At 59.1% G+C, this 57,671-nt stretch carries 50 protein-coding genes and 1 riboswitch (1 of these 51 cut by a window edge); of the genes, 32 read left to right on the top strand and 18 right to left on the bottom strand.

Going from position 1 to position 57,671, the window contains the following annotated elements; genetic code table 11:
* Positions 1–43 precede the first annotated feature (43 nt).
* From hflK to QQL78_RS09630, 4 genes are all read left to right on the top strand, one after another.
* Positions 44–1,264 carry an FtsH protease activity modulator HflK gene (gene hflK, locus QQL78_RS09645; RefSeq protein WP_284372895.1) on the top strand — a complete coding sequence of 407 codons (1,221 nt, stop codon included), beginning with the start codon at positions 44–46 and terminating at the stop codon, positions 1,262–1,264.
* Positions 1,264–2,163: a protease modulator HflC gene (gene hflC / locus QQL78_RS09640; RefSeq protein WP_284372894.1), complete on the top strand. Its 900-nt coding sequence runs from the start codon at positions 1,264–1,266 to the stop codon at positions 2,161–2,163. The genes hflK and hflC overlap by 1 nt, the downstream gene beginning before the upstream one ends.
* Entirely contained in the window at positions 2,160–2,354 is a 195-nt protein-coding gene (locus tag QQL78_RS09635; RefSeq protein WP_284372892.1) for a DUF2065 domain-containing protein, read from the top strand. The genes hflC and QQL78_RS09635 overlap by 4 nt, the downstream gene beginning before the upstream one ends.
* Positions 2,355–2,610: 256 nt before the next feature.
* Positions 2,611–4,122 carry a DegQ family serine endoprotease gene (locus QQL78_RS09630; protein ID WP_386257878.1) on the top strand — a complete coding sequence of 504 codons (1,512 nt, stop codon included), beginning with the start codon at positions 2,611–2,613 and terminating at the stop codon, positions 4,120–4,122.
* Positions 4,123–4,174: 52 nt separating this feature from the next.
* Here the strand turns inward: QQL78_RS09630 and QQL78_RS09625 are convergent, their stop codons facing one another.
* The gene (locus QQL78_RS09625; protein WP_284372890.1) at positions 4,175–4,738 is read right to left on the bottom strand and encodes a peptidoglycan-binding domain-containing protein; all 564 of its coding nucleotides are present in this window, start codon (positions 4,736–4,738) and stop codon (positions 4,175–4,177) included.
* A gap of 160 nt (positions 4,739–4,898) precedes the next feature.
* Here QQL78_RS09625 and QQL78_RS09620 point away from each other — a divergent pair, with 160 nt between their 5' ends.
* Positions 4,899–5,222, top strand: coding sequence for a 2Fe-2S iron-sulfur cluster-binding protein (locus tag QQL78_RS09620; protein ID WP_284372888.1), 324 nt, complete (start codon positions 4,899–4,901; stop codon positions 5,220–5,222).
* A gap of 2 nt (positions 5,223–5,224) precedes the next feature.
* Positions 5,225–5,974 (top strand): FG-GAP repeat domain-containing protein, encoded by a 750-nt coding sequence (locus tag QQL78_RS09615; protein ID WP_284372886.1) that lies wholly within the window; start codon positions 5,225–5,227, stop codon positions 5,972–5,974.
* Between the two features lie 8 nt (positions 5,975–5,982).
* Here QQL78_RS09615 and purD read toward each other — a convergent pair whose 3' ends face one another.
* On the bottom strand, positions 5,983–7,248 hold the full coding sequence (gene purD / locus QQL78_RS09610) for a phosphoribosylamine--glycine ligase (protein WP_284372884.1): 1,266 nt from the start codon (positions 7,246–7,248) through the stop codon (positions 5,983–5,985).
* A gap of 173 nt (positions 7,249–7,421) precedes the next feature.
* On the opposite strand from purD, the gene xseA reads away from it, so the two are divergent.
* Positions 7,422–8,981 carry an exodeoxyribonuclease VII large subunit gene (gene xseA / locus QQL78_RS09605; RefSeq protein WP_284372882.1) on the top strand — a complete coding sequence of 520 codons (1,560 nt, stop codon included), beginning with the start codon at positions 7,422–7,424 and terminating at the stop codon, positions 8,979–8,981.
* 93 nt (positions 8,982–9,074) lie between these two features.
* Here the strand turns inward: xseA and QQL78_RS09600 are convergent, their stop codons facing one another.
* On the bottom strand, positions 9,075–9,467 hold the full coding sequence (locus QQL78_RS09600; RefSeq protein WP_284372881.1) for a hypothetical protein: 393 nt from the start codon (positions 9,465–9,467) through the stop codon (positions 9,075–9,077).
* Between the two features lie 294 nt (positions 9,468–9,761).
* Between QQL78_RS09600 and QQL78_RS09595 the strand changes: the two genes are divergently transcribed.
* Positions 9,762–11,474 (top strand): NAD(P)H-dependent oxidoreductase subunit E, encoded by a 1,713-nt coding sequence (locus QQL78_RS09595; protein WP_284372879.1) that lies wholly within the window; start codon positions 9,762–9,764, stop codon positions 11,472–11,474.
* 65 nt (positions 11,475–11,539) lie between these two features.
* Here the strand turns inward: QQL78_RS09595 and QQL78_RS09590 are convergent, their stop codons facing one another.
* Positions 11,540–12,436 (bottom strand): lytic transglycosylase domain-containing protein, encoded by an 897-nt coding sequence (locus QQL78_RS09590; protein ID WP_284372877.1) that lies wholly within the window; start codon positions 12,434–12,436, stop codon positions 11,540–11,542.
* A 640-nt stretch (positions 12,437–13,076) separates the two neighbouring features.
* Here QQL78_RS09590 and ftsY point away from each other — a divergent pair.
* The 4 genes from ftsY to QQL78_RS09570 all read left to right on the top strand — a co-directional run bounded on the left by ftsY (position 13,077) and on the right by QQL78_RS09570 (position 16,659).
* Positions 13,077–14,201, top strand: a complete 1,125-nt coding sequence (gene ftsY / locus QQL78_RS09585; protein WP_431358335.1) for a signal recognition particle-docking protein FtsY — start codon at positions 13,077–13,079, stop codon at positions 14,199–14,201.
* 35 nt (positions 14,202–14,236) lie between these two features.
* Positions 14,237–15,034, top strand: coding sequence for a hypothetical protein (locus tag QQL78_RS09580; protein ID WP_284372874.1), 798 nt, complete (start codon positions 14,237–14,239; stop codon positions 15,032–15,034).
* A gap of 15 nt (positions 15,035–15,049) precedes the next feature.
* On the top strand, positions 15,050–15,952 hold the full coding sequence (locus QQL78_RS09575; RefSeq protein ID WP_284372872.1) for a DMT family transporter: 903 nt from the start codon (positions 15,050–15,052) through the stop codon (positions 15,950–15,952).
* 101 nt (positions 15,953–16,053) lie between these two features.
* Positions 16,054–16,659, top strand: a complete 606-nt coding sequence (locus QQL78_RS09570; RefSeq protein ID WP_284372870.1) for an inner membrane-spanning protein YciB — start codon at positions 16,054–16,056, stop codon at positions 16,657–16,659.
* 64 nt (positions 16,660–16,723) lie between these two features.
* On the opposite strand, the gene QQL78_RS09565 is transcribed toward QQL78_RS09570, so the two are convergent.
* Positions 16,724–17,368 (bottom strand): glutathione S-transferase family protein, encoded by a 645-nt coding sequence (locus QQL78_RS09565; protein WP_284372868.1) that lies wholly within the window; start codon positions 17,366–17,368, stop codon positions 16,724–16,726.
* A gap of 86 nt (positions 17,369–17,454) precedes the next feature.
* Positions 17,455–17,531: riboswitch (SAM riboswitch) on the top strand.
* Between the two features lie 62 nt (positions 17,532–17,593).
* On the opposite strand from QQL78_RS09565, the gene metZ reads away from it, so the two are divergent.
* The 5 genes from metZ to QQL78_RS09540 all read left to right on the top strand — a co-directional run bounded on the left by metZ (position 17,594) and on the right by QQL78_RS09540 (position 23,643).
* Positions 17,594–18,784 (top strand): O-succinylhomoserine sulfhydrylase, encoded by a 1,191-nt coding sequence (gene metZ, locus QQL78_RS09560; protein ID WP_284372866.1) that lies wholly within the window; start codon positions 17,594–17,596, stop codon positions 18,782–18,784.
* 118 nt (positions 18,785–18,902) lie between these two features.
* Positions 18,903–19,997 carry a GTP cyclohydrolase FolE2 gene (gene folE2, locus QQL78_RS09555; protein WP_284372864.1) on the top strand — a complete coding sequence of 365 codons (1,095 nt, stop codon included), beginning with the start codon at positions 18,903–18,905 and terminating at the stop codon, positions 19,995–19,997.
* Between the two features lie 186 nt (positions 19,998–20,183).
* Positions 20,184–20,447: a hypothetical protein gene (locus QQL78_RS09550; protein WP_284372862.1), complete on the top strand. Its 264-nt coding sequence runs from the start codon at positions 20,184–20,186 to the stop codon at positions 20,445–20,447.
* Positions 20,448–20,587: 140 nt separating this feature from the next.
* Positions 20,588–22,036 (top strand): TrkH family potassium uptake protein, encoded by a 1,449-nt coding sequence (locus QQL78_RS09545; RefSeq protein WP_284372860.1) that lies wholly within the window; start codon positions 20,588–20,590, stop codon positions 22,034–22,036.
* Between the two features lie 56 nt (positions 22,037–22,092).
* A complete protein-coding gene (locus tag QQL78_RS09540) occupies positions 22,093–23,643 on the top strand; it encodes a 5-guanidino-2-oxopentanoate decarboxylase (RefSeq protein ID WP_386258919.1) in 1,551 nt (516 codons plus the stop codon).
* A 131-nt stretch (positions 23,644–23,774) separates the two neighbouring features.
* On the opposite strand, the gene QQL78_RS09535 is transcribed toward QQL78_RS09540, so the two are convergent.
* Entirely contained in the window at positions 23,775–25,577 is a 1,803-nt protein-coding gene (locus tag QQL78_RS09535) for a serine protease (protein WP_284372856.1), read from the bottom strand.
* A 168-nt stretch (positions 25,578–25,745) separates the two neighbouring features.
* Between QQL78_RS09535 and QQL78_RS09530 the strand changes: the two genes are divergently transcribed.
* The 9 genes from QQL78_RS09530 (at position 25,746) to glmM (ending at position 37,364) form a co-directional block, all read left to right on the top strand.
* The gene (locus QQL78_RS09530) at positions 25,746–26,702 is read left to right on the top strand and encodes a glycine--tRNA ligase subunit alpha (RefSeq protein WP_284372855.1); all 957 of its coding nucleotides are present in this window, start codon (positions 25,746–25,748) and stop codon (positions 26,700–26,702) included.
* A gap of 55 nt (positions 26,703–26,757) precedes the next feature.
* Positions 26,758–27,279, top strand: a complete 522-nt coding sequence (locus QQL78_RS09525) for a DUF6446 family protein (protein WP_284372853.1) — start codon at positions 26,758–26,760, stop codon at positions 27,277–27,279.
* 72 nt (positions 27,280–27,351) lie between these two features.
* On the top strand, positions 27,352–28,185 hold the full coding sequence (locus QQL78_RS09520; protein ID WP_284372851.1) for a DUF1206 domain-containing protein: 834 nt from the start codon (positions 27,352–27,354) through the stop codon (positions 28,183–28,185).
* A gap of 80 nt (positions 28,186–28,265) precedes the next feature.
* The gene (gene glyS, locus QQL78_RS09515) at positions 28,266–30,563 is read left to right on the top strand and encodes a glycine--tRNA ligase subunit beta (RefSeq protein ID WP_284372849.1); all 2,298 of its coding nucleotides are present in this window, start codon (positions 28,266–28,268) and stop codon (positions 30,561–30,563) included.
* A gap of 66 nt (positions 30,564–30,629) precedes the next feature.
* A complete protein-coding gene (gene ppdK / locus QQL78_RS09510; protein ID WP_284372847.1) occupies positions 30,630–33,197 on the top strand; it encodes a pyruvate, phosphate dikinase in 2,568 nt (855 codons plus the stop codon).
* Positions 33,198–33,327: 130 nt separating this feature from the next.
* Complete coding sequence (locus QQL78_RS09505; protein WP_284372845.1) at positions 33,328–33,969, top strand: cell wall hydrolase; 642 nt, start codon at positions 33,328–33,330, stop codon at positions 33,967–33,969.
* Between the two features lie 94 nt (positions 33,970–34,063).
* Positions 34,064–34,999: a dihydroneopterin aldolase gene (locus tag QQL78_RS09500; RefSeq protein ID WP_284372843.1), complete on the top strand. Its 936-nt coding sequence runs from the start codon at positions 34,064–34,066 to the stop codon at positions 34,997–34,999.
* Positions 34,996–36,021 (top strand): dihydropteroate synthase, encoded by a 1,026-nt coding sequence (folP, locus tag QQL78_RS09495; RefSeq protein WP_284372842.1) that lies wholly within the window; start codon positions 34,996–34,998, stop codon positions 36,019–36,021. Before QQL78_RS09500 ends, folP begins: the two co-directional genes overlap by 4 nt.
* Positions 36,018–37,364 carry a phosphoglucosamine mutase gene (gene glmM / locus QQL78_RS09490; protein ID WP_284372839.1) on the top strand — a complete coding sequence of 449 codons (1,347 nt, stop codon included), beginning with the start codon at positions 36,018–36,020 and terminating at the stop codon, positions 37,362–37,364. Before folP ends, glmM begins: the two co-directional genes overlap by 4 nt.
* Position 37,365: 1 nt before the next feature.
* Here the strand turns inward: glmM and QQL78_RS09485 are convergent, their stop codons facing one another.
* From QQL78_RS09485 to ilvC, 3 genes are all read right to left on the bottom strand, one after another.
* A complete protein-coding gene (locus tag QQL78_RS09485) occupies positions 37,366–38,304 on the bottom strand; it encodes a DMT family transporter (RefSeq protein ID WP_284372837.1) in 939 nt (312 codons plus the stop codon).
* Positions 38,294–38,791 (bottom strand): cupin domain-containing protein, encoded by a 498-nt coding sequence (locus QQL78_RS09480; RefSeq protein WP_284372835.1) that lies wholly within the window; start codon positions 38,789–38,791, stop codon positions 38,294–38,296. Before QQL78_RS09480 ends, QQL78_RS09485 begins: the two co-directional genes overlap by 11 nt.
* A 105-nt stretch (positions 38,792–38,896) precedes the next feature.
* Complete coding sequence (gene ilvC / locus QQL78_RS09475) at positions 38,897–39,919, bottom strand: ketol-acid reductoisomerase (RefSeq protein ID WP_284372833.1); 1,023 nt, start codon at positions 39,917–39,919, stop codon at positions 38,897–38,899.
* Between the two features lie 135 nt (positions 39,920–40,054).
* Between ilvC and QQL78_RS09470 the strand changes: the two genes are divergently transcribed.
* The 3 genes from QQL78_RS09470 (at position 40,055) to QQL78_RS09460 (ending at position 42,210) form a co-directional block, all read left to right on the top strand.
* Positions 40,055–40,510, top strand: a complete 456-nt coding sequence (locus QQL78_RS09470; RefSeq protein WP_284372831.1) for an Lrp/AsnC family transcriptional regulator — start codon at positions 40,055–40,057, stop codon at positions 40,508–40,510.
* Positions 40,507–40,962, top strand: coding sequence for an Lrp/AsnC family transcriptional regulator (locus tag QQL78_RS09465; RefSeq protein WP_284372829.1), 456 nt, complete (start codon positions 40,507–40,509; stop codon positions 40,960–40,962). The genes QQL78_RS09470 and QQL78_RS09465 overlap by 4 nt, the downstream gene beginning before the upstream one ends.
* 123 nt (positions 40,963–41,085) lie before the next feature.
* Positions 41,086–42,210, top strand: coding sequence for an aminotransferase class V-fold PLP-dependent enzyme (locus QQL78_RS09460; protein ID WP_284372828.1), 1,125 nt, complete (start codon positions 41,086–41,088; stop codon positions 42,208–42,210).
* Between the two features lie 17 nt (positions 42,211–42,227).
* Here QQL78_RS09460 and QQL78_RS09455 read toward each other — a convergent pair whose 3' ends face one another.
* Positions 42,228–43,424, bottom strand: a complete 1,197-nt coding sequence (locus QQL78_RS09455; RefSeq protein ID WP_284372826.1) for a UbiH/UbiF family hydroxylase — start codon at positions 43,422–43,424, stop codon at positions 42,228–42,230.
* A 9-nt stretch (positions 43,425–43,433) separates the two neighbouring features.
* Positions 43,434–44,096: a pyrimidine 5'-nucleotidase gene (locus QQL78_RS09450; RefSeq protein WP_284372824.1), complete on the bottom strand. Its 663-nt coding sequence runs from the start codon at positions 44,094–44,096 to the stop codon at positions 43,434–43,436.
* A 98-nt stretch (positions 44,097–44,194) separates the two neighbouring features.
* Between QQL78_RS09450 and QQL78_RS09445 the strand changes: the two genes are divergently transcribed.
* On the top strand, positions 44,195–44,848 hold the full coding sequence (locus QQL78_RS09445) for a GntR family transcriptional regulator (protein WP_284372822.1): 654 nt from the start codon (positions 44,195–44,197) through the stop codon (positions 44,846–44,848).
* Here the strand turns inward: QQL78_RS09445 and QQL78_RS09440 are convergent.
* Positions 44,845–46,845 carry a glycosyltransferase gene (locus tag QQL78_RS09440; protein WP_284372820.1) on the bottom strand — a complete coding sequence of 667 codons (2,001 nt, stop codon included), beginning with the start codon at positions 46,843–46,845 and terminating at the stop codon, positions 44,845–44,847. The two genes, QQL78_RS09445 and QQL78_RS09440, sit on opposite strands and share 4 nt — an antisense overlap.
* An 82-nt stretch (positions 46,846–46,927) precedes the next feature.
* Complete coding sequence (gene carA / locus QQL78_RS09435) at positions 46,928–48,085, bottom strand: glutamine-hydrolyzing carbamoyl-phosphate synthase small subunit (RefSeq protein WP_284372818.1); 1,158 nt, start codon at positions 48,083–48,085, stop codon at positions 46,928–46,930.
* A 198-nt stretch (positions 48,086–48,283) separates the two neighbouring features.
* On the opposite strand from carA, the gene QQL78_RS09430 reads away from it, so the two are divergent.
* Positions 48,284–48,742 (top strand): GatB/YqeY domain-containing protein, encoded by a 459-nt coding sequence (locus tag QQL78_RS09430; RefSeq protein ID WP_284372816.1) that lies wholly within the window; start codon positions 48,284–48,286, stop codon positions 48,740–48,742.
* 219 nt (positions 48,743–48,961) lie between these two features.
* Here the strand turns inward: QQL78_RS09430 and QQL78_RS09425 are convergent, their stop codons facing one another.
* The 5 genes from QQL78_RS09425 to QQL78_RS09405 all read right to left on the bottom strand — a co-directional run bounded on the left by QQL78_RS09425 (position 48,962) and on the right by QQL78_RS09405 (position 55,421).
* On the bottom strand, positions 48,962–49,444 hold the full coding sequence (locus tag QQL78_RS09425; protein WP_284372814.1) for a DUF2244 domain-containing protein: 483 nt from the start codon (positions 49,442–49,444) through the stop codon (positions 48,962–48,964).
* 73 nt (positions 49,445–49,517) lie between these two features.
* Positions 49,518–49,898, bottom strand: a complete 381-nt coding sequence (locus tag QQL78_RS09420; protein ID WP_284372812.1) for a VOC family protein — start codon at positions 49,896–49,898, stop codon at positions 49,518–49,520.
* A 93-nt stretch (positions 49,899–49,991) separates the two neighbouring features.
* Positions 49,992–50,663: a MarC family protein gene (locus QQL78_RS09415; protein WP_284375521.1), complete on the bottom strand. Its 672-nt coding sequence runs from the start codon at positions 50,661–50,663 to the stop codon at positions 49,992–49,994.
* Positions 50,664–50,721: 58 nt separating this feature from the next.
* Positions 50,722–54,162, bottom strand: coding sequence for a pyruvate carboxylase (locus QQL78_RS09410; protein WP_284372810.1), 3,441 nt, complete (start codon positions 54,160–54,162; stop codon positions 50,722–50,724).
* 119 nt (positions 54,163–54,281) lie between these two features.
* Complete coding sequence (locus tag QQL78_RS09405; protein ID WP_284372808.1) at positions 54,282–55,421, bottom strand: alpha-hydroxy acid oxidase; 1,140 nt, start codon at positions 55,419–55,421, stop codon at positions 54,282–54,284.
* Positions 55,422–55,617: 196 nt separating this feature from the next.
* On the opposite strand from QQL78_RS09405, the gene QQL78_RS09400 reads away from it, so the two are divergent.
* Positions 55,618–57,671, top strand: the 5' portion of a protein-coding gene (locus QQL78_RS09400) for an ATP-dependent helicase (protein ID WP_284372807.1). The gene runs 364 nt beyond the window's last position; the window shows 2,054 of its 2,418 coding nt (coding positions 1–2,054); its start codon is at positions 55,618–55,620; the stop codon falls past the right edge of the window.

The raw sequence follows: 57,671 nt of genomic DNA, 5'->3' as shown, positions 1-57,671 counted from the left end.
ATCCGGTCGCAAAGCTGCGGCAGAATGAGGGGAAAACGAATACATGGCTGGTAACAACGGCGGCCCTTGGGGCGGCGGCGGAAATTCAGGCGGTGGTGGACGGGACGACACGCCCGGAAACCGTGGCAATAATAATGGTGGCGGGGGCGGGCGTGGTCCTGGTGACGACAAACCGCAAATCCCCGAGATCGACGAGCTGGTCAAGAAAGGCCAGGAGCAGCTGCGCGTCCTGATGGGCGGTGGCGGAGGTGGTCGTCCGCGCAACAATGGCTCTGGCGGCGGCGGGGGCAACGGCCCGGTCCTTACCCGTGGCACTGTTGGTTTGGGTATTGTTGCGGCTGTGGTCGCTTGGAGCCTCGCGAGCTTTTATACCGTGCGCCCTGAACAGCAGTCGATCGAGCTGTTTCTGGGCAAGTTTTCCGCTATCGGCACCGAGGGCCTCAACTTTGCCCCTTGGCCGGTTGTGACAGCTGAAGTGTTTGATGTGACCACCAACCGCACAGAGGAATTGGGTGTGCGGCGTGGCGGCGGTGGCAATGACGGTCTGATGCTGACCACAGATGAGAACATCGTCGACATCGATTTTCAGGTGGTCTGGAACATCAAGAACCCCAAGGATTTCAAATTCTCCTTGCGGGATCCGGAATCATCCGTGCGGGCGATTTCGGAATCTGCGATGCGCGAAGTGATTGCGCAATCCGAACTGGCCCCGATCCTGAGCCGTGACCGTGGTGCGGTTGCGGATCAAGTCAAAGTGTTGATCCAGTCTACTCTGGACAACCGTCAAACCGGCATCAACGTGCTGCGCGTCAACCTTAACAAGGTGGATCCGCCCAGCCAGAATGTGATCATCACCAGTGCCGATGGTACCACCACCCAGGGTTCGGTTGTGGATGCCTTCCGTGACGTTCAGGCCGCAGAGCAGGAGCGTGACCGGGTGGAGCGTCAGGCGGATGCCTATGCCAACCGCAAAACCGCCGAGGCCCGTGGTGAATCCGCGCAGCTGCTGGAAGCTGCGGAAGGCTATCGCGCGCGGGTTGTGAACGATGCTGTGGGTGAAGCAAGCCGCTTTGAGGCGGTTTTGACCGAATACGCGGCGGCACCGGATGTGACGCGTAAACGTCTTTATATCGAGACCATGGAAAAAGTACTGGGGGATGTCGACAAGATCATCCTTGAGAATGGCACTGGCGGTACAGGCGGGCAGGGTGTTGTGCCCTATCTGCCGCTGAATGAGCTGCGCCGCAGCGGAGGATCAAACTAATGGGTAGATTGGGTTTATTGCTGCCCATTGTGGTGGTCGCGATTGTTGCAGTCCTGTCTGCGATTTTTGTTGTGGATGAGCGCGAGAAGGCACTGGTGCTGCGCTTTGGTCAGATCAAACAGGTGGTCACGGAGCCGGGCATCGGTTTCAAAGTGCCGCTGCTGGATGAGGTTGTGCGGTTTGAAGACCGTATCCTCTCGCTGGAAACAGAGCTGATCGAGGTGACGCCAGCCGATGACCGGCGTCTTGAGATCGACGCATTTGTCCTCTACCGGATTGATGACATTGAACAATATCGTAAGGCGATTGGTGCGGGCGGTGAACGTCAGGCGATCAATGACCTGAGCGGTATTATGGAATCGCAGATCCGTGCGGTTCTTGGTGCGCAGGGTGTCACGTCGAATACCATCCTGTCGCCGGAACGTTCCTCGCTGATGGAACAGATCCGCGAACGTGCGGATGCGCGTGCCGATGCGCTGGGCCTTGCGGTCGTGGATGTGCGCCTGCGTCAGACCAACCTGCCAGAGCAGAACTTTGCCGCGACCCTGCAGCGGATGATTGCGGAGCGGGATCGTGAAGCCACGGATGAACGTGCGCGTGGTCGTGAGGCGGCCCAGCGGGTGACTGCTTTGGCGGATCGTACCTATGAGGAGATCCTGTCAGAGGCGCGCCGGGATGCGCGGATCATCGAAGGTGAGGCGGATGCGGAACGTAACAAGATCTTTGCAGAAGCCTATGGCAAGGATCAGGAGTTCTTTGAATTCTACCGTTCTCTGACGGCCTATGAGGAAGCGCTGAAAGGCAATAACTCTACCATGGTTCTGTCACCGGATAGTGAGTTCTTCAATTACCTGCGTTCTGATCAAGGCAGCCGGTCGGCTGAGGGAGAGCGCAATTGAGCCTGATCCTGCTGGCCTTTGGGTTGGTGATGATATTCGAGGGGCTGGTGTACGCACTGGCCCCTTCGCTTTTGGAGCGCATGTTGGAAACCCTGCGCCAGATGCCGGAAGCGGCGGTGCGACAGATCGGATTTCTGGTGATTGTCGGCGGCTTGATCTTTGTCTGGATCGCGTTTCAAATCGGGGTGTGATCCAAAGGGGCAGGCAAGCCTGCATTCTTTTTGTTAAGGGGCTCTGCCCCGTCATCAAAGATGACTCCCCGCAGGATATAAGGCCAAAAAGAAGGGCGATTTTGCTGCGGCGGGTGCGATTGTGACCCGGTGGGCAGTTGAATTCCCTGTGATGAACCACATCTTTGATGTTGCGGCAGAGGCGAGGGCGTTGCAGTCTGTTTGCAAGAGATTTTCGGGCGTGGGTGCCCCAACAGAACACAGCAGGAGAACAGGGATGCAGACAGGGGCCAATTTGCGGCGGCGCAGGGATGTGCAGGTTAAGGTGCAGGCAAAACCGGTGTCGGAAGGTTTTACGTTCAAGGCCATGATGCTGACTGCTTTGGCTTTTGTATTGGTGCTGGTGCAGGCTCTGGCGGCATTTGCCAAGCCGGAGAGCCTGGCCCCTTTGGCCGAAAAGATCAGCCCCTCGGTGGTGAATATTACCACGTCGACGGTGGTTGAAGGGCGTACCGGCCCGCGTGGGATTGTGCCGGAAGGCTCCCCGTTTGAGGATTTTTTCCGCGAGTTTCAGGACCGCAACAACGGCGGTGATGGCGAGGGGCCAAGGCCACGCCGCTCCTCCGCGCTGGGGTCCGGGTTTGTGATTTCCGAAGACGGTTATGTTGTGACCAACAACCACGTCATTGAAGGTGCGGATGAGATCACGATTGAGTTCTTTTCTGGCAGCGAGTTGAAGGCAGAGGTGATCGGCACGGATCCCAACACTGATATTGCATTGTTGAAGGTAGAGGCGACAGAGCCTCTGCCTTTCGTCAGTTTTGGCGACAGTGATGCCGCCCGGGTTGGGGATTGGGTGATTGCCATGGGCAACCCGCTGGGGCAGGGGTTTTCGGTTTCGGCGGGCATTGTGTCGGCGCGCAACCGGGCACTTTCCGGCACCTATGATGATTATATCCAGACCGATGCGGCGATCAACCGGGGCAACTCCGGTGGGCCCTTGTTCAACATGGATGGGGGTGTGATCGGGGTGAACACGGCGATCCTGTCGCCGAATGGCGGTTCGATCGGGATCGGGTTTTCCATGGCTTCCAACGTGGTGACCCGTGTGGTGGATCAGCTGAAGGAATTCGGCGAGACGCGCCGCGGCTGGCTGGGGGTGCGCATTCAGGATGTAACTGACGATGTGGCTGATGCCATGGGGCTGGCCAAGGCAACGGGTGCCTTGATCACCGATGTGCCGGATGGGCCCGCAAAAGAGGCGGGCTTGATGACCGGTGATGTGATCATGTCCTTTGACGGTGTCGAGGTGGCGGATACGCGTGCCCTGGTCCGTCAGGTGGGTAACAGCCCGGTGGGCGCTGCGGTGCGCGTCACCGTGATGCGCGAGGGCAAGAGCCAGACCATCAAGGTGGTGCTGGGGCGGCGCGAGGATGCCAATGGCACAAGTGCTGAAACCGGCGATCCAGAGGTCGAGGCAGAGCCGGAGGCAAAGGACCTCCTGGGGTTGACCCTGACACCGCTGAATGATGCCATCCGCAAGGAGCTGGGCATCGCAGGAGATATGACCGGGTTGGCGGTTACCGGGATTGATGAGACCTCGGAGGCCTTTGAAAAAGGGCTGCGCACGGGGGATGTGATCACCGAAGCGGGCCAGCAGAAGGTCGCAAATATTGCGGATCTGGAGAAACGGGTTGCCGCGGCGAAAGAGGCGGGGCGTAAGTCCTTGCTGCTGTTGGTGCGACGCGCCGGGGATCCACGTTTTGTGGCGCTGTCACTGGGCCGCTGACGCCAGCGGTAGATAGATGGATGAAGGGCACCTTTGCAGGTGCCCTTTTTCGTTAGTTTGACGGGTCGCGCGGCACGGCGATCAGGCCCAATGTGCGGGCTGTGGCCAATGACAAAACCGCACTGTTGAGCCCCTCTGTGCGCTGGAACTGTTCCACAGCAGCGCGGGTATTGGTGTCCAGCTTGCCGGTGATGGCACCGCTATAGCCGCCGCGCACCATCAGCGCGCGTTGCAGCGAGGAGATAAATTCGTCTGTCAACACGTCGGGACAGGGGGTCTGAAACCAATTGTCACGCCGGGGCGTCACAATGACCTGACGTTCTTCGGTGCGATAGACCGGCAGGCTGCCGATTGTGCCATCGGGATTGACGGAGGCGGGTTTGACCTGAACCTGTTTGGTGACCCGTTCCACCACGGCCGGGCTGACGGTCTTGCCCCAACAGCTGCCCTCTGGGGCATCAGCGGGGCCGTTGCGGGTGGCTTCCATCACGCCGGGTTCCGGGGCTTCGTTTGCCGGGCCGGTGGCGGCAGGATCACAGCCTGCCAGTGCTGCGCAGGTCAGCAATCCCAGCGTCAGCTGCCAGGCCCGCGTGTTTCTATATAGTGCCTGTGTCATTGCCCGATGCCTTTGGGTCTGATTTTACGCAGACAATAGCGCGTTTTCGTGGCGCTGCCTAGCGGTTGGGGCCTAGGGGCAGGACCCTAACGAAAAGGGGCTGGCAGACCGGGACTGGCACAGCTAGAAACAATCTAAACTTTAAGACAGGAAAGCGGACATGGCGAAAATTACCTACGTAGAGCATGGCGGCAAAGAGCATGTGGTCGATGTGGCCAGCGGGCTGACGGTCATGGAAGGCGCGCGCGACAATAACATTCCCGGTATCGAAGCCGATTGCGGCGGTGCCTGCGCCTGTTCCACTTGCCATGTCTATGTGGATCCGGCCTGGGTAGAGAAGGTACCGGCCAAGGATGACATGGAAGAAGACATGCTGGATTTCGCCTTTGAACCTGATCCGGTCACCTCGCGTTTGACCTGTCAGATCAAGGTCACGGATGAACTGGACGGCTTGCGCGTGAAGATGCCAGCCAAGCAGATTTAATCATGCGCGGGGGGCTGGTTGCTTGGCTGTTGTGGCTGATGGCAGCCCCGCTTTGCGCGCAGGTGATAACCTCGGCAGAATATAACGAGCCTACGACCCGTTATGCACATGGGGTTCTGGGCGACGCGGTGGAATGGGGCAATATGACGGTCACCGTGCGCCGCGAGACCAGCCAGCCGGGTGCGGTTTTTCAAACTTGGACAACCCAGAGCTATCATCTGCGTTTGCCGGAAGTTCTGGTTTATGAAGATACGGCCCCGCGTCTTGCGGATCTTGACGGCGACGGCCGCCCGGAAATCATCGTTGTCGAAAGTCATCGCGACAAGGGGGCAAGGCTGGCGGTCTATGGTCTGAAGGATGATGGGGTGCCTGCTTTGCTGGCCTGGACCAGTTTCATCGGGCAGCGCAACAGATGGATGGCACCGGTCGGAGTGGCGGATTTTGACGGGGACGGGACAATCGACATCGCTGTCGTGGACCGTCCGCATCTGGCACGGCGGCTGTTTGTGATGCGCTATGGTATAGGCAAAATGAAGAGCTTTGCGATTTTGGAGCCGGTGACCAACCACCGGATCGGGGATGACTATATTTCGGGCGGCGTGCGGAACTGCGGGGCGGGACCGGAAATGATCCTGTTGGATGCGGGCTGGACGCAGATATTAACGGTGCGCTGGGGTGACGGCGGGTTTCAGGCAAGGGTTCTTGCTCCCTATGAAGGCCGCGAAAGCGTCGCGCAGGCGCTGGCCTGTTAGAGCGTAGCCTAGCCTAATGCCCGCCAGCCGATGTCACTGCGGTTGAACCCTTCGGGCCAGTCGATCTGATCCACCATGGCGTAGGCGCGGTTGCGGGCTTCTTCCAGCGTAGCACCGCGCGCGGTGATGTTCAGCACACGGCCACCGGTGGCGGTGATGCTGCCGTCCTTGGCGGTGGTGCCTGCATGGAAGACCATGTTGCTGCTGTCCTCAGGTAACCCATCCAACCCCTTGATCACAGTTCCTTTTTCATAGGTGGCGGGATAACCTTTGGCGGCCATCACAACCGTGATCGCGTGATCTGCTGCCCAGTTGACTTGCATTTCCGAAAGGCGACCCTGTGCGGCGGCATGGATCAGATCAAAGGCCTGCGCGCCAAGGCGCATCATCAGCACCTGACATTCGGGATCGCCAAACCGGGCGTTATATTCCACCAGACGCGGTTGGCCGTCCTTGATCATCAACCCCGCATAAAGCACGCCCTGATATGGCATGCCGCGTTTTGCCATTTCGGCCATGGTCGGGCGGATGATTTCATCCAGCGCCTTTTGGGCGATTTCGTCGGTCAGGACCGGTGCCGGGGAATAGGCCCCCATGCCGCCGGTATTGGGCCCGGTGTCGCCGTCGCCGACACGTTTGTGATCCTGTGCGGTACCAATGGGCAGCACGTTTTCCCCGTCACAGAGGATAAAGAACGACGCCTCTTCACCTTCCATGAATTCTTCGATCACCACCTCGGCACCGGCATCGCCAAAGGCACCGTCGAACATCTCGTCCACCGCTGCGGCGGCTTCCGCATCTGTCATTGCGATGATCACCCCTTTGCCAGCGGCAAGACCATCGGCCTTGATCACCAGTGGCGCGGGAGTGTTGGCGACATAGGTTTTGGCAGAGGCATGATCGGTGAAATGTGCATAGCCTGCCGTAGGCGCGTTGCTGGCAGCGCAGATTTCTTTGGTAAAGGCTTTGGAGGCTTCAAGCTGGGCGGCGGCTGCCGAGGGGCCAAAGACCAGAAAGCCAGCACCGCGCAGATCATCGGCGACACCAACGGCAAGTGGTGCTTCGGGCCCGATGATCACGAAGTCGATGTTGTTTTCTTCACAAAAATTAATGACTTCCGCACCATCCATAATGTCAATGCTGGCGCAATCGGCGATTTTTGCGATGCCGGCGTTGCCCGGGGCGACGATCAGCTTGTCACATTTGGGGTTTTGCAAAGTGGCCCAAGCGAGGCTGTGTTCGCGTCCGCCGCTGCCTAAGATGAGGATATTCATGGGCGTGCTCCCTTGGCCTTTGATTGCGGGCGTTCTAAGCTGTGGGGCGGCGAGGGGCAAGGCGATCTAAAGCGTCTCGCCGTTTGATTGAACCGATATAAACTACCAATACCCTAAGAGCGGCGAAGCCGTGGCAAGGGCGTGGTGGTTCGGGGTAAAGGCGGGGCGAGCTGATGGACATGTTTGACGATACACCGGACGGGGTGGCACCGGGGCAGAACAGCCCGGAGTTTTCGGTTACCGAACTGTCGGGTGCGATCAAACGGGTGATCGAGGGCGAATTTTCCCATGTGCGCATCAAGGGCGAAGTCGGACGTGTCAGCCGTCCGCGCTCGGGGCATATCTATCTGGATCTGAAAGACGACAAGTCGGTGATTTCCGGTGTGATCTGGAAAGGTGTGTCTGCGCGGCTTGAAACCCAGCCCGAAGAGGGGATGGAGGTGATTGCCACCGGGCGGATCACCACCTTTGGCGGGCAATCAAAGTATCAGATTGTTATTGAAGATATAAAACCGGCGGGCATGGGGGCCTTGATGGCCTTGCTTGAAAAACGCAAGAAAATGCTGGCGGCGGAAGGGTTGTTTGATCCGGCGCGCAAACGGCCTCTTCCCTACCTGCCGGAGGTCATCGGTGTTGTCACCTCGCCATCCGGTGCGGTGATCCGCGATATCCTGCATCGTTTGCGGGACCGGTTTCCACGCAAGGTGCTGATCTGGCCGGTCGCGGTGCAAGGCGCGAAATGCGCCCCCGAAGTGGCCCGCGCGATTGATGGGTTCAATGCGATGACGCCGGGCGGGGCCTTGCCACGGCCGGACCTGTTGATTGTGGCGCGGGGCGGCGGATCGGTTGAGGATCTATGGGGCTTTAATGAAGAGGTGGTTGCCCGTGCCACAGCGGCAAGCGCGATCCCGCTGATTTCGGCGGTGGGGCATGAGACCGATACAACCCTGATTGATTTTGTTTCCGACAAGCGCGCGCCCACGCCAACAGCCGCGGCGGAGCTGGCCGTGCCGGTGCGTCATGAGCTGGCGGCCTGGCTTGAAGGGCAATCGGCGCGCATGGGTCAGTTGCTGAGCAATGGGTTGACGGCGCGGGGGCAGCGGCTGCGCGATATGGCGCGGGCCTTGCCGCGGGCGGACAGCCTGCTCGACGGGCCGCGCCAGCGGATGGACCGGGCCGGAGAGCAGTTGGGGCCTGCATTGATCGCTGGTGTGCAGCGCCGCCGTGTACGTCTGGCGGATGTGTCAGGATCCCTGCGGCCTGCGACCCTGCGCCAGCGGCTGACGAACGACCGGCGGCGGCTGGAGGCGCTTTCTGTGCGATTGGGACCAGCATTGGCGCGCGGGGTGGTCGCGAAACGTGATCGTTTTGAGAGTCGCGCCAAAGGGTTTCGGCCGGCAGCTCTGGCGCGGGACCGTGCCGCTAAGGCGGAGGCCTTTGGTAAATTGGCGCTGCGCCTGTCCGAGGCCGGAATGCGACAGACGCAGGGTTGGCGGCAACGTTTGGCCGGGCTTGAACGGTTGCGCGAAACCATGAGTTACAAGGCGACATTGGCGCGGGGGTATGCCGTGGTGCGCGGGGATGGCGCGGTGGTCACGGATACCAAAGCGGCGAAAAAGGCGACGGCCCTGGAGATCGAATTTGCGGATGGGCGTTTGACGGTAGGTGGCAAGGCCGCCCCTATGCGCAAAAAGGCAGCGTCAGAGCCACCGGAACAGGGATCCTTGTTGTAAGGGATTGGTAACCTTGGCTGTCTGGATCCGGTTGAGAGTGCGGACAGTATATAAGGCCAAAAAGAGGGGGGACGGGGCGCTTTGGTCGCGCTGTCAGACCCCGACTTTGGGACCGAGGCAGAGCATTTCCTGATCCCCCTCTTTGGCTTCATAAAGTTCGGTGGTGTCGGGGCGGTTTTCGAATCTGGCGATCAACCCGTTGGGACCTTTGATGAAACTCCAGCATTGTGGGGTTGGGTTGTTTTCATAGGTGAAGCAAATCAGCCCGTTGGATTCATACCATGCGCCTGATTTGCATTCGCCATCAAGGAAGGACCATTCAACACGGCGGTTTTCATGGTAGATTTCCGCACCATATGCCTGTCCGCTATTGCCGTAGAATAGGGTTTTGCCTTTGGTATAGGCGTCAAACTCTTCCGCGCTCATGAGGTTTTGCGCCGCGAGGGGGAAGGACAGGAGGGTGAGGAGGCAGGCAAGTATTCGCATAGGGCGAGAGTGGCAGAAAACCGGGTGCTCTGCCAGTGGGGCACGCGGGAATTTGCCAATCTGCCGCTCGCGGGGTCGGGAGGCCGGGGCAGTGGTGTCGTATTGGCGGGTTTAGATGGGGCAGTGCGGGTGCGGTCGGTTTCTTATTGGTGAAACCATGCGCCGCAAAGGAGATTTCGAGCGGTTGGAGAAACAGAATGAACGCGCAAAGGGCGGGGGAATTGTCGTTTTCGGATCGTAGGACAGCCAGGCTTGTTGCTAGAAAGACCACAACACCGGAGGAGGGGACAGATCATGGCGCTGGATCAGCAGGACAAAGCGGCGGGCAAGAGCCCTGAGAAAGGCGTCTGGAAATCGGGCAAGGGCAAGGGGCGCCGGCATACCAAGGGACGGCAATTGCTTGATGGCCCCTGGGAGGACGTGCGTACCTTGTTGGGCGACCAGCCGCGTCGTGCGGATTTGCTGATCGAGTTCCTGCATCTGATCCAGGATGAATACGGCTGCCTGTCTGCGGCACATTTGCGCGCATTGGCTGAAGAGATGCGCATGTCGATGGCCGAGGTCTATGAGGTGGCGACGTTTTACGCACATTTCGATGTGGTGAAGGAGGGGGAGACCTCACCACCTGCCTTGACGATCCGGGTTTGCGATTCCCTGTCTTGCGAGCTGGCTGGCGCGCAGGCTCTGAAGGCTGCCCTGGAGGATGGCATGGATGCCAGTGAGGTGCGTGTGCTGCGCGCGCCCTGCATGGGGCGCTGTGATACCGCCCCTGTTCTGGAGATCGGGCATAACCATATTGTTCACGCCACAGTTGAAAAGGTAGAGGCGGCGATTGCTGCGGGGGATACCCATGTGCATGTGCCGGCCTATGAGGGGTTTGACGCCTATGCGGCGGCGGGTGGCTATGCCCGGTTGAAGGAGTTGCGCGAAAGCGGCGATTGGGAAGCGGTGCAGGATAAGGTGCTGTCTTCTGGTCTGCGCGGGTTGGGCGGGGCGGGGTTCCCATCGGGCAAGAAATGGGGATTTGTGCGCGCCAACGCCGGGCCGCGTTATTTAGCGGTGAACGGGGATGAAGGTGAACCGGGGACTTTCAAGGACCGTTATTACCTTGAGCGGGTGCCGCATCTGTTCCTTGAAGGCATGTTGATCGCCGCCTGGGCGGTCGAGGCGGAGAAAGCCTTTATTTATATGCGTGATGAATATCCGGCGGTGCTGGAAATTTTGGCGCTCGAGATCAAGGCTCTGGAAGATGCTGGCATTGTCGAGGCGGGTTATATCGACCTGCGGCGCGGGGCCGGGGCCTATATCTGTGGCGAAGAATCCGCGATGATTGAAAGCATCGAGGGCAAGCGCGGTATGCCGCGCCACCGTCCGCCCTTTGTGGCGCAGGTGGGGATTTTTGGTCAGCCGACATTGGTGCATAACGTCGAGACCCTGCATTGGGTGGCGCGGATTTGCCGTGAAGGGCCGGAGGTGCTGTCTGGGACGGAGTTGAACGGGCGCAAGGGGCTGCGATCTTATTCCGTGTCGGGGCGTGTGGCGCAGCCGGGGGTATATCTGCTGGCCGCGGGATCAACGATCACCGATGTGATCGCGGCGGCGGGCGGCATGGCCGAGGGGCAGGTGTTCAAGGCCTATCAACCGGGGGGGCCTTCCTCAGGGCTGCTGCCGGCCAGCATGGATGATATTCCGCTGGATTTTGATACCTTGCAGCCGCATGGCACATTCATTGGCTCAGCTGCGGTTGTGGTCCTGTCCGAGGATGATTCTGCAAGGGCGGCGGCGCTGAACATGCTGCGGTTTTTTGAGGATGAAAGCTGTGGGCAATGTACGCCTTGTCGGGTTGGCTGTGAAAAGGCGGTCAAACTGATGCAGGCGGATCGCTGGGACACCGGGTTGTTGGAGGAATTGTCGACAGCCATGGTGGACGCTTCGATTTGCGGGCTGGGGCAAGCGGCACCAAACCCGATCCGCATGGTGATGAAACATTTTTCCGATGAGATTTAAGGCGCGGCGGTTTCTTTGAAAGCAATCGGGCGCGGTTTGTAAAAAATCCTGGCAGTCCTGATCAGTCAGTTTTCAACAACCCGACAGGAACACCGCTGACGGCGCATGGCGGCGCAAAGCTGGCGGGCCGCATCCTTGCTGTTGCGGCCGAACCGCGCGAAGTAATAGCCCTTTTTGCGGTCTACCCTATGAGGTTCGTAGATCAGCTGTGCTTTCTCACGCCCCAGCACCCCCCGGCAAGCGGCGGTCTTGGACCGCGCGGCGGCCTGCGCGCCTTTCTTTGATTGGGCAAACCCGACCTGAACGCCCCAGGGTTTGACCTTGGGCGCTGGCGGTTTCGGCTTGGCCAGCGGGGTGATCCGCCGGTTCTGCGCCATTGCATAGCAGGCAGGCAGGAAATTTTCGGTCTTGGACAGGCGCATGTCCTGCACCTTGGGTTTGCCATCGCGCCAGTCCTCGGCATTCAGCCCGGTGATGATCGGCACATAGTTCACGGTTTCAGGGGCCAGCCCCTTGCCCAGCAGGAAACCTTCGGCGCGCCGCTCTCCCCCGTTATAGCCAATCGCGGCCATGCCTTCATTGCCGTATTTCTTTAGCATTTCAGCGAGATATTGCGCTGAATGCTCCAGCGCGTCCGCTGGATTATAGGGGTCTTTTAACCCGCGCCGTTTGGCTGTGGAGGGGATAAACTGGGCAATGCCACGGGCATCGGCATGGGACAGGGCGTTGGGGTCAAACCGGCTTTCCTGCCAGATCAGCCGTGCTAAGAAACCGCTGTCCAGCCCGTGCCGCTGCGCGAAAATCTGGATTGCGTTGCAGGTGTCATAGACAAAATGCTGCGGGCGGATGCATTGGGCATGACCCCATTTCTGCGAGGAACACATGCGACCGGGATCGGCTTGTGCTGTGGTGGCAAAAGCAAGGGCCAAAACGGCGAATACAAGTACAGGGCGAAAACACATGGGGTGTTGTTGGGCACTGTGGGCACCTATGTCAATTACGACAGGCGCACTTCCATCCCTTGGGCAGAGCAGGTAAGCCTGAACGAAACTGGTGCGGAGGCCCGCTTTGGCGTTTTTCAAGAAACTAAAAGACCGACTGTTCAAATCCTCTTCAAAGATTGACGAGGGGCTTGAGGCGATTGTAGGCGATGGCGGCAGCGAAGACGCTGTTGTCGAGATAGAGGCACAAGAGGTGGCCTTGGCGATCGAGGCCGACGCAGAGGCTGCCCAAGACAGGGTTCAGGCAGAGAAAGACGCAGCGGCAGAGGCCCTGGCACAGCAAGCAGCCCAAGAGGAAGCTGCACGATTGGCAGCAGAGGTAGAGGCGGCAGAAGCCGAAGCACGAGAAGCCGCAGCAGCCTTGGCGTGGGAAGAGGCACGTAAGGCGCAGGAGCTGGCCGCAGCAGAGCAGGCGGCGAAAGAGGCAGCCCGTGCAGAGGCTGCAGAACGCGCCCGCGCCGCAGAGGATCAGGCGATACGTGATGCGGCGGATGAGGCTGCAAAAGCGGCAGCACGTGAAGCGGCGCGTCAGGCAGAAGAGGCACGTTTACGCGAAGAGGCCGCTGCGGCAGAGGCTGCCCGTCTGGTCGAGGAACAGAGGCTGGCCGCGCAAGAGGCGCAAAAGGCCATTGAGGCCCGCCAACAGGAAGAGGCACGCCGCAGCGCAGAGACAGCACAGCGCGCGGCGGATGCGCAGGCTGCAGCGGAGCAAGAGGCGCAGGCAGAGGCCACGCGCGCCGCTGCCGAGGTTCCTGCACCGGCCACACCGGATCCGCTGAAGACGACCCTGACACCTGTGGCCCCGGATCTGGCCGAAACCACCGCGCCATCTGCAGCCAAACCCGGTTTGCTGGGGCGTTTGATGGGACGTGCCGCGCCTAAAACCGTGGTGCGCCGGGTGCTGGATGATGAAATGCTGGAACAGCTGGAAGAGCTGTTGATCACCGCCGACATGGGCGTCGATACCGCGTTGCGCGTCACGGCCAACATGGCCGAGGGACGGTTTGGCAAGAAGCTGTCGGTGGGCGAGATCAAGCAGCTGATGGCGGATGAAATCGCGCGGATCATGGAGCCCGTGGCCCGGCCCTTGCCGCTGTATCCCAAGACACCGCAGGTGGTTCTGGTGGTGGGGGTCAATGGCTCTGGCAAGACGACAACGATCGGCAAGCTGGCCAGTCAGTTCAAGGTGGCGGGCAAATCCGTGGTGGTTGCGGCCGGTGATACTTTCCGTGCCGCTGCGGTGGAACAATTGCAGGTCTGGGGTGAACGTGCCGGGGTGCCGGTATTGACGGCGGCGCAGGGGTCTGACCCGGCCAGCCTGGCCTTTGATGCGATGACACAGGCAGAAGCGCAGGGCGCGGATCTGTTGTTGATCGACACGGCAGGGCGGTTGCAAAACCGCAGTGATCTGATGGAAGAGCTGGCAAAGATTGTCCGGGTGATCCGCAAGAAAGACGAAACCGCCCCGCATAACACCTTGCTGGTGCTGGATGCGACAACGGGTCAGAACGCTGTTAATCAGGTGAAGGTCTTTCAGGACATCTCGGATGTCTCGGGTTTGGTGATGACCAAGTTGGACGGCACCGCCAAGGGGGGTGTGCTAGTGGCTCTGGCGGATAAATTCGGCCTGCCGATCCATGCAATTGGCGTGGGCGAGCAGATTGATGATCTATCGCCCTTCGATCCACAGGAATTTGCCGACGCGCTGGTCGGGTACGAGCGGTGAACACTGCCAACCATCCGATATTTCTAGACGCACCTTTGAGCCGGGAAATCACCCTGTCCACGGGGACGGCACCGATCCCGTATCACGTCTATGATGGCCATGGGATGATTGTGCTGGGCAGTTGTTCAGCTGCCGCGCTTGCGGATCGCTTTGCCGGACAGGATGTTCACCTGGTGCTATCTGCATCGGGAGAGGCCATTGTGGTCCTGTTTTTCTGTGATTTTGCCAAGGCCAGCCATGGGCCGCATCTTGAGCTGCACATGACGGTCTTGGCCGCACCCAAGCAGGGCGAAACCCTCAGCGACGATCCGGCCGCATGGCTGGCCGCAGTAGCGACGCGTCAGGATTGGGGTATGCTGAGCCTGCATCTGTGGAACGACACACCACAGGTGGTTGCCTACAACAGCGAATACCTAGGGCTGCAAGCCGCGCAGTGTCAGGGACAGATCGCTGTTGCAAAAGACCAGGTTGTATTTGATTTTTCAGATGGTGAAGGGGCATCACTTGCCTCTGGCAGGCTCCGGCGCATGCCACGTTCCGACGCGGGGCTGATGTGGCGTGTGATGCGTGGGTTGGGCTGGCGTGGCATTTGGGCCGCGCTGCGCAGTCGCCCGGCATCCGCCCATCTGATTAACCGTAAATCCGCGGTGTTGAACCGCAATGGCCGGGCGCAAACTTTTACTGCCCCGGATAAGATGGTTGTCACGTCCTTTAATCCTACGTTGGACCGACTGGCGTTTGGCGGTGTGTTGGCGCGCTATGGAATTGCGGCGAAAGTTACCCAGCATATCTGGCCATTCCGTTTTGTGTATCGCCATCCCGATGATGTCTAAGGTGGTGATCGTTGCATGACAGACTGGCTGTTATCCATTGAGGGGACCGAAACCGGTCATACCGTTGCGCTGTTCCTCGCCATCATGGCGGCATTCCTGCATGCGGTTTTCGGAGCCTTGCAGAAGGGGCGGCATGATCCGTGGCTGACCCGCGGGGCGATTGATTTTTTCTATTGTATCATGGCCGCACCCTTTGCCCTGTTTGTGGTGCCCTGGCCGGAACCGCATATGTGGGTGATCTTCTTTGGGGCCTTCGTTATTCACATTATCTACAAGTGCTTGCAGGCTTGGGCCTATACCAAGGGGGCCTATACGGTGGTCTACCCCGTGGTGCGCGGCACGGGGCCGCTGTTTGCGGTCATCGGGGCCTATCTGATTTTTGATGAACGTTTTACGCTGGTGCAATGGATGGGAGTCGGGGTGCTTTTGGCCGGGATCTTTGGTCTGGCGCTGTATAACATGCGCAATCTGGTGGCAGAACGTGACACGCTGAATGCCGCCCTTGCGATTGCTGTGCTGACGGGATTGTTCGTGGCACTTTACACCACCTATGACGCCTATGGTATCCGCGCCACGGCGAACCCGTTTACCTTTCTTGCGTGGTTTTTCATGATCGACGGTCTGGTCATGCCGTTCATCGCCGCGCGGCGCTGGATGCGCATGGAAAACGCCCCGGCCCTGGCACCTTTGATGACTCGTGGTCTGGCAGGCGGGATTATTGCGTTTCTCAGTTTTGGGGCGATCATGATGGCCACGCGGCTGGACAAAGTGGGCGAGGCGGCGGTTCTGCGTGAAACATCTACAGTCTTTGCCGCCGTCATTGGCGTGGTTTTCCTGAAAGAAACCGTGGGACCGCGCCGTGTTGCCCTGATGGCATTGATTGCAGCTGGCGCTGTGATAGTTGAGATGGGCGGATAACGCAGTTTGGAAAACGCAGAGAAACGACATATCGCCAATGTCATGTGCGCGGTGGCGTATTGGCGTTTCATGGATTTGCACAAGCGCAAGAGGACAGCACGATGGATCAACCGAAAACCATAAATCCGATCCTGAAACAGGTGCTGGAACTGGGCCCGCCTTTGCTGTTCTTTGTCATCTACCTGCGCATCCGGGATGATGTGTTCACCTTTGGGGGAACTGAATATTCAGGATTTATCGTGGCGACACTGGTGTTTGTGCCGATCCTGCTGATTGCGATGGGGGCGCTGTGGATGCTGACCGGGCAACTTAGCCGGATGCAGATTTTCACTGCCTTCATGGTGATATTCTTTGGCGGGCTGACCGCGTGGTTCAATGATGAACGGTTTTTCAAAATGAAAACCACCATCGTTTATGGGTTTTTCGCAACGATCCTGTCGATCGGGTTGCTGCGTGGGCAAAGTTATCTGGCCTATGTCATGTCGGAAATGATCCCGATGAAACATGAGGGCTGGATGCTGTTAACGCGGCGGTTAACCGTGTTTTTCATTGTGCTTGCCGTGGCGAATGAGCTGGTCTGGCGTACCATGTCGACGGATGCCTGGGTAAAGATTGAAACTTTCGGCTTTCCGGCGTTGATGTTTCTTTTCCTGTGGTCGCAGATCGTGGCGCTGGAACGGTTTACCGAAATCGACGAGTCTGAGTAACCGGACTTTTTAGAAAGCCCGGTCCGGTTTGTTTCGAACGCCGTTCCCTACAAGGGCCAGGTTCCTAGCTTTTGCGCAGTTCCGCGAATAAGGCGCGTCCCCGTTGAACCCCCTCACGTGCGCCCATTTGGTCCAGCCAGCGGGCCATATGGGGCTTGTCCTCCAGTGTTTGCTGCTGACCTTCCCACAAAGACGCCCAGCCCCAGATCGAGAAATCCGCGATGGAAACAAAGTCGCCGGCAACAAATTCATGTTTTGCCAGTTGCCGGTCCAACACGCCGTAAAGCCGCGCGGTTTCTGCGCGGTAGCGGTCTTTGGCATAGGGTACATCTTCCTTGGCAAACTTCAGGAAATGATGCGCTTGCCCTGCCATTGGCCCAAGCCCGCCCATTTGCCACATCAGCCATTGCTCAACAGCAATCTGTTCACGCGGTGTCGTGCCGCCAAACCGCCCTGTCTTGCGTGCCAGATATTGCAGGATCGCGCCGCTTTCAAAGACCGAAACAGGGGCACCGTCCGGCCCATCAGGGTCCACAATTGCAGGCATCCGGTTGTTGGGGGCAATTTCCAGAAAGGCGGGGGCGAATTGATCCCCTTTGCCGATGTTGATCAGATGGGTGGTATAGGGCAGGCCCATTTCCTCCAATGCGACAGAGATTTTCCAGCCGTTGGGGGTGGGCCAATAATATAGGTCTATAGGGGGGATCATACCGGGCTCCTTACTGTTTGCGCCATGATGACGAAAACACAGCCGTTGCCAAGGTGGCGGATTGACGAAACCCGGTGACAGGCGTATGTCCGTCTCGTGGTGATTTGTTACCGGATTGCGGGCCACGTTAAACAATCTGCTAAAAGGTCAGGATGAAAGCCCCCTTTCGCTTGACCGCGTCTGGGGTTTTTTATTGCCCGCTGGTCGGGTCGGAAGGATAGAGACATGAGCGACAGCACCCAAAACAACTGGCACAGAAGCACCCGCGCGGTGCATGACGGCACGCGGCGCAGCCAGTATGGCGAGGTCTCCGAAGCGATCTTTATGACGCAGGGGTTTGTCTATGAAACCGCCGAACAGGCCGAAGCGCGTTTTGAAAACGCGGGGCCGGACGAATTTATCTATGCACGGTATGGCAATCCCACAGTGGCGATGTTCGAAGACCGGATTGCCTCACTTGAGGGGGCAGAAGATGCCTTTGCCACGGCCTCGGGCATGGCGGCGGTCAACGGGGCCTTGATGTCGATCCTCAAGGCGGGCGATCATCTGGTGTCCGCGCGGGCCCTGTTCGGCTCCTGTCTTTATATCGTAGAGGAAATCCTGCCGCGTTTCGGGGTCGAGGTGACCTTGGTTGATGGCGAGGATCTGGCCCAGTGGGAGGCGGCGATCCGTCCCGACACGCGGGCGGTGTTTTTTGAATCCCTATCCAACCCCACATTGCAGTTGGTTGATATCAAATCGGTTTCTGCGCTGGCCCATGCCAAAGGCGCATTGGTTGTGTGCGACAATGTTTTTGCCACACCGGTCTATTCCGACGCAATCGCGCAGGGCGTTGATCTGGTGATCTATTCGACAACCAAACATATCGACGGGCAGGGGCGTGCCCTTGGCGGAGTGATCCTTGGCAGCCGGGAGTTGATCCGCAAAACAGTTGAACCTTTCATGAAACATACCGGCGGTTCGATGAGTCCGTTCACCGCGTGGATCATGCTCAAGGGATTGGAAACCATGGCGCTGCGTGTGAAGGCGCAGACCGCATCGGCACTGGAAATCGCGCAGAAACTGCAAGGGCATGCGCAGCTGAGCAGGGTAATCTATCCCGGTTTGCCGGACCATCCGCAGCATGCGCTTGCGTTGGCGCAGATGGGGGCAGGGGGCACGATGCTGGCGATTGAGATCAAGGGCGGCAAGGACGCCTCCTATCGCTTTCTCAACGCCTGTAAGATTGGCATCATTTCGAACAATCTTGGCGATGCCAAAACCATCCTGACACCACCTGCCTTTACCACGCATCAGCGTCTGCCGCAGGATCAGAAGGATGCACTGGGTATTACACCCGGTTTGGTGCGTATTTCGATTGGTCTGGAGGATGCGGGTGATCTGGCAGCGGATTTCATCGCGGCGCTTTCGCATTGAATATGTCGGTTTCACGGGGGGTTAACCCCTGTGAACCGGGCTAAACTACTTCGTGATTGGTAATCATGCTATGACCCCCTAAGTATAGGGGGTGTAGCGGCCAGAAGGGGCTCAGCCGATGAATGTCATAACCTCAGTCGACAAGGCACCTGAACGGGCGCAAGCCGAAGAGGCACTTGCCACGCTCAAGGCATGGGCGACAAGCGCCACGCAGGAAGAAATTGAAGCCCTTGATCCAGCGGTATCGCGCCTGTTGTCGCAGACCGCTGCCTATCCCGAATTCAACCGCAGCTATCCCGACGATTTTGCGGTTGGCGATACGTATCACGCCAGCCTGCCGGATTTGCAGAACGGACCGTCCAGCCTGATCCGCGGTGCGCAGCAGCAGATCCAGCATGTGGGCATCTCCAACTTTCGCCTGCCCATCGGCTTCCACACCCGTGATGCCGGCGATCTGATCCTTGAAACATCGGTCACAGGGTCGGTCAGTCTGGAAGCAGATAAGAAGGGCATTAACATGTCCCGCATCATGCGCAGCTTTTACAAACATGCTGAACGCACTTTCAGTTTTGAAGTGATCGAAGCAGCGCTGGATGATTACAAGGCCGATCTGGACAGTATGGATGCGCGTATCCAGATGCGGTTCAGCTTTCCGATGAAGATTGAATCCTTGCGTTCGGGCCTGTCGGGTTATCAGTATTACGATGTGGCGCTTGAGCTGGTAGAGAAGGACGGGGTGCGTCAGAAAATGATCCACCTCGATTATGTCTATTCCAGCACCTGCCCCTGTTCGCTGGAACTGTCCGAACATGCCCGCGCAACGCGGGGACAACTTGCAACTCCGCATTCGCAACGCTCGGTGGCGCGGATTTCGGCGGTGATCAACTGTGATGGGAATTGTCTGTGGTTTGAAGATCTGATCGACGCCTGCCGCCGCGCGGTGCCGACCGAAACGCAGGTCATGGTCAAGCGCGAGGATGAACAGGCCTTTGCTGAGTTAAACGCCGCTAACCCGATCTTTGTCGAAGATGCGGCACGGCTGTTTTGTGAACAATTGTTGGCAGAGCCGCGGGTCGGGGATTTTCGTGTCATCGCCAGCCATCAGGAAAGCCTGCACAGCCATGACGCAATTTCGGTGCTGACCGAAGGGTCGACCTTCGAGATGCAAAGCATCGACCCAAAGCTGTTTAATACCCTTTTCCACGTCGGCTAAACGCCGCGTCTTTCCCAACAATTGAAGATTAAAAACGGCGTGTCATTGGACGCGCCGTTTTGCTTTACGCTGCGTTGCGGCATGCGTTTAGCGCCGACCCGCTATGCAGTTTTGTGTGTTTTCTGCAATGCAGCAAGCCCTTAGATGCTTGTTCAACGAGTAACACAAAGTAAAGAAGCACATATCATGGCTTACCAAGATTTCGCATCCTCCAGCAAAGATGCCTCGGCTGTTCTCAGCCACGAGATCACTGCAACCCGTAACTTTTTTGCCCGCATCGGGGCAGCTTTTGAACGGACCATCAATGTCCTGGCGGTTGCCTCTACTGGCCAGCGCCGGGTAGAGCAGGTTCAGATGTTGAAAGCCAAATCTGACGCAGAGCTTGCAGAGTTGGGGATCAAGCGCGACGACATTATACATTTTGTTTTCCGCGATCTGTATTATCTCTGATCCTGGCTGAACTAGCCTTTGCCGAAGTTTTGCAAATGGCCCGTTCCTCTCCCCGGTTTTCGGGGGAGGGCGGGCCATTTTCGTGATCAGAACGCGGTGATCGCTTGACACTTCATTGGCCTCGCGCCAACGCTGCGACCATGTTGGATTTGCGCCCAGTTGGATATGTTGTTGGCCTGTTGGTGGCTGTGCTGGGCCTTGCCATGATCTTGCCAATGCTGGTGGATATTGCCGAAGGGCGCGGGCATTGGCGCGTCTTTGCGGAATCCGCACTGATCACAACCCTTGCCGGGGGTATGATTGCACTGGCCTGCGCCAATGGGGTGCGCGAGGGGCTGACGATCCAGCAGACCTTTCTTTTGACCACGGGCGTCTGGTTGATGTTGCCGCTGTTCGGTGCCTTGCCATTTATGCTGGGGGCCACTGGGTCCGGGTTCACGGATGCGTTTTTCGAAGCGATGTCAGGGCTGACCACCACCGGTTCTACCGTGCTAAGCGGGCTTGAGACTCTGCCAAAAGGCTTGCTGTTGTGGCGCGGCATTCTGCAATGGCTGGGCGGTGTTGGTATCATCGTTGTGGCGATGGTGTTCCTGCCTGAACTCAAGGTCGGCGGCATGCAGATCTTTAAATCCGAAGGGTTCGATACTTTTGGTAAAATTCTGCCCCGCGCTGGTCAGATCGCCACGCAGATTTCGGTCATCTACCTCTGGCTGACGCTGGCCTGTGTGCTGTGTTACGTATCCGTCGGGCTAAGTGTTTTTGACGCGACTGTGCATGCCTTGACCACCATCGCCACCGGCGGTTTCGCGAATTACGACGCATCCTTTGGGGCGTTTTCCGGCAATGCGGAATATGTGGCCTCGCTTTTCATGATCCTCGCGGCCTTGCCCTTTGTGCGCTACGTGCAACTATTGAACGGCAATGCCATGGCCTTGCACCGTGATCCGCAGGTGCGCGGGTTTATCCTGACCCTTCTTGTCCTTGTCGGGATCACGATCATTGTTCTGCATCAGGTGTTCCCGCATTCCTGGGAAAAGAACTTTCGTGAGGCGCTGTTTAACATCACTTCGATCATTTCCGGCACCGGCTATGCCAGTGTGGATTACATGCAATGGGGCGGCTTTGCGGTGACGCTCTTCTTCTTCATTGGCCTGATTGGCGGTTGTGCGGGTTCCACCGCCTGTTCGATCAAGATTTTCCGGTATCAGCTGTTGCTGGCCTCGATCCGCGCCCAGCTGCGACGCATCCGCTCGCCGCACGGAATCTTTACACCACGCTATGACGGGCGGCCTGTGGGGCCGGATGTTCTGTCCTCGGTGATGTCATTTTTCATGTTCTTTATTGTGACCCTTGGACTGGTTGCTGTCGCGCTGAGCCTTACGGGGCTGGATTTCATCACCTCTGTCTCGGGCGCAGCGGCAGCATTGGCCAATATCGGCCCCGGTCTGGGACCGATCATCGGACCGGCCGGTAATTTTGCCAGCCTTAACGACACCGCCAAATGGATCCTGACCATTGCCATGCTGATTGGCCGGCTGGAGCTGCTGGCGGTCTATGTCATTTTAACCGTTAAATTCTGGAGAGCCTGATGGCCGAGACAAAGCTTGCCCCCGATGCCAAACCATTGGGCGCACAGATTTCGCATATGTTGAAAGACCGCGGTGTCGATGTCATCTTTGGCATTCCCGGCGTGCACAACCAAGAGATGTATCGCGGCATTGAAGAGGCGGGCATCACCCATGTGTTGGCGCGTCACGAACAGGGTGCGGGGTTTATGGCTGATGGCTATGCCCGCGCGAGCGGCAAGCCGGGAGTGGCCTATGTGATCACCGGACCGGGGGTGTGCAATATCATGACCCCGATGGGGCAGGCCTATTCAGATAGCGTGCCGATGCTGGTGATTTCTTCCTGTCTGGACGAGGTCGCGGCGCAGCGCGGCCAGTTGCATCAGATGAAGGAGCAGCAAACGGCTGCGGCAACGGTCTGTGACTGGTCTGAAGAGGCGCGAACAGCGGAGGCAGCCTATGGGTTGATTGATCGCGCATTTGCGGAGTTCACCAGCGGACGGCCCCGCTCAAAGCACATACAGGTGCCGATTGTCCAGCTGGAAGCCACGGCCAATCCGGCACCACCCAAGCTGGCAGCCGTGCAGGCAACCGGATATCGCCCGGCGGATGTGACGCAACTGGTCAAGATGCTGGCCGATGCGCAAAAGCCGCTGTTTGTCTTTGGCGGTGGGGCCGCGCAGGCGTGGAAAGCCGCGCGTCAGGTGGTATCGGCCTGTGGTGCTGCCAGCATGAGCAGCTATGCAGGGCGCGGGATCATTCAGGGTGATGCGCCACTGAACTACGGTGCATGTCTGGCGCGGGGCGACAGCGCCACCGTGCTGGCAGAGGCGGATCTGGTCATCGCCATCGGCACGGAACTGGCCGAAGTGGACCTCTGGCGGCCTGATCTGGGGCATGACGGCGATCTGGTGCGCATTGATCTGGACCCTGAAGTCCTGTCTGATCCGCAACGCGCCAGCCACCCCATGCAGGCCGAAGCAGGGGCATTTCTGAAAGCACTGGCCGCAGAACTGCCGGAAGGCAGGGGAAAAACTGGCTGGCAGGCAGATAAGGTTGCGGCAACCCGTGCCCGCTGGCGGGCAGAGACAGATGCAGAACGGCCCGGTATCGTGCCAATCTGCGATGCCCTGCGTGAGGTTATACCGCCAGATACGATGATCTATTCCGACATGACCCAATTTGCCTATGTGGCCAAGGAGGTCTGGGACATGGACCGCCCCGGACATTGGCACCACCCCTATGGCTTCGGCACGCTGGGATATGCCACACCCGCGGCGATTGGCGGCGCGGTTGCACGTCAGGGCAAGCCGACCATGGCGATTATCGGGGATTACGGGTTTCACTATACGATGCAGGAACTGGGTGTCGCGGTGGAACTGGTGTTAAGCCTGCCGATCATCCTTTGGGACAATGGCAAGCTGGGCGAGATCGAAGACAGCATGGTGCGCGCGCAGATCGCGCCGAATGCTGTGGTGGCCCGCAATCCTGATTTTGTGAAGCTGGCAGAGGCCTTTGGCGCGCGGGCGGTGGCACCGGCGGATTTGGCGCAAATGCAAGAAGCGGTCACCAAGGCGTTCGCAGCGGACGGGCCGACCCTGATTTATTTAACCCCTGCGATTTTGGAGTAGGCGTTTTCTTTAAAAGAAACCGGCCCGGAGTTTAGAGAAAGTCCGGTTGACGCCGCGTTCAAAAGTTACCTGCGCGGGTCTATTTCCTTAAAGATTAGGGCAAGACTTTTGCGCAGGTCTTGCCCCCTTGTTCATTCCCAGCAGCTGACCAGCACGGTCATGCCCTGTGCAGCCATCCGCAAATCTCGTGGGGCCACGGTGCCGGTACGACCCGTTGCATTCAGCTGAACGCCTGCCTGTGCCGCCAGTGCCGCAACAGATCCACCATCCAGTGCAAAACTGACATCTTCGGGCAGTTCCTGTGCGCCTGATGCCTTTGGCAGCAACATCCCCACCACATTGCCGCTGGCGTCAAACACCGGGCCACCTGCATCACCGGCCTGTGCCTTCAGCGCCAGACGGTTAAGATGTTCCTCACCGGACAGCCCGCGCACGTCAGCCACTTTGCCAAAGGTCAGGGTCGCCGCGGAAAGCACGCCCTCGTAAGAATAACCAGCCACAGAGATTTCCGATTGCAGACGTGGGGTGCCCAGATCAAAGGCAGCAACCGCCAGCGGGGCAAGGGCGCTGCGGGGCTTCAGGATCGCGATGCCCTTGTCGGCGTCCTGCGCCAGAATATCGGCATCAGTGTCGCCGTCCACGGTCAGGCGACCACAGGAGGCGACAGCCTCTGCCGTGGTCACAACCGTGCCGCTGCGATCAATGAAGAAGCCCGAACGCGCCAGTTTTGCCTGCCGGATCTGAAGGCCGGCAACCAGATCAATCGCTTGTTCGCTGTCGCCGCCTGCCGCAGGATCCAGCACAGCGGGCAAACGGGTAAAGCTTTTCTCCAGTTCGTCCATCACACGGCTGCGGCGGGTTTCATCGCCGGCGGGCCAGATCAGGGTAAACCCTTTGACCTGACCGTCTTGCAGGGAGGCCCGGGTTTCGCTGACGATCTGAGCGTTTTCCCCAACCAGCGTAAAGGAAGAGTTCTTGCGCTCGCGCGGCCCGTTCAGGGGGACGATCTCAAGCGTTTGCATGATGTCATAGAGACCAAACAGCGTGTTCTGGTCACCGGCCTGCGAGATCAGCAAGATCCGCGCACCGATGTCACCGGTGCTGTCATATTGCGCAAAAGGTGCCTCGTATCTGGCAAAACCGACCTCGGCCGTGGGCATCACCATTTCGATCCCCGCCTGATCATCCCGCACCAGTTGCAGCCCCAATCCGTCAAGCACAGCGTTATATTGTTTCAGCAGGGCAGCCCGTTGCAAGGTGGTCAGGACGCCCGTGATTTCAAAATTATTCGCTTCCTGCCAAGCTGCCATCGAGCTGCGGGTGCCGCGCCCGTAAGAACCGTCAATCGCGGCATTGTAAAAACCGGCCCATTTCAGCGCGATTTGCAGATCCTTGCGCTCCTGTGCGCTCAGGTCGCGCTCACTGCGCCGGGCCTCGGACAGGGTTTCATCCGCAGCTTGCACGACAGGCACCTCTGGCACTTCGGGTGTCGCGGGTTCGACAGGTGGGGTCGGCGATGTCGCCGCCGGTGGCGCGGTGGCGATGTCCACCGCATCCGGCGCAGTCACCACATCGCGGTTCAGCACATTGGCACCCACCGGCCAGAATTGCTGGCGAAAGCTGCTGGAAAGCTGGATGAAACTGTCACGTGGGACAATCCCGCTGCGCACATATTGACGCAACACCTGTTCCGCGTCCGACCGCAGGTAGGGGCCAACCGCGATCGCGTACCAGCCGCCACCCAGTGAAAACCCGTTCACATCTTCCACGATCTCTGAATAGACGCGGGCGCGGGCTGTTGCTTCGGACAGCCGCGGCTGTGCCTCGATCTGGACCCAGACGACATCATCGGGTGATTGTGCAAAGGCCGCTGAGTCAAGAAAAACGAACAGGGTGAAAATCGCTGCCAGCAAAGCCGAAAGGATACGCGTCATAGGTGAAGTTTCTCATGTGATTCATAGGTTGCGGAGATTAAGCAGGAAACTGCTAGAAACGCCATGGTTGCATTGGCGATTTGCCGCGTGATTTTGTAGGTGTGATGCAATTGACGCCCAAGGGTGGGGACCGTAGGTAGAAGCCAAAGCCAACGAGAGGCAATTGAGATGTCCCAGACCGCCGAAATACCCCAGAACACAGCAAAACCAAAATCGTTTCAGGCGATCATTTTGGCGTTGCAGAACTATTGGGCCTCGAAAGGCTGTGCCGTGTTGCAGCCCTATGACATGGAGGTCGGGGCAGGTACGTTTCACCCGGCCACCACGTTGCGCTCGCTTGGCACACAGCCCTGGGCCGCCGCCTATGTGCAGCCCTCGCGCCGCCCGACGGACGGGCGCTATGGTGAAAACCCGAACCGCTTGCAGCATTATTACCAGTATCAGGTGCTGATCAAACCCAGCCCGCCAAACCTACAAGAGCTGTATCTTGGCAGCCTTGAGGCCATCGGTATCAACATGGACCTGCATGACATCCGCTTTGTCGAGGATGACTGGGAAAGCCCGACGCTTGGTGCCTGGGGGCTGGGCTGGGAAGTCTGGTGTGACGGCATGGAAGTCAGCCAGTTCACCTATTTCCAGCAGGTCGGGGGGCATGATTGCCATCCGGTGTCGGGCGAATTGACGTACGGGCTGGAGCGTCTGGCGATGTATGTGCTGGGCGTGGACCATGTAATGGACATGCCGTTCAACGATCCGGATGCGCTGATCCCTCTGACCTATGCCGATGTATTCAAGCAGACCGAAGAAGAATACGCGCGCTGGAACTTTGACACCGCCAATACCGAAGTGTTGTTGCGCCAGTTTGAAGAAGCGGAGGCGCATTGTAAGGCCATCCTTGAAGAGCCTGCCCAAGACCCCAAGACCGGCAAGCGCATCATCATGGCGCATCCGGCCTATGACCAATGCATCAAGGCCAGCCATATGTTCAACCTGCTGGATGCACGCGGCGTGATCTCCGTAACCGAGCGGCAGGCCTATATCGGACGGGTTCGTGCCTTGTCGAAAATGTGTGCTGATGCCTTTGTGCAGACCCGTGCGGGCGGTTGGTCAGAGGACGCAGCGTGAGCAGCGCTGCACGCCATCGTTCCCTCAAACAGCGCGCATACGCGGGACGTCAAATATGACCGGTAGAATAATAGGGATCGTGATCGTGATTTCAGCACTTATCGCCGGCGCGGGGCTGTATTACCTGCAAATCTATGGCTTTTATGAAGCTGTGGCTGAGGAAGAAGTGACTCTTGTGTCGCTGAACACAGATGCCCCCGAGCCGATCCTTTTTGACAGTTTCGAAGCAATTGATGCGGACAGCTCTCCGATCCGCTATCGCGCCTGTTTCACCACCACGCAAAGCCTTGCGTTTCTGACTGAAAGCTATGTGCTGATTGATGATGTCGAACCGCGCAACGCCCCGGCCTGGTTTGATTGTTTCGACGCGGCGGCAATTGGCGGTGAAATCACCGCGGGCACTGCACTTACTTTTCTGGGCGCGAAAAACGTGCACTATGGCGTGGACCGCATTGTTGCCATCACCGAAGACGGGCGTGGCTATGTTTGGCACGAGCTGAACGATTGTGGTGAAAAAGCCTATGACGGGACGGTCGTGGGTGAAGAATGCCCGGCCTTGCTGGATACCACCAAATAAAACGCTGCCGGTCATACATCGTAGACGGAACCATTCGCCCCTTTGCTGACTTAGGTTTGTAAAGGGGCACCAATGATTTCCGCATCTCATGAAGCACTGAAATGGACGATGCGGGCCGGTTACGCCGCGCGCGGCGTGATATATGTGCTTGTTGGCGGTTTGGCTTTTTGGGCGGCCTTCAGCCCGTCACAACCCGAAGGCACCAAGGATGCACTGACCCAACTGCGTGCCGCGCCTCTGGGCATTGCGATGCTTTTGTGTATCGCCATCGGATTGCTCGCCTATATGATCTGGCGCATCGTTGCTGGTGTGGTGGATGTGGAGGAACATGGCCGGGGTGCCAAGGGAGTCTGCGCCCGACTGGGACAGATCATTACCGGGGGGATCCATGGCGGGATTGGCCTGTCCATCATGGCCTTGGCCATTGGCAGTGCCGGGGGCGGTGAAAACAGTCAAATTGCCTGGACGCAAGCGGTGCTTGATCTGCCCGGCGGGCGGGGGATCGTTGCCACTGGTGCGCTGGTGCTGGCGGGGGCGGGGTTGTACTACGTCAAGAAGGGGGCCTTGTCCGAATATCAGGATCACCTTGCTTCTGCCCCATTGCTGTCGCGGATCGATCCCTTGTTGAAATACGGGTTGATCATCTATGGCGGGCTGCTGGTGCTGGTGGCGGTCTCCTTCGGATTTGCTGCCTGGCACGGCGAGGCGTCACAATCCGGCGGTTTGGGTCAGGCCTTGCAGAGCCTGCGTGATTTGGCCTTTGGTCGTATGCTGCTGGGGTTTGCGGGGCTTGGGCTGATCGCCTTTGCGCTTTATAATCTGGCCGAGGCCATCTGGCGGATTGTGCCAGCCATTGACGGACCCGACGTGGAAACCATGCGCCGTGCCGCGCAACGGTTGACCTAGGGCTGGACCCGCCCGCGCGGTATCGGTATCACGCGGCAAACACTGCCGCACCATTTGCGGATTACCCAAGGATACTTGCCGTGCCCGACCTGCTGATCGAACTCTTCTCCGAAGAAATCCCCGCCCGCATGCAAACACGTGCCGCTGCGGACCTGCAAAAGCTGGTGACAAACGGTCTGGTTGAGGCCGGTTTGACCTATGCCTCTGCCGCTGCCTTCAGCACCCCGCGCCGGTTGACGCTGACGCTTGAGGGGATGTTGGATGCCTCACCGGCTGTTGTCGAGGAACGCAAAGGTCCCAAGGCCGATGCACCCGAGAAAGCCATCGAAGGGTTCCTGCGCGGGGCAGGGGTGACACGGGATCAATTGGAAGAGCGCGACACGCCCAAGGGCAAGATCCTGTTCGCCAAGATCAACAAACAGGGCCGTCCCGCTGCCGAGATCATTGCCGAGGTGCTGGAACAGACGATCCGCAATTTCCCATGGCCCAAATCCATGCGCTGGGGCAGTGGCAGTTTGAAATGGGTGCGCCCCTTGCATTCGATTGTCTGTGTGATGTCCGCCGAAGATGGTGCGCAGATCGTACTGCTGGAGGTGGACGGGATCACATCCGGCGATACCACCTATGGTCACCGTTTCCTTGCGCCTGACGCGATTAAGGTCACCGGGTTTGAGGACTACGAGGCGAAGCTTGCCCGCGCTAATGTTGTGCTGCGCGCTGATGCCCGCGGCGAAACCATTTGGAACGATGCCACCAATGTGGCCTTTGCCAGCGGCATGGAAGTGGTCGAGGATGCCGGATTGCTGGCCGAGGTGGCCGGGCTGGTTGAATGGCCGGTTGTGCTGATGGGTAATATTGCCGACGACTTCCTTGGCCTGCCGGCTGAGGTGCTGCAAACCTCGATGAAAGAGCACCAAAAGTTCTTTTCCGTGCGCAACCCCAAGACGGGGCGCATTGAGAAATTCATCACCGTGGCCAACCGCACCACGGCTGACAATGGCGCGACAATTCTGGCGGGGAATGAAAAGGTACTGTCAGCGCGTCTGGCTGATGCCAAGTTCTTCTGGGAGAACGATCTGCGCGTGGCACAATCCGAGGACGGCATGGCCACTTGGGTCAAGGCGTTGGAAAACGTCACCTTCCACAACAAGCTGGGCACACAGGCCGAGCTGATCGAACGCATGGCCGTGTTGGCCCGCGAACTGGCCCCCATGGTGGGCGCGGATGCGGATGAGGCGGAAGCAGCGGCGCGGGTTGCCAAGGCTGATCTGTCGTCTGAAATGGTTTATGAATTCCCCGAATTGCAGGGCTTGATGGGGCGTTATTATGCGTCTGCGGCTGGCATGTCGGATGCGGTTGCGGCGGCGTGCGAAGAACACTACGCGCCTTTGGGGCCGTCCGATGATGTGCCGACCGCGCCGGTGTCCGTCGCCGTGGCCTTGGCCGAGAAGATCGACAAGCTGACGGGATTCTGGGCGATTGACGAGAAGCCGACGGGGAGCAAAGACCCCTTTGCTTTGAGAAGGGCTGCGCTGGGGGTTATTCGGATATTGGTTGAGAATGAGTTGGTTTTTTCATTTTCGGCTGTAGTTCACACTTCCTATGCGAAGATTATTAATTCGGTTGTGAACACGATCGCGGTATTCAAGGAACATAAAATTGGTAGCGGCGATACAGCTTACGAGACTTATTCTTTGGTTGGCGGCTTAGATGAACTTGACGGAGGTCTTGTCGACGAGATCTTATTCACTGAATTTAAGGGTCGCCAAGAGGGTGTAGGTCACCACGAAGGAACTTGGGTGGGCGACGACAAGGCGACGCTGCGACAGCTGGATTCAGTTGAGAAGATTAAAGCCGATCTCCTCTCCTTCCTCCACGACCGCCTCAAAGTCTATCTCAAGGACCAAGGCATCCGTCACGACATCATCGACGCCTGCATCGCTATGGAAGGCAACGACGATCTGACCCTGCTGGTCAAACGCGCCAAAGCTTTGTCGGAAACTCTCGAAACCGATGACGGTGAAAACCTGATTCAGGGCTTCAAACGTGCCAACAACATTCTGACACAGGCCGAGGAAGCCGATGGCGTTGAATACTCCTACGGCGCGGATGTGAAGTTCAGCGAAACCGACGAAGAGCGTGCATTGTTTAAGGCACTGGATGACGCAGAGGCGGTGATCACCCCCGCCATGGAGAAACAGGATTTCACCACCGCCATGTCCGCCATGGCCACCCTGCGCGCGCCGGTCGATGCGTTCTTTGATGCGGTGCAGGTGAACAGCGACAATGGCACGGTGCGGCGCAACCGGTTGAACCTGCTCAGCCGGATCCGCACGATCTGTACCTCTGTCGCCGATTTGACAAAGGTTGACGGGTAAGTGGTTTTTGTAACGCCCGCATAACATCGGGGGCAGCGCGCCCTTGCCAGACCAAACATAAGCCCTATGCTGCGCCTGAACATCAAGGGTGCCGCAGTGCAGAATAATCCAGATACCACATTGGTCACGGCGACCGGGCCGATTGCAAACCACACCCATGGCGGGCGGGCGAAATGCCTGCAACGCTTGGTGCGGCTTGATCTGCCGGTGCCGCGCACGGTGGCGCTGTCCTTTGACGCAGTACAGAAAATTGCCAAGGGCGAGATGCCGGATGTGGCAAATGTGGTGGCCGAGATGCCGCAGGGTGCATTGATGTGTGTGCGCCCTTCCAGTCAGGACCCCGATTGGGGCGGGCCGGGGGCGGTGCTGAACATCGGCATTAATGACACCCGGTTTGAAGAGCTCTGCACCACCATCGGGGAAGAGGCCGCCGCGGCGCTTTATACGCGGTTTGTTCAGGGCTATGCGATCAATGTCGCCCGCCTTGACCCGGATATGTTTGATGAGGTGTCCGGTGACGGGCGGGCCGCGTTGACACAATCCTTGCGGGCCTACGAGGCTGAAACCGAAGAACAATTCCCCCAAGACCCCGAGGTTCAACTGACGGCGGTGCTGCGGTCGATGGCGCGGGCCTGGGACGGCACATCAGCGCGTTTGTTGCGTCAGGCCAAAGGTGCGCCTGCGGATGCAGGGCTGGGCCTTGTGGTGCAGGAAATGGCCTTTGGTGTGGGCAACGGTCAATGCGGATCCGGTGTGCTGCAACTGGTGGATTCTGATACGGGGTTGCGCCAGATCACTGGTCGTTATCTCAGCCAGTCACAGGGGCGGGATGCCTTGGCCTCTGACGCGGGCAGCCTGTATCTGACCTGTGATCCGCGTGGCCCCTCGCTGGAAGAACTGGCACCGGAAGCATTTAAGGAGCTGACCGAACATGCGGCTTTGATGCGCCGCAAGCTACGCGCCGAAATGCAGGTCGAATTCGTGATTGAAGACGGCAAACTGCATATACTGGACGGTGTTGTGGTGGCGCGCTCTTCGCGGGCGGCGGTCAAAATTGCCGTGGCCTTGGCGGATGAAGGGATCATCCCGCGCGAGGAAGCTCTGATGCGGGTGGAACCGCGCACCCTGACAGAGCTGCTGCACCGCCAGATTGACCCGCGTTCCAAGCGGGATGTGATTGGCCGCGGGATCGCTGCCAGCCCCGGTGCGGCCACCGGGCGGATTGTGTTTTCGGCAAGCGAGGCACAGGCTTCCGCCTCGCGCGGTGAGGCCTGCATTCTGATCCGGCGCGAAACTTCGCCAGAGGATATTCGCGGCATGCATGCCGCTGCCGGTGTGTTGACGGAGCGCGGTGGTGTGACCAGCCATGCCGCGGTGATCGGGCGTGGCCTTGGTCTGCCCTGTGTGGTTGGTGTCTCCAACATCAAATTCAACCTGAGCAAAAAGCAGATTGTCACCAAAGAGGGCCGTGTTTTCGAAGAGGGTGACGAGATCACCGTGGACGGATCCAGCGGTACAATCCTTGCGGGCTCCGCCCAGATGATAGAGGCCGCACTGGATGAGAATTTCACCCGGTTGATGGGCTGGGCCGAGGATGTGGCCGATATCGGTGTGCGGGCCAATGCCGACACACCAGCGGATGCGCAAACCGCACGCAACTTCAACGCCCATGGTATCGGGTTATGCCGCACGGAACATATGTTCTTTGAGGCGGGGCGTCTGACCGTGATGCGCGAGATGATCTTTGCCGAAACCGGCGAGGACCGGCGCGCCGTGCTGGAACGTCTGCTGCCGATGCAGCGGGATGATTTCAAAGAGCTGTTTCGCATCATGCAGGGGCAGTCGGTCTGTATCCGTCTGTTCGACCCGCCGCTGCATGAATTCCTGCCGATGCATAAAGCGGGCCAACGCGAGCTGGCGGATGCGCTGAACCTTCCTCTGTCGGATGTGACCCGGCGGATCGAGGCGATGTCGGAGTATAACCCGATGCTGGGTCTGCGTGGTGTGCGCCTCGGGGTGACAGTGCCGGAAATCTACGAAATGCAGGCGCGTGCGATTTTCGAGGCGACGGTCGAGGTCAGTCAGGACGGCGAACCTGTGGTGCCAGAGATCATGATCCCGCTGGTGTCTGCACGCCGCGAGGTTGAATTGGTCAAGACCGCGATTGACGCGGTAGCCGCCGCCGTGCGCACAGAACAGGACAGCAGCTTTGCCTATCGGTTGGGCATCATGGTCGAAACACCACGCGCGGCGCTGATGGCGGGCGAGATTGCACCACATTGTGCTTTCCTGAGTTTCGGCACCAACGATCTGACCCAGATGACCTATGGTCTGTCGCGCGATGACGCGGGGCGGTTCATGTCGGATTATGTGCAGCAGGGCGTGTTTGACGAAGACCCGTTTCATATGCTGGATACGCAAGGTGTGGGCGAGCTGTTGAAACTGGGCGCAGAACGCGGTCGCGCGGCACAACCGGGCATCACAATTTCGCTGTGTGGCGAACATGGCGGCAACCCCGAATCAATCGCATTTTGCCGCGATGCGGGGTTTGACTACGTCTCCTGTTCACCTTTTCGCGTTCCGGTTGCACGATTGGCCGCGGCCCAGCTGGCCATCAAACACAAGATAGGGTAGAAAGCCGGCGGGATCTTGCCACGGAGTGTGGCGCATAGCAGGTTTGCAGCCTTGCAGGGACCGGCACGCTTTACCATTTGGCGAATTATGCTAAGCGCTGGGCCAATTGCAACGACCTATGAGTTCCCTCATGCTGCCTATTCGTCAACTCTTCATCGCCTTGTTTCTGGGCACTTTGACCCTTGCTCCAGCGGTGGCTTCTGCCTCCTCGGAAAAAGCCAAGGATCTGGCACGCGTAGAACAGGCCGGGCTGAAACAGACCGGCAAGACCCGATTGAATGAATTGATGGTGCAGCCTGCGGTGTCCACAGGCGACGTAAAATTTTCGCGCAGCTGGATCGACAGCCAACCAAAGGCCAGCGGGTCCTCGCAGTGGCGTTGTCTGGCAGAAGCGCTGTATTTCGAAGCCCGGGGCGAGACGATCAAAGGGCAGTTTGCCGTGGCCGAGGTGATTATGAACCGGGTCAAAAGTGCACGTTTTCCGGGATCTCTTTGTGCGGTGATCAATCAGGGCACCGGCAAGAAATACCAATGCCAGTTCACCTATACCTGTGACGGCCATGCCGAGGTCATTGCGGAACCGCTTGCCTTCGCCCGCGTGGGCAAGGTTGCGCGCTATATGATCGATGGCAAAGTGCCTGCCCTGACCCAAGGTGCGACACATTACCATACCACTGCGGTGAACCCACGCTGGGCACGGGTCTATACCCGTACAGCAAAAATCGGTGTGCATCTGTTTTACCGGCACACGTGGCGGACAGCCTCCAACTGACGGTTTTCGGGACTGGCTTGCCGGAAACCGGACTGTTACTTTGTGGGTAGGGTCGCTAGACGGGGGCGACTGATCCATCACCAAGGGGTGCCTGATGCCGAACGAAGTCCGCCTGGCCTTTGCCCATCCGTCCGAACGGGCAGATGCCATGTCTGAATCCCTGTCCGGCAGCGACCCGCTGGACCGGATTTCCCTGCGGGATCATACAGTCGACGTTGAGATTGGCGCTTTTCAGGCCGAACGCGGTGTCACCCAGCGGATCTGTTTCAACGTGGTGGTTGAGGTGCGCCCGCTGACTGGGCCGATTGATGACGATGTGGACCGCATTCTGAGTTATGACCGGGTGACCGAGGCGATTGCCGCCGAGCTGGCGGTCGAACGTCTGGCCCTGCTTGAAACGCTGGCTGAGCGTGTGGCCGAACGTATCTTGCTGGAACCGCAGGCAATGCGGGTCTTTGTGCGGATCGAAAAGCTGGATCGCGGCCCCGGTGCTTTGGGGGTGGAGATCGTGCGCACGCGGGCGGGCGAAACCGCCGGTGAGCTGGTCGCAGAAGAAGCGCCGCAGCCGGAGCTGGTCTATCTCAGCAATGCAGCCATCTCCTCGGAGCACCTCAAAGGGTGGTTGGACCAGCTGGAGGCACAGGGTCGGCCATTGGTGCTCTGTGTTGGTGCTGCGGATACGCCGGCCCCACATGTGCCCCATAAGATGGCGCAGCGGCGGATTGACCTTTTGGCAATTGAACAGAACGCTTGGGTGCTGGCCTCCAAGGACGACCGCTGTGTTGTGGTCGAAACCCGTACCGAACTGGATTGGGCGATGAAGAACGGCCAGACCTGCGTCTGGGCCCCGTCCAAGATTGTACTGGACGCGGTGGATACCCCGTCCGCCCAGCCACATGATGCGGTGGCTTTGGCTGCATGGTTTGCAGCAAGTTTTGATACCCAGGAGATGCTTGTGGTGGGGGCAGAGCTGCCCAAGGCCAGCTCGGTGCCGCTGCGCGTTCTGGATGTGACGCAGGCGCAGCTGTGACGGAGCCAACTGACTATTTTCGCCCGCTGGTCCAGAGCGGACCAATCCGTCCTACCGGTGCTGTTCAGCTGGCCGGAGGTTGGTGCTGGTTCAGCCATCTTGAGGTATTGGCCCGTGGCCGCATCCCCAAGGTGATCCCGCTGACCGAAGCACCGGCGGATGTGATCGACCGTCTGGCAGCGCCACGTGCGGATATCGGCGGTCTGTCGCTGTCCTCTCCGCGTGTGATGGGGATTTTGAACGCCACACCTGACAGTTTCTCTGATGGCGGGCTGCATGCGGCGGCGGCGGATGCGGTCCGGGCTGGGAAGGCGATGCGCGACGCCGGTGTTGATCTGCTGGATGTGGGCGGCGAATCTACCCGTCCGGGGGCAGAAACCGTGGCGATCGACACAGAGATTGACCGCGTTGTGCCGGTGATCAGCGGGCTGCGCCGCGCCGGTGTGAAATCGCTGATTTCGGTGGATACGCGCAAGGCCGCCGTGGCGCAGGCCGCGCTGGAGGCGGGCGCGGGTTTGATCAATGATGTATCCGGGTTTACCTATGACGCGGGGCTGGCACCTCTGGCCGCACAGCAGGAGGTGCCGGTCTGTGTGATGCATGCGCTGGGGGACCCGGCCACCATGCAGGTTGATCCGCGATATGACGATGTGTTGCTGGACGTATATGATTTTCTTGAGACCCAGATCGCGGCGTTGGTCAAATCGGGCATTCCCCGCGACCGGATCATCGCTGATCCGGGCATCGGTTTTGGCAAAACGCTGGAACATAACTTGATAATTCTTGCGCGGATCAGCCTGTTCCACAGCCTTGGCGTGGCGGTTCTGCTGGGGGCCTCGCGCAAGCGATTTATCGGCACAATTTCGCTAACGGAGCGGGCGGATGCTCGCGTAGCCGGAAGTCTAGGGGTCGTTTTGGCCGCTCTTTCCCATGGCATTCAGTTTGTGCGGGTGCATGATGTGCCGCAGACAGTACAGGCAATTGCGCTGTGGCGGTCTGCCATAGCAGGAAGACAGGTATGAGCTCACTTTTTGGAACTGACGGCGTGCGTGGCACCGCCAATATTCATCCGATGACTCCGGAAATGGCTCTGCGCATTGGCGCAGCGGTGGGGCGGTATTTCCGCAACGACGGCTCGGCGGTGCATCGCGTGGTGATTGGCAAGGACACGCGGCTGTCTGGCTATATGTTTGAAAATGCGCTGACTGCCGGTTTGACCAGCACCGGGATGAATGTGCTTTTGCTGGGACCGGTGCCGACACCTGCTGTGGGTTTGCTGACCCGGTCGATGCGGGCGGATCTGGGGGTAATGATTTCGGCCAGCCATAATCCGGCCCATGATAATGGCATCAAATTTTTCGGTCCTGACGGGTTCAAACTGTCGGATGAGGTCGAGGATGACATCGAGGCGCTGGTCGCTTCGGGTGTTGATCTGGCCCCGGCGGAGGAGATTGGCCGCGCCAAGCGGATTGACGACAGCCGGTTCCGCTATATCGAAAGGGTAAAATCTTCGTTTCCGCGCCGCATGCGTCTGGACGGGCTGAAAGTGGTGATCGATTGTGCCAATGGGGCGGCGCACCATGTCGCTCCGATGACGCTTTGGGAACTTGGGGCGGATGTGATCCCGATGGGGGTTGCGCCCAACGGGTTGAACATCAACGAAGGTTGCGGATCGACCCACCCGCAATCCGCAGCAGAGATGGTGGTGGCGCATGGTGCACATGTGGGCATCTGTCTGGATGGCGATGCCGACCGTGTGATCCTGATCGACGAAAAAGGTCAGGTCGGAGACGGCGACCAGTTCATGGCGCTGATGGCGGCACGCTGGGCTGAAGAGGACCGGCTGAAAGGCCGTGCGTTGGTGGCCACGGTGATGAGCAATCTGGGGCTGGAGAATTTCCTGAACGGGCGTGGATTGCGGCTGGAACGCACCAGCGTCGGCGACCGCTATGTTGTGGAACGGATGCGGCAGGGCGGCTTCAATCTGGGCGGCGAGCAATCAGGCCATATCGTGATGACCGATCACGCCACCACCGGCGATGGGCTGATGGCAGGCCTGCAGTTTTTGGCAGAAATGGTGCGGTCGGAAAGACCGGCATCCGAGCTGTTGCACCAGTTTGAACAAGTGCCGCAATTGCTGAAGAACGTCCGCTTCGAGGCGGGCCAACAGCCCTTGGACGCGGCACAGGTACAGGCGGCGATCAAACAGGCCGAGGCGGATCTGTCAGGCGGTGGGCGGTTGTTGATCCGCAAGTCGGGCACTGAACCTTTGGTGCGGGTGATGGCAGAACATGAGGATGCCACCCTGATGGAGCGTTCTGTGGACAGTGTTGTGGCTGCGGTAACAGAAGCGGTTGGCGGCTAGCCTAGGCCGCAGGGCGGGAGCGGCCAAACAGGCGGCGCAATGCGCCATATTGGCTGATCCCGACACCGACCAGAATCAGGACCATCGCATAAAGCAGGGCAGGCGGCATCGGTTCAGACAGGATCCACGCGCCCAGCACCACCGACCAGACCGGCACCTGATAATTCACCAGTGACATAAAGACCGGCCCGGCGCTGCGCACCACCAATACCCGCAGGAAGTTGGCGGCGGCGGTAGGGATCAGGCCCAGAAAAACCAGCACACCAAGGGTTTGCCTGTCAGGCAGAGGAGGCAGGCCTTCGGTGATCAGGGCCAGCGGCACGGTGATGGCCGCAGCAACCAGCAATAACACCGTAGCAAGGCCGATGGGGTCAACTGCGGGAAGGCGGCGCATCAGGATCGAACTGACGGAATAACAAAAAGCGGCCCCAATACAGGCCGCGCGGCCAAAAGGTTCTAACTGGCTGCCGTTGGCTTCAAATGCCTGTCCGCCAATCAGGACCACCACCCCGCAAAACCCGATGCCAAAACCGATGGAGCGGCGCAGGGTCATACGTTCCCCCGGCACAAAGAAATGCGCCAGCACCAGCATGATCAGCGCAGAGGAAGCCATGGATACCCCCGCAAAGCCTGAGGTGACATGTTGCTGGCCCCATGCCAGCAGCGCAAACGGCACCGCAGAGCTGGCCGCGCCTATGGTGATCACTGCTGCGCGTTGGGGGCGGGTCAGTGGTGTTTCAAACAGGGCGAAGCCGCGCAGGCCCCAAACAGTCACCATCACCACCGCTGCAAAGACAACGCGCGATGCCGCCAGCCAGAACGGGGTGATCCCTTGCAGGGCCAGCTCTGTGACCATAAACGTGCCGCCCCAGACAAAGGAGAGCGTGGCCACCATCAGCCAGCTGTAGATGGTGATGCGCGGGGCGGTGTCAGCTGCCATTGTCGTTGATCTTATAGGGGGAGTCTGCTGGCGCACCCTCTGCGGTGACATAACGCCGCTCAACAACATTGCCGCTGTCGTCTCTGGCGAAATGCAGCACCCGATTGTGATCTGGATAGGTCACCGTGTCAGCTGGGCTGCGCGTGCCGATGACAAGGTAGCGGACCGGCTGGTCCGATCTATTCTGAACGCAGTGACCCACAGCGGTCCCAGCCTTGAAAGTCGCGGCATCCCCGGCGGTTAGCTGGTGTTCTTCATCCCCTTCAAGGACCGTCGCAATGCCCTCCAGCATATAGATCATCTCGTCCTCGCGGGCATGCCAGTGTTTCACCGAGGAGGCCGACCCCGGCGGCAGTATTTCCACAAATGCGCCAAACTGGCTCAGCCCACCGCTGCTGGAATAGAGAATCGCCTCAAATGGACCACAGGGATTGTCCTTGCCATCATCGCGATCGCGCTTTGCGTCTGCTTTGGTGATGATGGGCATTGTGTTTATCCTTGTTCCGGCGGTGGATCTGTTCACGCAAAAGACCCCGACACAAGGCCGGGGTCAATCAGTTTCACTTCGTTCTGCGTCGAAGGATGAAGAGCCTTAGTTTTTGGCTTTGTCGACCATCTTGCCCGCAGAGATCCAAGGCATCATGTCACGCAATTTGCCGCCGACAACTTCGATCTGGTGCTCGTCATTTGCACGGCGCGAGGATTTGATTGTTGGCTGGCCAACCGCGTTTTCCAACATGAAGTCGCGCACAAATTTGCCGGACTGGATGTCGCTCAGGACCGCTTTCATACGTGCCTTGGTTTCGTCGTAAGGCAGGATGCGCGGGCCAGAAACATACTGACCATATTCAGCAGTGTTGGAGATGGAGTAATCCATATTGGCGATGCCGCCTTCATAGATCAGGTCCACGATCAGTTTGGTTTCGTGCAGGCACTCGAAATAGGCCATCTCAGGCTCGTAACCGGCTTCAACCAGTGTTTCAAAACCCATGCGGATCAATTCAACGATACCGCCACAGAGAACCGCCTGTTCGCCGAACAGGTCGGTTTCACATTCTTCGCGGAAATCAGTTTCGATGATGCCCGAACGGCCGCCACCGATGGCAGAGCAATAGGACAGGCCGATTTCCAGCGCTTTGCCAGAGGCGTCTTTGTCAACCGCAACAAGGCAAGGTACGCCGCCGCCTTTGGTGTATTCGCCGCGCACGGTGTGACCTGGGCCTTTGGGCGCCATCATGATCACGTCAATGCCTTCTTTCGGCTCGATCAGGCCGAAATGAACGTTCAGACCGTGGGCAAATGCGATGGCCGCACCTTCACGAATGTTGTCATGCACGTATTTCTTGTAAGTGTCCGCCTGCAGTTCATCGGGCATGGTGAACATGATCACATCGGCCCATGCTGCGGCTTCAGAGATTTCCATGACCTTAAGGCCTTCACCTTCGGCTTTGGCTTTGGACGCAGAGCCCTCGCGCAGGGCAACAACAAGGTTTTTCGCGCCGGAATCGCGCAGGTTCAGCGCATGGGCGTGGCCCTGGGAGCCATAGCCGAGGATCGCGACCTTCTTGTCTTTGATCAGGTTAACGTCGCAGTCACGGTCATAATAAACGCGCATTGGTCTTATCCTTTGAGTTGGTGTGTTCTGTTGGGGACCATAGCGGATGTGACGTGATGGGGTAGGTTGGAATTATGAGTTTATTTGGCAAGATGAAGATGATAATGCGCCCTATGTCTAGAAAATGGAAAAATCATGCTTGATGATCTGGATCGCCGCCTGTTGCGCTATTGGCAGGCAGAGCCAAGCCTGTCACCGGGAGAGCTGGCGCAGCGCTGTGCGGTGACACCGGGCAAGGCGGCGCGGCGCATTGCCCGGATGGAGGAGGAGGGCATCATTCAGGGTCTGGCCCGTGTCGTGAACTGGAGCGCGCTTGGCTATGCGGTTGAGGTGTCGTTGAGGGTGACATTGGACAAGACACAGGGCAACGCCTTTGATGTGTTTCTGGCAGAGGCGCGTCAGGTGCCCGAGGTGATCGAGGTTCAGACCTTTCTGGGGCGCGTCGATGTGCGCCTGTCGATTATTGCGCGGGACATGGCGCATTATCAGCAAATTTACCGCAGCCGTATTCTGACCCTGCCACATATCGCTGATATCGAGGCCCTGATGCATGTGGCGCGGATCAAAGATGACGAGACCTTGCCGCTATGATCGAGCTGGATGACATTGACCGGCAGTTGATCGCAAGTCTGGCGCGCAATGCCCGCCAGTCGGCCAGCGCCTTGGGCAAACGTTATGGGCTGTCGCAACCGGCGACCTGGCGGCGGATCAAGCGGTTGGAGGAGGCTGGCGTGCTGGGCGGACAGCGGTTGCGGCTGGATGCGGAAAAGCTGGGCTTTGGCGTGACGGTCTTTCTGGGCATCAAGCTGGCGCGCAAGGGGCATGTTTCGCTGGAGGATTTTGAGCGCGCCGTGGCAGCGATCCCCGAGGTGCAGACGGTAGAGCATATTCTGGGGCTCTATGATTATCGTCTGCGGGTGGTGGCACGGGATTTGCCGGATTTTGAACGGGTGTTGCGGCGCCGGATCATGACCTTGCCCGGTGCGGGTGAGGTCGAGGCGAATGTTTTGTTGAGCGAGGAACGTCTGGCGGGGCCGCTTTAGGAAACCTGTGTTTGCAAAGGAAACGGGAAAAGGCGGCGTGGCATTGGGGCTGGGCCGATTTGGATTGGCCAGAAGATGTGGCACGCTATAGTTCGCATCAAACATCTGCATGAAGGATAGAAAATGGCATTGCTTGATACTGTGGACCCGACGGGTCTGGAAGAATTTTCGGTTGTTTTCACCGACCGGTCGCTGAACCACATGAGTGGCAGTTTTCAGCAGGTGATGCGCGATATCTCCGGGTTGCTGCGTGAGGTCTATAACGCGGATGCGGTAGCGCTTGTGCCCGGTGGCGGTACCTATGGGATGGAAGCGGTGGCGCGGCAGTTTGCCCGCGGGGCGGATGTTCTGGTCGTGCGCAACGGCTGGTTCTCCTATCGCTGGTCACAGATCATCGAAACCGGCGGCTTGACGGCGAAGGCCACGGTGATGAAAGCGCGGCCAGAGGGCAACGCGCCAGTCAGCCCCTTTGCGCCAGCCCCGATCGAGGATGTCGTTGCGGCCATTCACGACGAAAAGCCGCAGGTTGTTTTTGCCCCCCATGTGGAGACAAGTGCCGGGGTGATCCTGCCGGACGACTATATCGCCGCGATGGCCAAGGCGGCGCATGAGGTCGGGGCGCTGATGGTGCTGGATTGCATCGCGTCCGGCTGTATCTGGGTGGATATGAAGGCGTTGGGAGTAGACGTGTTGATTTCCGCCCCGCAAAAGGGCTGGTCGGCGTCCCCCTCTGCCGGGCTGGTGATGATGTCCGCAAGGGCCGAGGCGCGGCTGGCGGAGACAACGTCGGACAGTTTTGCCATTGATCTGGGCAAATGGCGCACGATTATGAAAGCCTATGAGGATGGCGGTCATGCCTATCATGCGACAATGCCGACAGATGCCTTGCGGGCGTTTCGCGATACCATTCTTGAGACCAAGGAATATGGCTTTGGCCGCTTGAAAGAGGCGCAGTGGGCTTTGGGCGACGGGGTGCGCAAGATGCTGGCGGACAAGGGGGTGACCTCGGTTGCCGCAGAAGGGTTCGGCGCACCGGGTGTTGTCGTCAGCTATACCAGTGATCCCGAGGTGCAGAACGGCAAGAAGTTCGCTGCTGAGGGCATGCAGATTGCCGCCGGTGTGCCCTTGCAGGTGGGCGAGCCCGAAGGGTTCAGCACCTTCCGTCTGGGGTTGTTTGGCTTGGACAAGCTTTATGATGTGGATGCAACGCTGGGCCGTTTGGCCGCAGTGGTTGATAAGGTTCTTTAAGAAAACGGGGCAGGGCGTTAACGCACGCCCAGCCCCATCTGCATCAGCAATTTGCGCACCGGTGCCATTGCATAAAGCGCGTCCAGCCCGGCGGCCCGCAGATCCCGCGCCATCGGGCTGCTGGCCTGTGATACACGGTTCAGCAGGTCAATCCCGTTGATGCGCAGTTGCACATCGCGGTAGCGGGCATTGTGATAGGCCTCCAGCATGGCAGCATTGCCCAGGTCCTCGCGATGGGTTTCGGCAAGTTGCAGTAGGGTGGCGAGGTCTTGCAAGGACATGTTCAGCCCCTGCGCCCCGATGGGGGGCAGCACATGAGCGGCTTCGGCGATCAGGGCAATACGCTCGCCCGACAGGCGGTCCGCGTGCTGGCTGATGATCGGCCAGACGTTGCGCGGGCTGGCAAGGCTAAGCGGGCCAAGGATATAGCAAGAGCGTTTGGTCATTGCCGCCTCAAAAGCGGGCACAGCCATCTCGGCACGTTCCAGCGTTTTAGCCCCGTCATCCATCCAGACAATCGCAGAGGATGGCACACCGTTCTGATCCGGCAGGGGGACCAGTGTGAAAGGTCCGCCGCTGCGGTGGACTTCGGTCGAAACATGTTCATGCGGGATTGGGTGAGTGACCGCAAAGGCCAGCGCCTTTTGCCCGTAGCGCTTTGTAGAGACCCCGATACCTGCCGCCTGGCGCATCGGGCTGTCGCGCCCGTCAGCAGCAATGACCAGACGGGTGGTGATGCGGCTGCCATCGGTCAGCCCCACCTTGGCGCTTGCGGTGCGGGTGAACAGGGAAGTGGTGCCGGTCCCCGGGCGGAAATCCACATTGCTTAGCAGTTTGAGCCGTTCCAGCAGCTCACGGCGCAACAGCCAGTTGGGGAAGTTCCAGCCGAAAGGATGTTCGGAAATCTCGGCGGCGTTGAAATCGCGGATCACACGCGGTTCGGCCACATCGCCGCCAGCGTCGATCACCCGCATGATCTGTAGCGGGGCGGCATGCGCCGCCAGCCTGTCCCAGACACCAGCGTTTTCCAGCACCGCGCGCGCCGGTTGCAGCATCGCGGTAGAGCGCATGTCCGCCCCCTGTGCGTCCCGTTCGGTGATAGGCGGGGCGGGATCAACGCAGATGACGTCAAAACCAGCGGTGCCAAAGACCGCCGCGGCGGTCAGACCAGCAATGCCACCACCGGAAATCAGGATATCGCAATCATATGTCATGGCAGCATTCTAACCTGTCAGGCGGCTAAGGAAGTGAGACAAATCGTCCGTGTGATACTCCACATGGGCGGCCGCAGCGTGATCGGCCTCTAGCGGGTCAGGTGCCACATGGACGGTGCGCATGCCCATGGCAAAAGGTGCGGCAAGGTTGCGCGGATCGTCCTCAAACATGGCGGCGCGGGCAGGCACCACACCGTCCAGCGCAAAAACACGGTCAAAGGCGGCGCGTTCCGGTTTCGGCAGAAACCCTGCATGCTCAACCCCATAGATGGCATCAAACAGCCCCGACAACCCGCGCGCGGCCAGCACCCGTTCGGCATAGGGGGCAGAGCCGTTGGTATAGACAATGCGCCGTCCGGGCAGGGCGCGGATCTGGTAGGCCAGAATGGGGTCGGGGATCAGACTGTCCATCGGGATATCATGGACATCAACCAGATAGGGCTCGGGATCGACGTCATGTTCGCGCATGAGGCCGGCCAACGTGGTGCCATGGGTGCGCCAATAATGAACGCGCAGCCGGTCGGCTTCGGCTTTGTCGACCTTAAGAACCTCCATCACCCATGCGGTCATGCGCACCTCAATATGGTCAAACAGCCGCGCAGAAGGCGGGTAGAGCGTGTGATCAAGGTCAAAGACCCAGGTATCAACATGAGAGAAAGCAAGACGTGGCATAGGGGCATCGTTAGGCGGTTCGCAAGGATCACGCAAGTCGGGTGGTTGCGCAAATGGCCGCGCTGGGTAGGATGCGCCAAGTTATAAGGAATCCCGCAATGCCCGCGCCCAAAACCGGCTCAACCGATGCTTATTCTCTGATACTGGATGCGATTGACGGCGGCACCTATCGCCCCGGCGACCGTTTGGTTGAAAGCGAGCTGGCCGAGCGGTTTGAAGTTTCGCGCACCCCCATCCGCGAGGCGCTGCAGCGGCTGGAAACCCAATCCCTGCTGGCCCGTGAAGGGCGCAGCCTGATTGTGGCATCGCTGGACCATAACCAGACAGCGGAACTATATGCGGTACGTGGCGAGCTGGAGGGGCTGGCCGCGCGACTGGCCGCGCGTCACGCAACACCCGAAGAGGTGCGCGTGCTGCGCGAGATGGTCGAGGCAGATGATGCCCTGATTGATCAGCCGCAGGCCCTGTCGCGCAGCAACCGGCGGTTCCACAAACAGGTGCATCTGGCCTCGCATAACCGTTATCTGGTGCAGCAGCTGGATCTGGTTTACCGCTCCATGGCGTTGATGGCGACAACCTCGCTGGCGGCGGAAGGGCGCGGTGAGATTGCGCAGGCTGAACACGCCCGAATTGTTGAGATGATCGAAGCGCGGGACGAAGAGGGCGCAAGCGAGGCTTTGCGGGCCCATATTTCTGTGGCTTTTGTGACCCGGCTGAAACAGGTTGCCGAGCGGATAGAACGAGAGGGCTAAATACTGGCCTGTTTTCGGGCTTCCGTCGGTGGGGATGCCTGATAGCGTCTGCGAAACACCAGTTTAGGCGATGTGGCGCTTGTCGATGGCTTTTCCTCTGGCAGGATAGGCGTAGGTGTATCGTGCAAGGGGGTCACCCCATGTTGGGTCTTATCCCAGAAAAACGGGCTGACGATAAACTCATATAGGCCTTTGAACGCGGCCAGCGCCCCAAAAGGATAATAAAACGGCGTGGTGAATACCCACCACATCAGATGACGGTGCGCCTTGCCCGAGACTGCCATCAATGACAGGCCAAGGTTTAACGTGGCCGAGAGGATGAACACCCCAACCATGGCCCAAAGTGCCGTATTGCCAAGGATTTGTTCAACCGGATGCGCCAGCCCAATAACGGCCAGCCAGAAGGACCAGAGCAGCGGCGCACAGGTGAATTGCGCAACCGTGGCCAGCAACATGGTCTGTACGCCAATGAACCGCAGCCAGCCCAGATCCTGCATTAATTGTGCCGGATCGCGCATATGCACACACCAGGTGACCAGAAACCCCTTAAGCCAGCGCGAACGCTGCCGCACCCAGGGCCACAACCGGCAGTTGGCCTCCTCATATGTGACAGTGGGCAGCAGTTCGGTGACATAGCCCGCCCGCGCCAGCCGCACCCCCAGATCCGCGTCTTCGGTGACGTTATGAGCGTCCCAACCGGCCAGCCTTTCCAATATGTTGCGGCGAAAAAACAATGTTGTGCCACCCAGCGGAATAACCAGTCCCAGTCGCGCAACCCCGGGCAGCAACACCCGCCACCATGCGGCGTATTCGATGGTAAAACACCGCGCCAACCAATTGGCACGTGGGTTATAGTAATCCAGTATCCCTTGCAGGCAGGCGACATTATCCGGTGCCTGATGAAAGCGGCTGACCACCCGTTCCAGCTGATCCGGTTCCGGCGCGTCTTCAGCATCCCAAACGCCGATGATGCTGCCCTTGCAGAAATCCAGCGCATAGTTCAGCGCGCGCGGTTTGGTGGTCAATCCACCCCGTGCCGGAACGGCAATCACGCTGATCCAGGAGGGCAGGACCGTGCGGGCAAGGGTTTGCTTGGTGGTTGTGTCGGTTTCTTCCAACACCAGCACCACATCCAGCAGCGATTTCGGATAGGTCAGCCTTGTCAACCGCGCCACCAATGCGCTGGCGATCTCTTTCTCTTTCAGAAGCGGCACCATGATTGACACCCTTGGCAAGCGATAGGGCAGTGTCGTTTTTGCGATAAAGGGCAGCGGGGATTCAGCGGTTTTTGCCATGATCTGAGACCAAAGGGCGGCGGCCTTGAGCGCTGTTGTCATCAGCAGGGTGATGAAAGCCAATAGGGTAAGCGCGGTGAGTGTGCCCATCGGCGCGATGATCAGGGCGCACAGCAGCGCAATGGCGGCGGCGATGGCCCAAAGCAGCCGGCGACGTCCCGCTGCCCCCCAACCACGACAACTGATGGCCGCAGGCACGCGATTGGCGGCCCTATGGGCCAGCTCACCCCCGTAGCTTCGGGTGATTTCATCCTGAATTTGTTGTTCACTGGCCACCACGGGCAGGATCGCAGGAGCGCGATCCCCCAAGGCGCGGCGTAGGGTCGCAAAGCGGTGCGGCTGGCTGGTGGCGACGATCAGGGTTCCCCCCATATCCAGCCAGGCAATGGCACGATATTCAAGGCAAAGACTCGCGGGCAGGCGATGCCCAAGCCCCTGCTGTGGGGGATCGTCGCGCAGATCGACGAATTGCGTGTTGTGCTGGCGGGCCAGCGCTTCCAGCACATCCTGCGGATTCGCCAGCCCTTCCGACATGAGGATTTCACCCAAGGGCGCATCCACATGGTTTTGTAAATCCAGCGCGTGTATCAGGTCACTTTTCCCGATGGCGCCCGCCTCGATCAGATGCCGCCCCAAGGGCATCGAGGGACGGGCCGGACGGGCCGCTTGCGGGTCGCTGAGATGCAGCCGCAGATTGCTCATCAAGACACCTCACGTTTGGAACGTCAGGACCTTGGCAGTGTTCCATTAACGACGCGTTAACGGCGTTTTGAGCGTCTTTGAGCTAGGCAGGTTCGACCGCGGATTTCTTGTCCTGCATGGCCGCGGCGAAGCGTTCGAACAGGTAATAGCTGTCTTGTGGACCGGGAGAAGCCTCTGGGTGGTGCTGGACGGACCAGACCGGGCGGCCTTCCATGCGAATGCCGCAGTTGGACCCGTCAAACAGCGAAACATGGGTTTCCACTACACCTTTGGGAAGGGTCTGGGCATCAACCGCAAAACCGTGGTTCATCGAGGTGATCTCGACCTTGCCGGTGTCATTGTCCTTGACCGGATGGTTGGCCCCGTGATGGCCGTGGCTCATCTTGATGGTCTTTGCGCCCAGCGTGAGAGCCAGCATTTGGTGCCCCAGACAAATTCCAAAGACCGGCAGGTCGGTTTTATCCAGCACATCGCGGATCATCGGCACGGCGTATTCACCAGTGGCCGCCGGGTCCCCCGGTCCGTTGGACAGGAACACACCATCTGGGGAGTGGGCCATGATATCCTCATAGGTCGCGGTGGCAGGCAGGACAGTCACGTCACAGCCGGCAGAGGCGAGGCAGCGCAGGATGTTGCGCTTGGCACCATAGTCAATGGCGACAACTTTGTGTTTTGGATCAGTCTGTTGTGGATAGCCATCAGGCCATGCCCAACGCATTTCATCCCAGCGGTAGGATTGCGCACAGGTGACTTCGCGGGCCAGATCCATACCTTCCAGACCGGCAAATTCGCGGGCAGCATTGATCAAGGCCTCAATGTCGAAATTACCATCTGGGTCATGGGCCAAAGCCACATGTGGCGCGCCCTGTTGGCGGATGGCACGGGTCAGGCGGCGGGTGTCGATACCGCCAATTGCGATGCGCCCGCGTGCGGCAAGCCATTCGGAAATCGGCTGTACATTGCGCCAGTTGGACGGGTCGGTCGGCATCCATTTAACGACCATGCCCGCAGCGACCGGATCTGCGGTTTCGTCGTCCTGCGGGTTGGTGCCGGTGTTGCCGATATGGGGAAAGGTGAAAGTCACGATCTGGCCCGCATAAGAGGGGTCTGTCATGATTTCCTGATAGCCGGTCATGGCGGTGTTGAAACACAGCTCTGCCACGGTCTGTCCGGTGGCACCGAATCCCATCCCGTAAAACAGCGATCCGTCAGCGAGGGCAAGGCAGGCGGTAGGGCGCATGGGCAGTCTCCGGGACATGGATCTATTGGGTAAACGATGCCGTAGATACTGGTCTGCACGGGGAGGGTCAAGGATCAAGCGGAAATAAGATATCTCATGATTTCAGTGGCTTAACCTGACGGCAATGGCATTGCGTCGCTTGGGGAGTTTGGCTATTGTCCCGATCTTGGAAAATTCTTGGAACAAGGCGGCAAAACTATGGTTCTGCGCACGCGCATCACGGATGCTTTGAAACAGGCGATGAGAGACAAGGACGCCGCGCGGCTGTCGACCTTGCGTCTGATCAATGCGGCAATCAAAGACAAGGATATCGCGGCCCGCGCAACGGGCACCGATGAAGGTGTGCCTGACAGCGAAGTGCTTGCGATCCTTGGTAAAATGTCGAAGCAGCGGTTGGAATCCGCGCGCGCCTATGAAGAGGGTGGACGTCTGGATCTGGCCGAACGCGAGCGTTCGGAGATCATGATTATCGAAGAATATTTGCCCCGTCAGCTGAGCGAAGAGGAAGCAGCAGCGGCTGTGGAAACCGCGATTTCAGAGATCGGTGCCGAGAGCATTCGCGACATGGGCAAGGTGATTGGGGCGTTGAAAGCCAAATACACCGGTCAGATGGATTTTGGCAAAGTCGGGCCAATGGTGAAGGATCGCTTAAGCTAAGCGGTGACTTCCGATTTACGTGCGGGAAAATTAACGGAAAACTAGTGGTTTGTTGCCATGGATGCGTAGCGCGTCTGTGGCGTTAACCCGTGCGGTAGGTTGGGGAATAATGACTGTTTTACAGCATGTTCCGCGCCAATCCTGATGTTTTGCGTGAATCCATCTTAACCTGTTGGAAACGGTCACCCCCCGTGCACCGCTGATGCACCCCCGGCTGCCTCAGCGGTGCAGGGTGCGTTCCAGATCGTTAAACAGGGCGATGCGCTCTTCTTCGCTGAGGAAGGTGCCGATTTCGACCTCACGCCCGTCCCCCCGCAGGGTGACATAATGCGGCACCGGACCATCAGATTCGTATTTCGTGACACGCGCCCAATAGCGGTTACAGTGCCATTCCTTCACTTCTCCCTTGGGAGTGGTATGGACCAGCCGCGCGGTTTCGGGATCAAGGGTTAGCAGTTCTTCGATCTGGCGGGATTTATGGTTTGATTGCAGGGCAAAATATATTCCCGCCACAGCCATCAGCACAAAAGGAAGCAAGCCCCAGAGCAAGGCGGTGCCGAGCACCGCCAGTGTCGGGATCAGAATCATCAAGAAGGTGGCAAGAATGAAACCAGAGAACCCCCGTGCGGACAGGGATTGATGCGGCCAGAGGCGCAGCTGCTGTTGGGCTGCGTTGGGCGGGGTGGTCCACTTGTATGGCATTGCGGTTCTCTTGATCGTGTAGACCAAAGGTAGCAGGCGGCGCGGCGGTGGCAATGCGACAGGTTGCTCAGCCTTAGCTGTATTCGATCAAATCCCAGCGATTGCCGAATGTGTCGCTGAAGACAGCGACGGTGCCATAGGGTTCCCGGCGGGGGGATTCCTCGAACTGGACGCCAGCGGCGGTCAGGCGGGTGTGATCCGCAGCGAAATCCTGTGTTTCCAAAAACAGCCAGACGCGGCCGGCGCCTTGATTGCCGATGGCCCTGCTCTGTTCCTCTGTGCCGGGTTCCGCAAGGATGATGCCGGTCTGTGCGTCAGGTGAAGGGGCGATGCGGATCCAGCGTTTGTGTCCTTGGTCGATGTCGTCGATCAGGGTGAAGCCGAGGGTATTGGTGTAATAGGCGATGGCATCGTCGTAGTCTGGGATAATGAGCGTGAGGGCTGAGAGGTGCATATGCCTAGAATGGCATGAAGTTGCGCAACTTGCGAGGGGATGCTTGGCGCTTGCTGTGGGTTCGTTCAGCGTATCACTTTCTCAGAGTGTTGCCTAGTCGGGGGCGACTTTTGCCAACGGGCTGTCGAGGGCCGGGGGCGAGACTTCGAGTACACCCAAAGCGTCGAAACCGCCCAGAATGGAATCAACCGCGATTGTTGCAAGTACGATCCCCATAACACGGCTGATTACGCTGACGCCGGTATTGCCGATGACCTTGTATACAACGTTTGCCGCGAGAAGGATCACCAGCGTCAGCAACAGGACAACGATCAGCATGGCCGCTGTAATTGCCTGCTCTCCGACGGTTTCGGTGTTATTGTCTGTCAGAACCACAATGGCGAGCATCGCCCCCGGCGATGCAATAGAAGGCATGGCAAGCGGAAAGACAGCACCGGCAAGGTGATCACGCTCGGCCTCTTCGATCTCTCGGGCGGGTTTTGAAACGCCAAAGATCATGGTCATGGCAAAGAGGAACAACACAATCCCGCCCGCAATCTGGAACGAGCCAAGCCGAAGACCGAGAGTTTCCAGCAGGTACTGGCCGCCAACAAGGAAGACCAGAAGCACCAGAGTCGAAATGACCACGGCGCGGATGGCGAAATTGCGGTGCAGGCGGGTCGGGACGCTTTGCACCGCAAACAAGTAGACTGGAACGGTCCCAACCGGGTCAATGACCACAAGCAGGGTCACGAAATCGCGAATGAGTGACGTCCAGTCGAAGATCACGGGAGGAATCCTGAGTGAGTATGGGGGGGGCGGGGTTGGGCCCCGCTTATAAGGTTTACTCCAACTCCACCAGCAGGTCCTTCGCGTCAATCTGCCCACCTGCCTGCACATGGACAGCCTTCACAACCGCGTCACGTTCGGCATGGATGCCGGTCTCCATCTTCATGGCCTCGATGGTCAACAGCAGATCACCTGCGTGGACCTGCTGGCCGACAACCGCGCCGACGGAAGCGACAACACCGGGCATCGGGGCGCCGATGTGGTTTTCGTTCGTAGGGTCGGCTTTGGGCCGTTGTTGGGTTGTGGCCTTGACCAGACGGTTGGGCACACGGATCACACGCGGCTGGCCGTTGAGTTCGAAGAAGACTTTGACCTCGCCGTCCTCGCTGGTTTCGCCGATGGCTTGCAGGCGGATCTCAAGGGTTTTGCCGGGGTCGATGTCGGCGCTGATTTCCTCGGAGGGGTCCATGCCATAGAAAAACGTCTGTGTCGGCAGGGTGCGCACGGGGCCGTATTGGCGGTGGCGGCCCATGTAATCAAGGAAGACCTTGGGATACATCAGATATCCGGCGAGGTCTTCGTCGTCGATCTCCATCCCGTCGAGTTGTTTGGACAGCTCCGCACGGGTGGCTTCAAGGTCGACCGGTTTCAGGTGTTTGCCGGGGCGTTCGAGGTTGGGTTTCTCGCCTTTCAGGGCTTTGGACACGATGGTTTCGGGGAAGCCGCCAGGAGGTTGGCCCAGATTGCCGCGCATCATGTCGATGACGGAATCGGGGAAGGCGACATCGGTTTCGGGGTCTTCGACCTGCGCACGGGTCAACCCTTGGGACACCATCATCAGGGCCATGTCGCCAACGACTTTAGATGAAGGCGTGACCTTCACAATATCGCCGAACATCTGGTTCACGTCTGCATAGGTGCGGGCGACCTCGGGCCAGCGGTCATCAAGGCCGAGGGAGGAGGCCTGTGCCTTCAGGTTGGTGAACTGACCGCCGGGCATTTCGTGCAGGTAGACCTCGGAGGAGGGTGCCTGCATGCCGGTTTCAAAGGCCCCATATTGGTGGCGCACGTCCTCCCAATAGTCCGAGATTTCGCGCACGGCGGTCGTATCAAGACCGGTGTCGCGGTCCGTGTGTTTGAGGGCCGAGACAACAGAGCCGAGGGTGGCCTGTGAGGTATTGCCGGAAAACGCATCCATGGCGCAATCAACCGCATCCACACCCGCCTCAGACGCGGCGAGGATGGTGGCGGTGGCGATGCCGGCGGTGTCATGGGTGTGGAAGTGGATCGGCAGGCCGACCTCGGATTTGAGCGCCTTGACCAGCACGCGGGCCTGTGCGGGTTTCAGCAATCCAGCCATGTCTTTCAGGCCAAGCACATGGGCACCTGCGGCTTTCAGTTCCTTGCCCATGGCGACATAGTATTTCAGGTCATATTTGGCGCGGTCGGGGTCAAAGATATCGCCGGTATAGCAGATGGTGCCTTCGCAAACTTTGTTCGCGTCGATCACGGCGTCCATGGCGACCCGCATGTTTTCGACCCAGTTGAGACTGTCGAACACGCGGAAGACATCAACACCGGAGGCGGCAGCCTGTTTCACAAAGAACTGCACCACATTGTCGGGGTAGTTGGTGTAGCCGACACCGTTGCTGGCGCGCAAAAGCATTTGCGTCATGACATTGGGCATGGCTTCGCGCAGGTCACGCAGGCGCTGCCAGGGGCATTCCTGCAAGAAGCGATAGGCGACGTCGAAAGTGGCACCGCCCCAGCATTCCACAGAGAACAGGGTGGGCAGGTTGGCGGCATAGGCCGGTGCGACCTTGATCATGTCATGGGAGCGCATGCGGGTGGCAAGAAGGCTTTGATGGCCGTCGCGCATGGTGGTGTCGGTGATCAGCAGTTGTTGCTGTTTTCCCATCCAGTCGGCCACGGCTTGCGGGCCTTTCTGTTCCAGCAGGTTGCGGGTGCCCATCATCGGTTCCGCCCGGTTGGCAGGCGGTTTGGGCTGGCGTGTGCTGGGCGAGAGGCGCGGATGACCTTTGGTTTCGGGGTGACCATTGACCGAGATATCCGCGATATAATTCAACACCTTGGTGGCGCGGTCGCGGCGTTTGGTGAAGCTGAAAAGGTCCGGTGTCTCGTCAATGAACTTGGTGTGATATGTATTGTCGAGGAAGGTCGGGTGTTTCAGCAGGTTCTCGACAAAGGCAATGTTGGTGGCCACGCCGCGGATGCGGAATTCGCGCAGGGCGCGGTCCATGCGGGCGATGGCGGCCTCGGGGGTTTGCGCCTTGGCGGTGACCTTCATCAACAGGGAGTCATAATAGCGGGTGATCACCCCGCCGGAATAGGCGGTGCCGCCGTCAAGGCGGATGCCCATGCCTGTGGCCTCGCGAAATGCGGTGATGCGGCCATAGTCGGGGATGAAATTGTTCAGAGGGTCTTCGGTGGTGATACGGGTTTGCAGGGCGTGACCGGTCAGGTGGATGTCGTCTTGTGACGCTTTGCCGGTGGCTTCTGCGATGGTTTTGCCTTCTGCGATCAGGATCTGGGCCTGAACAATGTCGATGCCGGTGACTTCTTCGGTGACAGTATGTTCAACCTGCACACGCGGGTTCACTTCGATGAAGTAGAATTTCCCGTCCGCCATATCCATCAGGAATTCAACCGTGCCCGCACATTCATAGCCGACATGGGCGCAGATTTTGCGGCCCAGAGCGCAGATTTCAGCGCGTTGTTCTTCGCTGAGGTAGGGCGCGGGGGCGCGTTCAACTACCTTTTGGTTGCGGCGCTGGACAGAGCAGTCACGTTCAAACAGGTGGTAGATTTCGCCATGTTTGTCGCCAAGTATCTGGACCTCGACGTGGCGGGCCTTGAGGATCATTTTCTCAAGGTAACCTTCGCCATTGCCAAAAGCAGCCTCGGCTTCGCGCCGTCCTTCGAGAACTTTCTCTTCCAGTTCACTCTCATCGTAGATCGGACGCATGCCACGCCCGCCACCGCCCCATGATGCCTTGAGCATGAAGGGATAACCGACCTCTTTGGCCTGTTTGCGGATCAGGTTCATATCATCGCCCAGCACCTCGGTGGCGGGGATCACAGGCACGCCAGCCTCAACCGCGACACGGCGGGCAGAGGCCTTGTCACCAAGGGCGCGCATGGTTTCTGCACGTGGTCCAATGAAGGTGATGCCGTTGTTTTCGCAGGCATCCACAAAGTCGGGGTTTTCCGAGAGCAGCCCATAGCCGGGGTGGATCGCATCCGCGCCGGAGGCTTTGGCGACCCGGATGATTTCGTCGATGGAAAGGTAGGCGGCCACGGGGCCAAGGCCTTCGCCGATGCGGTAGGCTTCATCAGCTTTGAAGCGGTGCAGGCCCAGTTTATCCTCTTCGGCATAGACGGCGACGGTCTTTTTGCCCATCTCATTGGCGGCCCGCATGATGCGGATGGCGATTTCACCACGGTTGGCGATGAGGATTTTCGAGAAATCGGGCATGGGCTGGCAGTCCTTTGAATGTCGATTTTGCCGCACTCTAGCCTTGCTGCGGTGCAGCGCAATACCCAGAACAGCGGATACTGCAACATTTCTGTTACATTTTGGCCGCCCGTGTCGTGTCAGGCGAGCGGGATCGGCGTTGGCAGGGTCTTGAGGTCAGTGACACCAAGCTGGCCCATATTGGCGATCAAATCCTTGGCAAGGATGTCAATCAGGTGATCGATGCCTTTCGGGCCAAGCGCGGCAAGGGCAAAGTGAAAGGCTCGGCCCAGCATGATGAAATCAGCGCCCAAGGCAAGGGCGCGCAGAATGTCGAGACCGGATTCAACGCCGCTGTCAAAGAGGATCGGTTTTTTGGTGGCAGCACGGATGGCGGGCAGGGCGCTGATGCTGGCGGGGGCGCCGTCAAACTGGCGGCCCGCATGGTTGGAGACCCAGATTGCGTCCGCCCCCATCTGATCCAGTTCGGCGGCATCCTCGGGGCGCAGTACACCTTTGATGATAAAGGCACCGTCCCATGCGTCGCGCAAGGATTTGACATAGTCCCAATCCGGGCTGGTGCGCAGCAGATAGCCGATATGCGCAGTGGGCGAGAGGCCTTTGGTTGCGGCATTGGCGTATTTATCCAGCCCGCGCATATGGGGCATGCCGCGTTTGGCAGTGGCCACGGCCCATGCCGGGCAGGTGGCAATCTGTGCCATCAGGCGCGGGGTCAGCCGCGGCGGGCTGGTCAGCCCGGAGCGGGTCTGGCGTTCGCGGCGCGAGGCCACGGGGACATCGACGGTCAGGACAAGCGTAGAGAAACCTGCGGTTTTCACACGGGCCAGCATATCGGCGCGGATGCCGGGGTCGCGCGGCGGATACATCTGGAACCAAGCCTGCGGGCCAAGATGGGGGGCGATGTCTTCGGGGCTTTGGGTGGCAACGGTTGAGATGCAATAGGGGATGGTATGGGCAGCACCGGCGCGGGCAAGGTGCGCTTCGGCGTCAGGCCAGATCAGGCCGGACATGCCGATGGGGGCGATGCCAAAGGGCAGGGGCAGAGTTTGACCAAGGAGGTTGGTGGAGAGCTCGGGGGTGGATTCACCATGCAGGATTGAGGGGGCAAACCCGATTTTATCGAGTTCCGCGCGGTTGCGGGATTTCGCGGCTTCATTCCCGGTGCCGCTGTCGAGGTATTCCCAGACGAATTTCGGCATCCGGCGCTGTGCGCGGTGGCGCAGATCGGAGAGGGCGGGGTATGTTGCATGCAGATCCATAGGGGCATTTGTCCCGGGACGGTTGGGATTGTCCAGCGCTGGTGAAATAGAAGTAACGGTCTCGCTGCGGTGTGGTCAAAACTTGGACGTTCGTCATCTGGCAGCTGTTGTGCAGCAGGATTCAGGGCCAAAAAGAGGGGGGAACATGTGGCGAACATGGGTTTTCCTTTTTTGCAGACTTGGCTAGGTTGATGGGATGAGCAATTTTGATGAAATGGACGCCTTTGAAGGCGCATCCCTGTCAGCGCGGGCCATGGCGGCGCGACCGCAGCCCTATCTTGACGGGTTGAACCCGGCGCAACGGGCCGCTGTTGAGCAGATGGACGGGCCTGTGTTGATGCTGGCCGGGGCGGGCACCGGCAAGACCAAGGCGCTGACCGCGCGGATCGTGCATTTGATGAACACCGGGCGCGCGCGGCCCAACGAGATTCTGGCGGTGACCTTCACCAATAAGGCCGCGCGGGAAATGAAGACCCGTGTGGGGTCCATGTTGGGGCAGAATATCGAGGGGATGCCCTGGCTGGGCACATTTCATGCGATCTGTGTGAAGCTGCTGCGCCGCCATGCGGAACTTGTGGGGTTGAAGAGCAATTTCACCATTCTGGACACGGATGACCAGCTGCGGCTGCTTAAGCAGTTGATCCGTGCGGAAGGGATTGATGACAAGCGCTGGCCGGCACGGATGCTGGCGGGCATCATTGATGGCTGGAAAAACCGGGCGCTGACACCGGATAAGGTGCCAGCGGCGGATGCGGCGGCCTATAATCACCGCGGGGCGGAGATTTACGCGGCCTATCAGGCGCGGCTGATCGAGTTGAACGCGACGGATTTCGGCGATCTGTTGCTGCATATGGTGACGATTTTCCAGACCCATGGTGACGTGCTGGAGCAGTATCAGCGGTGGTTTAGGTATATTCTGGTGGACGAGTATCAGGACACCAATGTGGCGCAATACCTATGGCTGCGGCTGCTGGCGCAGGGGCATAAGAATATTTGCTGCGTGGGTGATGATGATCAGTCGATCTATGGCTGGCGCGGGGCCGAAGTGGGTAATATCCTGCGGTTCGAGACGGATTTTCCCGGGTCGCATGTGGTCAAGCTGGAACAGAATTACCGCTCGACGCCGCATATTCTGGCCGCCGCCTCTGGCGTGATTGCGGGGAATGAGGGGCGGCTGGGCAAGACGCTTTGGACGGACCGTGAAGAAGGCGAGAAGGTGCGGCTGATCGGCCATTGGGACGGCGAGGAAGAGGCGCGCTGGATTGGGGATGAAATCGAGGCGATGCAGCGCGGCACGCGGGGCATGGAAGCGGTGTCGCTGGACCATATGGCGATTCTGGTGCGGGCAAGCCATCAGATGCGCGCGTTCGAGGACCGGTTTCTGACAATCGGGTTGCCGTATCGTGTGATCGGTGGGCCACGGTTTTACGAGCGTATGGAGATACGGGACGCGATGGCCTATTTCCGGGTGGTGACCAGCCCGGATGATGATCTGGCGTTTGAGCGGATTGTGAATACACCGAAACGCGGGCTTGGCGACAAGGCGCAGCAGAAAATCCAGATGACGGCGCGGGAAAATGGCGTGAACCTTGTGGAAGGGGCGCGGATCCTGCTGGCGAATGGTGGTCTTGGCGGCAAGGGCGGGGCGCAGCTGCGGTTGTTGATTGATGGGATCGAACGCTGGAATGAAAAGCTGCGCGGCCCGGCGCTGCCGTTGCAGATGGACAATGAGGTGCTGGACAATGAAAGCGGTCCGGCGCGGGTGGAATATGGACCGCCAGAGATCAGCCATGTGGAGCTGGCCGAGATTATTCTGGACGAATCCGGCTATACCGGCATGTGGCAGAACGACAAGACACCCGAGGCACCGGGGCGGTTGGAGAACCTGAAAGAGCTGGTCAAAGCCTTGGAGCAATTCGAGAACCTGCAAGGGTTTCTGGAACACGTCAGCCTGATCATGGATAATGAAAGCGATGATGGCGGTGCGAAAGTGTCGATTATGACGCTGCATGCCTCAAAAGGGCTGGAGTTTCCGGCGGTGTTCCTGCCCGGATGGGAAGACGGGTTGTTCCCCTCGCAACGTTCGATGGATGAGAGCGGGGTCAAAGGCTTAGAGGAAGAACGCCGTCTGGCCTATGTGGGAATCACACGGGCAGAGGCGCTGTGTACAATCAGTTTTGCGGCCAACCGGCGGGTGTTCGGGCAATGGCAAAGCGCGATGCCGTCCCGGTTTATTGACGAACTGCCGGA

The sequence above is a fragment of the Sulfitobacter pacificus genome (assembly GCF_030159975.1).
Classification (GTDB): domain Bacteria; phylum Pseudomonadota; class Alphaproteobacteria; order Rhodobacterales; family Rhodobacteraceae; genus Sulfitobacter; species Sulfitobacter pacificus.
This window is presented reverse-complemented; position numbering and strand designations above follow the sequence as displayed.

What these genes read in the sequence shown, in the direction of transcription:
- hflK (WP_284372895.1), top strand. Translation starts at nt 44, where the DNA reads ATGGCTGGTAACAACGGCGGCCCTTGGGGCGGCGGCGGAAATTCAGGC.
- hflC (WP_284372894.1), top strand. Translation starts at nt 1,264, where the DNA reads ATGGGTAGATTGGGTTTATTGCTGCCCATTGTGGTGGTCGCGATTGTT.
- QQL78_RS09630 (WP_386257878.1), top strand. Translation starts at nt 2,611, where the DNA reads ATGCAGACAGGGGCCAATTTGCGGCGGCGCAGGGATGTGCAGGTTAAG.
- QQL78_RS09625 (WP_284372890.1), bottom strand. Translation starts at nt 4,738, where the DNA reads ATGACACAGGCACTATATAGAAACACGCGGGCCTGGCAGCTGACGCTG.
- QQL78_RS09620 (WP_284372888.1), top strand. Translation starts at nt 4,899, where the DNA reads ATGGCGAAAATTACCTACGTAGAGCATGGCGGCAAAGAGCATGTGGTC.
- QQL78_RS09615 (WP_284372886.1), top strand. Translation starts at nt 5,225, where the DNA reads ATGCGCGGGGGGCTGGTTGCTTGGCTGTTGTGGCTGATGGCAGCCCCG.
- purD (WP_284372884.1), bottom strand. Translation starts at nt 7,248, where the DNA reads ATGAATATCCTCATCTTAGGCAGCGGCGGACGCGAACACAGCCTCGCT.
- xseA (WP_284372882.1), top strand. Translation starts at nt 7,422, where the DNA reads ATGGACATGTTTGACGATACACCGGACGGGGTGGCACCGGGGCAGAAC.
- QQL78_RS09600 (WP_284372881.1), bottom strand. Translation starts at nt 9,467, where the DNA reads ATGCGAATACTTGCCTGCCTCCTCACCCTCCTGTCCTTCCCCCTCGCG.
- QQL78_RS09595 (WP_284372879.1), top strand. Translation starts at nt 9,762, where the DNA reads ATGGCGCTGGATCAGCAGGACAAAGCGGCGGGCAAGAGCCCTGAGAAA.
- QQL78_RS09590 (WP_284372877.1), bottom strand. Translation starts at nt 12,436, where the DNA reads ATGTGTTTTCGCCCTGTACTTGTATTCGCCGTTTTGGCCCTTGCTTTT.
- QQL78_RS09575 (WP_284372872.1), top strand. Translation starts at nt 15,050, where the DNA reads ATGACAGACTGGCTGTTATCCATTGAGGGGACCGAAACCGGTCATACC.
- QQL78_RS09570 (WP_284372870.1), top strand. Translation starts at nt 16,054, where the DNA reads ATGGATCAACCGAAAACCATAAATCCGATCCTGAAACAGGTGCTGGAA.
- QQL78_RS09565 (WP_284372868.1), bottom strand. Translation starts at nt 17,368, where the DNA reads ATGATCCCCCCTATAGACCTATATTATTGGCCCACCCCCAACGGCTGG.
- metZ (WP_284372866.1), top strand. Translation starts at nt 17,594, where the DNA reads ATGAGCGACAGCACCCAAAACAACTGGCACAGAAGCACCCGCGCGGTG.
- folE2 (WP_284372864.1), top strand. Translation starts at nt 18,903, where the DNA reads ATGAATGTCATAACCTCAGTCGACAAGGCACCTGAACGGGCGCAAGCC.
- QQL78_RS09550 (WP_284372862.1), top strand. Translation starts at nt 20,184, where the DNA reads ATGGCTTACCAAGATTTCGCATCCTCCAGCAAAGATGCCTCGGCTGTT.
- QQL78_RS09545 (WP_284372860.1), top strand. Translation starts at nt 20,588, where the DNA reads ATGTTGGATTTGCGCCCAGTTGGATATGTTGTTGGCCTGTTGGTGGCT.
- QQL78_RS09540 (WP_386258919.1), top strand. Translation starts at nt 22,093, where the DNA reads ATGTTGAAAGACCGCGGTGTCGATGTCATCTTTGGCATTCCCGGCGTG.
- QQL78_RS09535 (WP_284372856.1), bottom strand. Translation starts at nt 25,577, where the DNA reads ATGACGCGTATCCTTTCGGCTTTGCTGGCAGCGATTTTCACCCTGTTC.
- QQL78_RS09530 (WP_284372855.1), top strand. Translation starts at nt 25,746, where the DNA reads ATGTCCCAGACCGCCGAAATACCCCAGAACACAGCAAAACCAAAATCG.
- QQL78_RS09525 (WP_284372853.1), top strand. Translation starts at nt 26,758, where the DNA reads ATGACCGGTAGAATAATAGGGATCGTGATCGTGATTTCAGCACTTATC.
- QQL78_RS09520 (WP_284372851.1), top strand. Translation starts at nt 27,352, where the DNA reads ATGATTTCCGCATCTCATGAAGCACTGAAATGGACGATGCGGGCCGGT.
- ppdK (WP_284372847.1), top strand. Translation starts at nt 30,630, where the DNA reads ATGCTGCGCCTGAACATCAAGGGTGCCGCAGTGCAGAATAATCCAGAT.
- QQL78_RS09505 (WP_284372845.1), top strand. Translation starts at nt 33,328, where the DNA reads ATGCTGCCTATTCGTCAACTCTTCATCGCCTTGTTTCTGGGCACTTTG.
- QQL78_RS09500 (WP_284372843.1), top strand. Translation starts at nt 34,064, where the DNA reads ATGCCGAACGAAGTCCGCCTGGCCTTTGCCCATCCGTCCGAACGGGCA.
- glmM (WP_284372839.1), top strand. Translation starts at nt 36,018, where the DNA reads ATGAGCTCACTTTTTGGAACTGACGGCGTGCGTGGCACCGCCAATATT.
- QQL78_RS09485 (WP_284372837.1), bottom strand. Translation starts at nt 38,304, where the DNA reads ATGGCAGCTGACACCGCCCCGCGCATCACCATCTACAGCTGGCTGATG.
- QQL78_RS09480 (WP_284372835.1), bottom strand. Translation starts at nt 38,791, where the DNA reads ATGCCCATCATCACCAAAGCAGACGCAAAGCGCGATCGCGATGATGGC.
- ilvC (WP_284372833.1), bottom strand. Translation starts at nt 39,919, where the DNA reads ATGCGCGTTTATTATGACCGTGACTGCGACGTTAACCTGATCAAAGAC.
- QQL78_RS09470 (WP_284372831.1), top strand. Translation starts at nt 40,055, where the DNA reads ATGCTTGATGATCTGGATCGCCGCCTGTTGCGCTATTGGCAGGCAGAG.
- QQL78_RS09465 (WP_284372829.1), top strand. Translation starts at nt 40,507, where the DNA reads ATGATCGAGCTGGATGACATTGACCGGCAGTTGATCGCAAGTCTGGCG.
- QQL78_RS09460 (WP_284372828.1), top strand. Translation starts at nt 41,086, where the DNA reads ATGGCATTGCTTGATACTGTGGACCCGACGGGTCTGGAAGAATTTTCG.
- QQL78_RS09455 (WP_284372826.1), bottom strand. Translation starts at nt 43,424, where the DNA reads ATGACATATGATTGCGATATCCTGATTTCCGGTGGTGGCATTGCTGGT.
- QQL78_RS09450 (WP_284372824.1), bottom strand. Translation starts at nt 44,096, where the DNA reads ATGCCACGTCTTGCTTTCTCTCATGTTGATACCTGGGTCTTTGACCTT.
- QQL78_RS09445 (WP_284372822.1), top strand. Translation starts at nt 44,195, where the DNA reads ATGCCCGCGCCCAAAACCGGCTCAACCGATGCTTATTCTCTGATACTG.
- QQL78_RS09440 (WP_284372820.1), bottom strand. Translation starts at nt 46,845, where the DNA reads ATGAGCAATCTGCGGCTGCATCTCAGCGACCCGCAAGCGGCCCGTCCG.
- carA (WP_284372818.1), bottom strand. Translation starts at nt 48,085, where the DNA reads ATGCGCCCTACCGCCTGCCTTGCCCTCGCTGACGGATCGCTGTTTTAC.
- QQL78_RS09430 (WP_284372816.1), top strand. Translation starts at nt 48,284, where the DNA reads ATGGTTCTGCGCACGCGCATCACGGATGCTTTGAAACAGGCGATGAGA.
- QQL78_RS09425 (WP_284372814.1), bottom strand. Translation starts at nt 49,444, where the DNA reads ATGCCATACAAGTGGACCACCCCGCCCAACGCAGCCCAACAGCAGCTG.
- QQL78_RS09420 (WP_284372812.1), bottom strand. Translation starts at nt 49,898, where the DNA reads ATGCACCTCTCAGCCCTCACGCTCATTATCCCAGACTACGACGATGCC.
- QQL78_RS09410 (WP_284372810.1), bottom strand. Translation starts at nt 54,162, where the DNA reads ATGCCCGATTTCTCGAAAATCCTCATCGCCAACCGTGGTGAAATCGCC.
- QQL78_RS09405 (WP_284372808.1), bottom strand. Translation starts at nt 55,421, where the DNA reads ATGGATCTGCATGCAACATACCCCGCCCTCTCCGATCTGCGCCACCGC.